56 protein-coding genes, 3 tRNA genes and 1 riboswitch (2 of these 60 cut by a window edge) are annotated in these 57671 nt (G+C 40.0%); of the genes, 46 read left to right on the top strand and 13 right to left on the bottom strand.

Translation table 11 applies throughout. The annotated features are described in order from the left end of the window. Both O3598_RS07555 and dapF read right to left on the bottom strand, forming a co-directional pair. Nucleotides 1–74, bottom strand: the start of a protein-coding gene (locus O3598_RS07555; protein ID WP_371452288.1) for a Na+/H+ antiporter NhaC family protein. It extends 1264 nt beyond the left edge of the window; the window shows 74 of its 1338 coding nt (coding positions 1–74); its start codon is at nt 72–74; its stop codon lies off the left edge, out of view. A 58-nt stretch (nt 75–132) separates the two neighbouring features. Next, entirely contained in the window at nt 133–966 is an 834-nt protein-coding gene (gene dapF / locus O3598_RS07550; protein WP_371441973.1) for a diaminopimelate epimerase, read from the bottom strand. Between the two features lie 206 nt (nt 967–1172). On the opposite strand from dapF, the gene ptsP reads away from it, so the two are divergent. Next, entirely contained in the window at nt 1173–2900 is a 1728-nt protein-coding gene (ptsP, locus tag O3598_RS07545) for a phosphoenolpyruvate--protein phosphotransferase (RefSeq protein ID WP_316585074.1), read from the top strand. Nucleotides 2901–3014: 114 nt separating this feature from the next. Then, the gene (locus O3598_RS07540) at nt 3015–3275 is read left to right on the top strand and encodes an HPr family phosphocarrier protein (protein ID WP_005377050.1); all 261 of its coding nucleotides are present in this window, start codon (nt 3015–3017) and stop codon (nt 3273–3275) included. Between the two features lie 45 nt (nt 3276–3320). On the opposite strand, the gene O3598_RS07535 is transcribed toward O3598_RS07540, so the two are convergent. Further along, on the bottom strand, nt 3321–3599 hold the full coding sequence (locus tag O3598_RS07535) for a metal-sensing transcriptional repressor (RefSeq protein ID WP_005377006.1): 279 nt from the start codon (nt 3597–3599) through the stop codon (nt 3321–3323). A gap of 202 nt (nt 3600–3801) precedes the next feature. On the opposite strand from O3598_RS07535, the gene O3598_RS07530 reads away from it, so the two are divergent. The 11 genes from O3598_RS07530 to O3598_RS07480 all read left to right on the top strand — a co-directional run bounded on the left by O3598_RS07530 (nt 3802) and on the right by O3598_RS07480 (nt 18134). Continuing rightward, on the top strand, nt 3802–4602 hold the full coding sequence (locus tag O3598_RS07530) for a transglycosylase domain-containing protein (RefSeq protein WP_371441972.1): 801 nt from the start codon (nt 3802–3804) through the stop codon (nt 4600–4602). A gap of 260 nt (nt 4603–4862) precedes the next feature. Further along, on the top strand, nt 4863–6074 hold the full coding sequence (locus tag O3598_RS07525; RefSeq protein WP_005381291.1) for an argininosuccinate synthase: 1212 nt from the start codon (nt 4863–4865) through the stop codon (nt 6072–6074). Then, nucleotides 6074–7501, top strand: coding sequence for an argininosuccinate lyase (gene argH, locus O3598_RS07520; protein WP_371452286.1), 1428 nt, complete (start codon nt 6074–6076; stop codon nt 7499–7501). The genes O3598_RS07525 and argH overlap by 1 nt, the downstream gene beginning before the upstream one ends. A gap of 448 nt (nt 7502–7949) precedes the next feature. Further along, a complete protein-coding gene (gene potE / locus O3598_RS07515; RefSeq protein WP_285416583.1) occupies nt 7950–9281 on the top strand; it encodes a putrescine-ornithine antiporter in 1332 nt (443 codons plus the stop codon). A 215-nt stretch (nt 9282–9496) separates the two neighbouring features. Beyond that, on the top strand, nt 9497–10729 hold the full coding sequence (locus tag O3598_RS07510; RefSeq protein ID WP_371452284.1) for an ISL3 family transposase: 1233 nt from the start codon (nt 9497–9499) through the stop codon (nt 10727–10729). 255 nt (nt 10730–10984) lie between these two features. Beyond that, nucleotides 10985–11171: riboswitch (cobalamin riboswitch) on the top strand. A 159-nt stretch (nt 11172–11330) separates the two neighbouring features. Beyond that, the gene (nikB, locus tag O3598_RS07505; RefSeq protein ID WP_371452282.1) at nt 11331–12269 is read left to right on the top strand and encodes a nickel ABC transporter permease; all 939 of its coding nucleotides are present in this window, start codon (nt 11331–11333) and stop codon (nt 12267–12269) included. Beyond that, complete coding sequence (gene nikC / locus O3598_RS07500) at nt 12269–13090, top strand: nickel transporter permease (protein WP_005381279.1); 822 nt, start codon at nt 12269–12271, stop codon at nt 13088–13090. The genes nikB and nikC overlap by 1 nt, the downstream gene beginning before the upstream one ends. 87 nt (nt 13091–13177) lie before the next feature. Then, nucleotides 13178–14746, top strand: coding sequence for an ABC transporter substrate-binding protein (locus O3598_RS07495; RefSeq protein WP_371452281.1), 1569 nt, complete (start codon nt 13178–13180; stop codon nt 14744–14746). 12 nt (nt 14747–14758) lie between these two features. Continuing rightward, nucleotides 14759–15556 carry an ABC transporter ATP-binding protein gene (locus O3598_RS07490; protein ID WP_005384001.1) on the top strand — a complete coding sequence of 266 codons (798 nt, stop codon included), beginning with the start codon at nt 14759–14761 and terminating at the stop codon, nt 15554–15556. Then, on the top strand, nt 15549–16370 hold the full coding sequence (locus O3598_RS07485) for an ABC transporter ATP-binding protein (protein WP_005384000.1): 822 nt from the start codon (nt 15549–15551) through the stop codon (nt 16368–16370). Before O3598_RS07490 ends, O3598_RS07485 begins: the two co-directional genes overlap by 8 nt. A gap of 201 nt (nt 16371–16571) precedes the next feature. Further along, nucleotides 16572–18134, top strand: a complete 1563-nt coding sequence (locus O3598_RS07480; protein WP_302943022.1) for an ABC transporter substrate-binding protein — start codon at nt 16572–16574, stop codon at nt 18132–18134. 65 nt (nt 18135–18199) lie between these two features. Here O3598_RS07480 and O3598_RS07475 read toward each other — a convergent pair whose 3' ends face one another. Then, nucleotides 18200–19132 carry a DUF3829 domain-containing protein gene (locus tag O3598_RS07475; RefSeq protein WP_287503131.1) on the bottom strand — a complete coding sequence of 311 codons (933 nt, stop codon included), beginning with the start codon at nt 19130–19132 and terminating at the stop codon, nt 18200–18202. Nucleotides 19133–19395: 263 nt separating this feature from the next. On the opposite strand from O3598_RS07475, the gene O3598_RS07470 reads away from it, so the two are divergent. The 8 genes from O3598_RS07470 to O3598_RS07435 all read left to right on the top strand — a co-directional run bounded on the left by O3598_RS07470 (nt 19396) and on the right by O3598_RS07435 (nt 26767). Then, entirely contained in the window at nt 19396–20781 is a 1386-nt protein-coding gene (locus O3598_RS07470) for a Sau3AI family type II restriction endonuclease (protein WP_371452278.1), read from the top strand. A gap of 3 nt (nt 20782–20784) precedes the next feature. After that, nucleotides 20785–21525 carry a hypothetical protein gene (locus O3598_RS07465; protein ID WP_316064879.1) on the top strand — a complete coding sequence of 247 codons (741 nt, stop codon included), beginning with the start codon at nt 20785–20787 and terminating at the stop codon, nt 21523–21525. A 73-nt stretch (nt 21526–21598) separates the two neighbouring features. Beyond that, nucleotides 21599–22891 (top strand): DNA (cytosine-5-)-methyltransferase, encoded by a 1293-nt coding sequence (gene dcm, locus O3598_RS07460; RefSeq protein ID WP_371452276.1) that lies wholly within the window; start codon nt 21599–21601, stop codon nt 22889–22891. 128 nt (nt 22892–23019) lie between these two features. Continuing rightward, a complete protein-coding gene (locus O3598_RS07455) occupies nt 23020–23835 on the top strand; it encodes a sulfurtransferase (protein WP_371452274.1) in 816 nt (271 codons plus the stop codon). Continuing rightward, a complete protein-coding gene (locus O3598_RS07450) occupies nt 23832–24068 on the top strand; it encodes a hypothetical protein (protein ID WP_371452272.1) in 237 nt (78 codons plus the stop codon). Before O3598_RS07455 ends, O3598_RS07450 begins: the two co-directional genes overlap by 4 nt. A 45-nt stretch (nt 24069–24113) precedes the next feature. After that, nucleotides 24114–24869: an exodeoxyribonuclease III gene (locus O3598_RS07445; RefSeq protein ID WP_005377116.1), complete on the top strand. Its 756-nt coding sequence runs from the start codon at nt 24114–24116 to the stop codon at nt 24867–24869. An 87-nt stretch (nt 24870–24956) separates the two neighbouring features. Continuing rightward, nucleotides 24957–25646: a 7-cyano-7-deazaguanine synthase QueC gene (gene queC / locus O3598_RS07440; RefSeq protein WP_287510020.1), complete on the top strand. Its 690-nt coding sequence runs from the start codon at nt 24957–24959 to the stop codon at nt 25644–25646. 629 nt (nt 25647–26275) lie between these two features. Then, complete coding sequence (locus O3598_RS07435; RefSeq protein WP_287543281.1) at nt 26276–26767, top strand: QueT transporter family protein; 492 nt, start codon at nt 26276–26278, stop codon at nt 26765–26767. 83 nt (nt 26768–26850) lie between these two features. Here the strand turns inward: O3598_RS07435 and O3598_RS07430 are convergent, their stop codons facing one another. The 4 genes from O3598_RS07430 to ispE all read right to left on the bottom strand — a co-directional run bounded on the left by O3598_RS07430 (nt 26851) and on the right by ispE (nt 31512). After that, on the bottom strand, nt 26851–28107 hold the full coding sequence (locus O3598_RS07430) for a Glu/Leu/Phe/Val family dehydrogenase (protein WP_287510022.1): 1257 nt from the start codon (nt 28105–28107) through the stop codon (nt 26851–26853). A gap of 199 nt (nt 28108–28306) precedes the next feature. Next, nucleotides 28307–29767, bottom strand: a complete 1461-nt coding sequence (locus tag O3598_RS07425) for an alanine/glycine:cation symporter family protein (RefSeq protein WP_164733400.1) — start codon at nt 29765–29767, stop codon at nt 28307–28309. A gap of 153 nt (nt 29768–29920) precedes the next feature. Further along, nucleotides 29921–30619, bottom strand: coding sequence for a GntR family transcriptional regulator (locus O3598_RS07420; RefSeq protein WP_005376998.1), 699 nt, complete (start codon nt 30617–30619; stop codon nt 29921–29923). Then, on the bottom strand, nt 30616–31512 hold the full coding sequence (gene ispE, locus O3598_RS07415) for a 4-(cytidine 5'-diphospho)-2-C-methyl-D-erythritol kinase (protein WP_005381580.1): 897 nt from the start codon (nt 31510–31512) through the stop codon (nt 30616–30618). Before ispE ends, O3598_RS07420 begins: the two co-directional genes overlap by 4 nt. A gap of 195 nt (nt 31513–31707) precedes the next feature. Between ispE and O3598_RS07410 the strand changes: the two genes are divergently transcribed. From O3598_RS07410 to atpC, 16 genes are all read left to right on the top strand, one after another. Beyond that, nucleotides 31708–32628: a YitT family protein gene (locus tag O3598_RS07410; RefSeq protein ID WP_005381583.1), complete on the top strand. Its 921-nt coding sequence runs from the start codon at nt 31708–31710 to the stop codon at nt 32626–32628. Between the two features lie 15 nt (nt 32629–32643). Beyond that, nucleotides 32644–34290 carry a phosphoglucomutase gene (locus tag O3598_RS07405; RefSeq protein ID WP_038124123.1) on the top strand — a complete coding sequence of 549 codons (1647 nt, stop codon included), beginning with the start codon at nt 32644–32646 and terminating at the stop codon, nt 34288–34290. Nucleotides 34291–34411: 121 nt separating this feature from the next. Continuing rightward, complete coding sequence (locus tag O3598_RS07400) at nt 34412–34687, top strand: ACT domain-containing protein (protein ID WP_005377141.1); 276 nt, start codon at nt 34412–34414, stop codon at nt 34685–34687. A gap of 10 nt (nt 34688–34697) precedes the next feature. Further along, a complete protein-coding gene (locus O3598_RS07395) occupies nt 34698–36056 on the top strand; it encodes a PFL family protein (RefSeq protein ID WP_016476478.1) in 1359 nt (452 codons plus the stop codon). 46 nt (nt 36057–36102) lie between these two features. Beyond that, nucleotides 36103–37257 (top strand): glycosyltransferase family 4 protein, encoded by a 1155-nt coding sequence (locus O3598_RS07390; protein ID WP_005377132.1) that lies wholly within the window; start codon nt 36103–36105, stop codon nt 37255–37257. 56 nt (nt 37258–37313) lie between these two features. After that, nucleotides 37314–38456, top strand: coding sequence for a non-hydrolyzing UDP-N-acetylglucosamine 2-epimerase (wecB, locus tag O3598_RS07385; protein WP_005377046.1), 1143 nt, complete (start codon nt 37314–37316; stop codon nt 38454–38456). A 1-nt stretch (nt 38457) separates the two neighbouring features. Then, a complete protein-coding gene (locus tag O3598_RS07380) occupies nt 38458–38652 on the top strand; it encodes an AtpZ/AtpI family protein (RefSeq protein WP_005377088.1) in 195 nt (64 codons plus the stop codon). A gap of 10 nt (nt 38653–38662) precedes the next feature. After that, nucleotides 38663–39025 (top strand): hypothetical protein, encoded by a 363-nt coding sequence (locus tag O3598_RS07375; RefSeq protein ID WP_005377033.1) that lies wholly within the window; start codon nt 38663–38665, stop codon nt 39023–39025. Between the two features lie 228 nt (nt 39026–39253). Continuing rightward, complete coding sequence (atpB, locus tag O3598_RS07370; protein WP_005377061.1) at nt 39254–39928, top strand: F0F1 ATP synthase subunit A; 675 nt, start codon at nt 39254–39256, stop codon at nt 39926–39928. 19 nt (nt 39929–39947) lie between these two features. Then, nucleotides 39948–40175, top strand: a complete 228-nt coding sequence (gene atpE / locus O3598_RS07365) for a F0F1 ATP synthase subunit C (RefSeq protein WP_005377043.1) — start codon at nt 39948–39950, stop codon at nt 40173–40175. 18 nt (nt 40176–40193) lie between these two features. Beyond that, nucleotides 40194–40691 carry a F0F1 ATP synthase subunit B gene (gene atpF, locus O3598_RS07360; RefSeq protein WP_005381595.1) on the top strand — a complete coding sequence of 166 codons (498 nt, stop codon included), beginning with the start codon at nt 40194–40196 and terminating at the stop codon, nt 40689–40691. Nucleotides 40692–40695: 4 nt separating this feature from the next. Beyond that, entirely contained in the window at nt 40696–41253 is a 558-nt protein-coding gene (gene atpH / locus O3598_RS07355; protein WP_287530415.1) for an ATP synthase F1 subunit delta, read from the top strand. Nucleotides 41254–41263: 10 nt separating this feature from the next. Then, nucleotides 41264–42802 (top strand): F0F1 ATP synthase subunit alpha, encoded by a 1539-nt coding sequence (gene atpA, locus O3598_RS07350; RefSeq protein ID WP_005377173.1) that lies wholly within the window; start codon nt 41264–41266, stop codon nt 42800–42802. 3 nt (nt 42803–42805) lie between these two features. Next, nucleotides 42806–43660 (top strand): ATP synthase F1 subunit gamma, encoded by an 855-nt coding sequence (gene atpG, locus O3598_RS07345; protein ID WP_005377005.1) that lies wholly within the window; start codon nt 42806–42808, stop codon nt 43658–43660. 18 nt (nt 43661–43678) lie between these two features. Continuing rightward, nucleotides 43679–45103 carry a F0F1 ATP synthase subunit beta gene (gene atpD / locus O3598_RS07340; RefSeq protein WP_005381589.1) on the top strand — a complete coding sequence of 475 codons (1425 nt, stop codon included), beginning with the start codon at nt 43679–43681 and terminating at the stop codon, nt 45101–45103. 3 nt (nt 45104–45106) lie between these two features. After that, nucleotides 45107–45514, top strand: coding sequence for an ATP synthase F1 subunit epsilon (gene atpC, locus O3598_RS07335; protein WP_005377150.1), 408 nt, complete (start codon nt 45107–45109; stop codon nt 45512–45514). 125 nt (nt 45515–45639) lie between these two features. On the opposite strand, the gene O3598_RS07330 is transcribed toward atpC, so the two are convergent. From O3598_RS07330 to O3598_RS07315, 4 genes are all read right to left on the bottom strand, one after another. Next, nucleotides 45640–46491, bottom strand: a complete 852-nt coding sequence (locus O3598_RS07330; RefSeq protein WP_323725064.1) for a hypothetical protein — start codon at nt 46489–46491, stop codon at nt 45640–45642. 97 nt (nt 46492–46588) lie between these two features. Then, nucleotides 46589–46664: transfer RNA gene (locus tag O3598_RS07325), tRNA-Val, on the bottom strand. 3 nt (nt 46665–46667) lie between these two features. Continuing rightward, nucleotides 46668–46742 (bottom strand) — tRNA-Glu (locus tag O3598_RS07320). A 5-nt stretch (nt 46743–46747) separates the two neighbouring features. After that, a tRNA-Asn gene (locus tag O3598_RS07315) sits at nt 46748–46823 on the bottom strand. 659 nt (nt 46824–47482) lie between these two features. Between O3598_RS07315 and O3598_RS07310 the strand changes: the two genes are divergently transcribed. The 4 genes from O3598_RS07310 (at nt 47483) to O3598_RS07295 (ending at nt 51251) form a co-directional block, all read left to right on the top strand. Next, nucleotides 47483–48325: a fumarate hydratase gene (locus O3598_RS07310; protein WP_005377154.1), complete on the top strand. Its 843-nt coding sequence runs from the start codon at nt 47483–47485 to the stop codon at nt 48323–48325. Nucleotides 48326–48344: 19 nt separating this feature from the next. Then, nucleotides 48345–48905 (top strand): Fe-S-containing hydro-lyase, encoded by a 561-nt coding sequence (locus tag O3598_RS07305; protein ID WP_005377058.1) that lies wholly within the window; start codon nt 48345–48347, stop codon nt 48903–48905. Nucleotides 48906–49094: 189 nt separating this feature from the next. Further along, the gene (locus tag O3598_RS07300; RefSeq protein ID WP_005377059.1) at nt 49095–49646 is read left to right on the top strand and encodes a TIGR01440 family protein; all 552 of its coding nucleotides are present in this window, start codon (nt 49095–49097) and stop codon (nt 49644–49646) included. A gap of 12 nt (nt 49647–49658) precedes the next feature. Continuing rightward, nucleotides 49659–51251, top strand: a complete 1593-nt coding sequence (locus O3598_RS07295) for an LPO_1073/Vpar_1526 family protein (RefSeq protein ID WP_371452267.1) — start codon at nt 49659–49661, stop codon at nt 51249–51251. A gap of 70 nt (nt 51252–51321) precedes the next feature. Here O3598_RS07295 and O3598_RS07290 read toward each other — a convergent pair whose 3' ends face one another. Beyond that, nucleotides 51322–52047, bottom strand: a complete 726-nt coding sequence (locus tag O3598_RS07290) for a Crp/Fnr family transcriptional regulator (protein ID WP_316586785.1) — start codon at nt 52045–52047, stop codon at nt 51322–51324. A 315-nt stretch (nt 52048–52362) separates the two neighbouring features. Between O3598_RS07290 and hcp the strand changes: the two genes are divergently transcribed. From hcp to O3598_RS07265, 5 genes are all read left to right on the top strand, one after another. After that, complete coding sequence (gene hcp / locus O3598_RS07285; protein WP_005377073.1) at nt 52363–53928, top strand: hydroxylamine reductase; 1566 nt, start codon at nt 52363–52365, stop codon at nt 53926–53928. A gap of 328 nt (nt 53929–54256) precedes the next feature. Then, nucleotides 54257–54919 (top strand): L-serine ammonia-lyase, iron-sulfur-dependent subunit beta, encoded by a 663-nt coding sequence (sdaAB, locus tag O3598_RS07280; protein WP_005377063.1) that lies wholly within the window; start codon nt 54257–54259, stop codon nt 54917–54919. A 9-nt stretch (nt 54920–54928) separates the two neighbouring features. Next, the gene (gene sdaAA, locus O3598_RS07275; protein ID WP_016476490.1) at nt 54929–55801 is read left to right on the top strand and encodes an L-serine ammonia-lyase, iron-sulfur-dependent, subunit alpha; all 873 of its coding nucleotides are present in this window, start codon (nt 54929–54931) and stop codon (nt 55799–55801) included. A 124-nt stretch (nt 55802–55925) separates the two neighbouring features. After that, complete coding sequence (locus O3598_RS07270) at nt 55926–57338, top strand: CCA tRNA nucleotidyltransferase (RefSeq protein ID WP_371452265.1); 1413 nt, start codon at nt 55926–55928, stop codon at nt 57336–57338. A gap of 21 nt (nt 57339–57359) precedes the next feature. After that, on the top strand, nt 57360–57671 hold the 5' portion of the coding sequence (locus O3598_RS07265; protein ID WP_371452263.1) for a PASTA domain-containing penicillin-binding protein. It continues 1638 nt past the right edge of the window; 312 of the gene's 1950 nt are visible here — the first part of the coding sequence; it begins with the start codon at nt 57360–57362; the stop codon falls past the right edge of the window.

Here is a 57671-nt window from a genome sequence, read left to right as displayed (position 1 = left end):
AACATGACAGATGCGAGAATAATGATGATAGAAACGATTAATGATATCAATAGTCCCATATTATTTGGCATCATGGTGCGCCCTTGTTTATATTTTAGGTATGCCTGTAATAGTAATTGTAACCACTTCATATTATTCGATAGGAAGTTCTGTTTCGAATACTTCCTCAGCAGGGCCCGTCATAAGAACCGTGCCATCCTCCAAATAACTGATGTGTAATGTGCCAAGATATAATTCTACATCGACCTCGCGTCCTGTAAGACCTTTTTTATAGGACATAACAGCAGATGCGCAGGAACCTGTACCACAAGCAAGCGTGGCGCCAGCACCGCGTTCCCAAGTGCGGACCTTAATATGGTGGTCGTTTACGACCTCGACATAGTTCACGTTTGTATTGGATGGGAATGCATCGTGTTTTTCAAGAATTGGACCTTGTGTTGTAACCGGTGCTTTTGTGATGTCTTCCACAAAAACTTCTGTGTGAGGTACACCGAGAAGGACGGAACTCACCGTTACTGTTTCGCCATTTACATCGAGGTCCACATCGATGACCTTATCCATGGTTACATTCATGGGAATGTCTTTGCTGTTAAAGAAAGGTTTGCCCATGTCTACTGTCACTTGTGTAACAATGCCATTTTCAATGGTTAACGTTGGTTTCATAACGCCTGCTAATGTTTCGATGGTGAAAGTATCTTTTGTAATTTCACCGTGTTCATAGGCATATTTAGCAAAGCAACGAATGCCATTACCACACATTTCTGCTTCGCTGCCGTCTGAGTTGATGATGCGCATGCGTACATCGCAGGTATTAGATGGTACAACGATTACAAGACCATCGGCGCCAATACCTGTACGACGGTCGCAGAGGCGGATGGCGAGATCTGTATAATCTTTATTGGCCCCTTGTGAGTCAGAAAAGAGGATAAAATCGTTGCCGAGGCCATGCATTTTTGTTAATTTCATACATACTCCTATTCGATGTCACACTAGATAAATGCGACTATTCCTTACAATAGAGTAGACTTTCACTATGATACTCGTGAAAGTCTACGGTTAACTATATATAATATAACATTATATCACAGAATAGGGTCTCTCTTTATTGTTCAATGTAAAAATGTTAAAATATAATGTAATGTAGTTTATCGGATATAGAAAGAGGAACACACATGCGAATTCAAGGGATTTCTGGATCTCGAGGCGTTGCTGTTGGCAATGTGTACAAATATATACAAGAAGAAATCGTGATACCTGATTATGAGGTGACTGATGACCAAGTAGAGGCTGAAATTGGCAAATTTGCTAGCGCTATGGCTGCAACTCTTAAACAATTAGATACGATTCGTCAAAAAGCATTGGTTGATATGGGGGCAGATGAGGCTGCTATTTTTGAAGCTCATATGCAAATCGCACAAGACCCATCCTTGTCTGATGGTATCAAGTCCCTTGTAGAAAATTCAAAGATGAACGTCGTAGCTGCTACGGCGCAAACGATAGAAACCTTTGCGGCTATTTTCATCGGCATGGATGATCCATATATGCGTGAACGTGGTGCGGATATTAAAGATATTGGCGATCGTTTGATGCGTAACATGCTTGGCATGAACCCTCGTGGTTTATCTCATATTTCCGGTGAGGTTATTATCGTGGCTCACGATTTGGCTCCATCTGATACGGCTTCACTAGATAAAAATGTTGTAAAAGGTATCGTAACAGCTGCTGGTGGTCCGACATCTCATGCGGCTATCATGGCGCGTACCTTAGAAATTCCTGCCGTTATGGGCGTTGGTGATATTGAAAGCTTTACTGACGATGTGCGTGCTGTTGTACTTGGCACTGATGGTGAAGTGATTACGGAACCATCCGATGAAGAGTGGGAACGTTATACAAAAGAAGCTGCAGATTTCCAAGACGAGTTGAAACGTTTAAAGGACTCTGCTAATTTAGAAGCCGTTACAAAGGACGGACATCATGTTGATTTATTCGGTAATATTGGTAAATCCAAAGATGCGGACCATGCGTTGACCATGGGCGCTCAAGGTATTGGCCTATATCGCACCGAATTCCTTTACATGGAAAATGATGAACTACCTACAGAAGATGTACAGTTTGAACAATATAAACAAGTAGCAGAGAGTATGAAGGGCCAACCTGTCATCATCCGTACTATGGATATCGGTGGTGATAAGGAATTAAAATGCCTAGACTTACCTGAAGAAATGAATCCATTCCTCGGGTATCGTGCCATTCGTATTTCCTTGAACCGTCCGGATATTTTTAAGGTCCAATTACGTGCACTCCTTCGGGCCAGTGCGTTTGGCGACATTCACATCATGTATCCTATGATTGCATCCGTAGAAGAGGTTAAAGCGGCAAACGCTATGCTCGACGAATGCAAGGAAGAATTAATGGCTGAAGGGGTAGCTTTCAATACAGATATCAAAGTAGGTATTATGATTGAGGTGCCAGCGGCAGCCGTTATTTCTCCGATTTTGGCTAAATATGTAGATTTCTTTAGTATCGGTACCAATGACCTTTGCCAATACACATTGGCGGTTGACCGTATGAATGAGGCCATCGGCAATTTATATCAACCATTGCATCCCGCTGTATTACGCCTTATCAAACACGTAATTGATGCGAGTCACGAACAAGGTAAATTTACAGGTATGTGTGGTGAGTTAGCTGGTGATCCAGTTGCAACTATGATTTTATTGGGATTAGGACTTGATGAATTCTCTATGACTGCATCATCCATTCCATTGATTAAAAATATTTTACGCTCTGTTACAAAAGCAGAATGTGAAGCATTTGCTCAAAAAGCATTGACTATGGATACAGCTGAAGAAATCACAGTCTATGCAAAATCATTACTCGCTGAAAAAGGTTTGGCATAGACCATAGCTTTCATAAAAACAAACTTGAATTTGATAGGGGTAAACTGATACAATACCTATATTAATAGCAAAGATATTAGGCGTTTTTGTGCGCTCCGTAGAAAGAGGTAACTCATGAAAGAAGTAACAGTAGAAATCACAAACGAATCTGGTTTACATGCTCGTCCAGCGACTGCATTTACACAATTGGCTGCAAAATTTGCGTCCAAATTGACAATCGCAGCAAATGGTAAAACCGCAGATGCTAAATCCATTTTGACTGTATTAACATTGGGTGCAACAAAAGGCACATCCGTAGTATTAACTGCTGATGGTGCTGATGAAGATGATGCATTAGCAGCACTTAGCGAGTTCTTAACAACGAACCACGACTAATACGCAAAAGAGGCAATACCCTGATCATTAGGATATTGCCTCTTTTTATTTTCCCATATTGGCAAAGCGCTCTACAGCAACTGTAAAGTCATTAATTGTTTTATCTACATCACCATGTTGTATACCATCGCGTACACAATGGTTGATATGTCCTTCGAGGACCACTTGGCCAACCTTATGCAACGCGGACTTGGCTGCATTGATTTGGGCTAGTACATCTTCACAAGGAATGTCTTCTTCAATCATTCGATCAATAGCTTGCACTTGACCTAAAATTTTACGCAATCGACGATGTAGATTGTCTGAATCCATACACTGTTTCATAATACTCCTCCAATTTGGGCATGCTTCATCATCCTATTTATTATACGACAATATGGTTAACAAATACAATATATACAAGTATGCTAAAAATAGATAACTTATGATACAATACAATCAATATATGACAGTTGTATTATAGGGATGTTATTAGTGAAAGTTTATATACTTAGAAGTCTGCTGTAAGGTAGATATAGGTGAATCTATGTTTATATTTCGAATGGTGCGCCGATTAGTTCTTATCATTTGTATCGTGCTAGGGGCTATATATGCGTATGATACATATCAAAGCTATCAAGGAACAAATCGCGTTAGTAAGGCTCATACAACTGTAGAACAGACAATTGAAGAAAATGAAGATACATTAAGTCGGTGGGAACGCATGCATCGTATTTTTACCTTCCGAGAAAAGGTTGAAGCCGCGCTTCATCAACGTGTGCCAAGGGATAAATGGGTGAAATCTGAAAACATTCCAGACAATGCGAAACGTGCTCTTGTGGCCATTGAAGATAAACGCTATTACAAGCATGGTGCTATTGATGTGCTCGGTGTAACACGCGCTTTTTATGTTAACAGCGTTGCTGGTGAAACTGTTGAGGGTGGTAGTACTATCACACAACAATTGGTAAAAAATCTATTTCTATCGTCTAAACGGACGATGTCCCGTAAAGCGGAGGAAGCTATTCTAGCGGTAGAGATGGAGCATTACTATAGTAAAGATGAAATTTTAACCATGTATTTGAATACGGTCTATTATGGACATAATTATTATGGTATAAAAGAGGCTGCCGAAGGGTATTTTGGTACTAGCCCTAGTCGATTGACCTTAGGTCAATGTGCAATGTTAGCGGCATTGCCCAATGCACCAACCTATTTGGATCCTTATGAAAATTATAAAGGTGCTAAAGCTCGGCAAAAATTAGTTCTCGCTCAAATGGTAGATCAAGGTATGATATCTCAAGCGGAGGCGGACTATGCATATAAGCAAGAACTTGGTATAGAATAATATATCCTTTAATATGACACTACATAGAAAACAATCATGGTGCTATACATACTCGCATCATGATTGTTTTTATTTACATATATTATTCGTAAACGAAATATATTATATAATTGAATAAAATTTCTGCTTGCATTTATAAATATGCAGTGATATACTAACACCTGTAGTCGATAAGACATGAAGAATTCATAATGAATTCGTAGTATAATAATAAATGGTATGAATCATACCTAGTATAATTTAGTTTATGAGGTGTTATCATGGGAAAAGCAAATAAAGTAGTACTCGCATATTCTGGCGGTTTAGACACATCTGTTATCATTCCTTGGTTGAAAGAAAATTATGGAGCTGAAGTTATCGCAGTGTGCGTAGACTTGGGCCAACCTGAGGATTATGATGCAGTTGAGAAAAAAGCAATCAAATCTGGTGCTTCTAAAGCGTACATCGTTGATGCTAAAGAAGAGTTCGTAAAAGATTATGTATGGCCAACAGTAAAAGCTGGTGCAGTTTATGAAGGCAAGTATTTATTAGGTACATCCTTCGCTAGACCTTTAATCGGTAAAATCCTCGTAGATATTGCTAAAAAAGAAGGCGCTGATGCTATCGCTCACGGTGCGACTGGTAAAGGTAATGACCAAGTTCGTTTTGAACTTGCTATCAAAGCATTGGCTCCTAATATGAAAATCATCGCTCCTTGGAGAGAATGGGATTTGAAATCCAGAACAGACTGCATGGAATATGCAGCTAAACATGATATTCCAGTTGTAGCTACGAAATCCCATCCATATTCCATGGACCAAAACGTATGGCATTTGTCCCATGAAGGCGGCGATCTTGAAAATCCAGCAAATGCGCCTAAAGATGATGTGTACTTGGTAACACATACGCCTGAACAAGCTCCAGATGAAGCTGGTTATGTAACTGTATCCTTCAAAGATGGCGTACCTGTAGCAGTAGATGGCCAAGAAGGTACTCCATTACAATTGTTAGAAAAACTCAACGAAATCGGTGCACACTATGGCGTAGGCGTTGTAGATATCGTTGAAAATAGATTAGTAGGCATGAAATCCCGTGGCGTTTATGAAAACCCAGGTGGATCCATCATCATGTATGCTCACAGAGAACTTGAATACCTTTGCCTTGACAGAGCTACATACCACTACAAAGAACTTATTGCTAACAAATACGCTGAACTTGTATACGATGGCATGTGGTTCGCACCATTGATGAACGCTTTGCAAGCATTCGTTGATGAAACTCAAAAAACTGTAACTGGTGAAGTAAAACTTAAATTGTACAAAGGCAACATTATTTCTGCTGGTGCAACTTCTCCATACTCCTTGTACAGCGAAGATTTCGTAACATTCGAAGAAGATGATGTATACAACCAAGCTGATGCGGCTGGTTTCATCAACTTGTTCGGTTTACCTCTTAAAATTAATGCATTAATGAAAGAAAAGGCAGGTAAATAATGGCTAAATTGTGGGGCGGGCGTTTCACAAAAGGCACAGATAAAGCGGTAGAGGATTTTACATCCTCTATCGCTTTTGATGCTAGAATGTACGCCGAAGATATTGCGGGTAGTAAAGCACATGCGACAATGCTGGCAAAACAAAATATTATCTCCGACGCAGATCGGGACGCTATTGTAGCGGGTTTAACAAAGATTAAAGGCCAAATCGATAAAGGTGAGTTCCCATTCTCCGTGGCTCTTGAAGATATTCATATGAATATTGAAAAGCGCCTAACCGATGATATTGGTGAAGCAGGTGGTCGCTTACATACAGGCCGTAGCCGTAATGACCAATGCGCAGTTGATTTACACATGTACGTGCGTAAAGCCGTAGTAGAAATGGGCGAGCTCATCGTAGATATGCAAAAAGCCCTCATCGAAACGGCTGAAAAATACAGCGATGTTATCATGCCTGGCTATACGCATTTACAACGGGCACAACCTGTATTGTTCGGTCATCATATGATGGCATACTTCTCTATGCTAGAACGCGACTTTGACCGTTTGTTGATGGTCTTCAAACACGCAGACATTATGCCACTTGGTGCAGGGGCTTTAGCAGGTTCTACGTACGGTATTGATCAAACATATACGCAAGAATTATTGGGGTTCTCCCGTATTTACGAAAATAGTATGGATGCCGTATCTGACCGCGACTATGTAGTTGAATTCTTGTCCTTTGCATCTCTTGTGATGATGCATTTGAGTCGTCTTAGCGAAGAACTCATTTTGTGGTCCTCTAATGAATTCAATTTTATTGAACTTGATGATGCCCACTGCACAGGCTCTAGCATCATGCCACAAAAGAAAAATCCTGACGTATGTGAACTCGTTCGTGGTAAAACAGGTCGTACCTATGGCCATTTGTTGGGTCTTTTGACAACCTTGAAAGGATTGCCTCTTACCTATAATAAGGATATGCAAGAGGATAAAGAGGGTATTTTTGATGCCATCGATACGGTGCATTTTGCATTGTCCATCAATGCGGCGATGATTCGCGGTATGAAGGTCAATGGGGCTCATATGAAAGCTGTCCTCGATGACGATTTCTCGAATGCTACAGATATGGCCGATTACCTTGCGAAAAAAGGCGTTCCATTCCGTGAAGCGCACGAAATTGTAGGCAATGCTGTACATCATTGTATCGAAAAAGGTTGTGTATTGCTTGACTTATCCGTTGAGGATTTCAAAGCAATTTCTCCATATTTTGATGCGGACATTCTAGATGCTATTTCCATTGAAGCTTGTGTAGCAGGTCGTAACAACTATTCTGGTACGGCTCCAGAATGTGTGGAAAGACAACGTAATAATGGGAAGCAAATCATTGCTAACGAAGAAGCACAAATCGATAGCTGGAAATCTATCGTAAACTCTGTACAAGCGTAATTCCTTTTTATTAGAATCATAGATGCTTTCTTAGTTTATAAAATTGGCTCCACCTTTAGGTGGGGCCAATTTTTGTCTATATTGGGTGGACTCATGGCGGATAATGGTCTTGTGGCACAACACTATAATCTGAATAGATAGTGATTTTCCGCACATTTAATTGATTAAACTAAAATAAAATGATACTCTTACATTCATCATACCGTTTCTAATCAAAAATAATATATAATTACTATATTTTTATTCAATTCGTGTAATATGCTTTGTCCACTAATAAAATACTTTTAATTTACCACCTATGGTGTTATTATTAATTCGAAAAACAAATAAAAACGGTACCTTCACATTCCCGCCCATTACAGCAGGAACTGAATGTACTTAGCGGTTTTAATATAGTTACGTGAATTATGGACGAGAAAAAATTCACCTTACGAAAGGGGATTGATACATGAAAACCACCGCTAAAAAAATGTCTGTATTCCAGCTAACCACAATGGTAGCAGCCAATATGCTAGGAGCTGGAATCATTATGTTACCAACCAATTTGGCTCAAGTTGGTACTATTTCAGTGTTATCTTGGCTCGTGACGGCTGTGGGTGCGCTTTTGTTAGCGTATATTTTTGCTCAAGCGGGTATGTTCTCTCAAATTAAAGGAGGCATGGGCGGTTATGCAGAACACCGCTTCGGTAAGACTGGACATTTTATGGCGAGCTATGCTTACAGCATATCTCTCATCATTGCTAATATAGCGATTGCAGTTTCCGCAGTTGGCTATGGCTCAGAATTCTTTGGTGTTGATCTAAATGCAACGCAAACAAGTCAAGTAACGATTGTCTTGTTATGGTTTGCAGCGATTTTGAACTTTAGAGGAAACCGCTTTACAGGTCAGCTCAGCAATATTACTATTTGGGGCTGTATTGTGCCAGTATTACTAATTGGTACAATTGGTTGGTTCTGGTTTAGCCCAGATACGTATTTGGCGGCATGGAATCCAAACGACTTGCCGTTCTTTGAAGCAATTAAAGAATCTATTGCTTTAACATTGTGGGGATTCCTAGGGTTTGAATCGGCAGCAGCAAATGCAGATGCTGTAGAAAATCCAAAGAAAAACGTGCCAATTGCAACATTTGCAGGTACATTAGCAGTGGCGGTGATTTACATCTTGTCCACGAATGTTATGGCCGGTATCGTGCCTAACACAGAATTACTTAATTCCAATGCACCATTTGGTCTAACATTTGCATACATGTTTAATGACACAATTGCAAATGTTATCATGGCGCTCATGATTATCTCTTGCTGTGGTGCTTTACTTTGCTGGCAATTTACATTGTCTCGCGTATTCAAGAATGCAGCAGAGGCAGGTTATTTCCCTAAGGTGTTTGCTCGTGTAAACAGCAAGGATGCACCTGTGCGTGGCGTATTTATCTTATTAGCGATTGAAACAATTCTTACATTGTTCACAGCTAATGATTCTTTACGCGATCAATTCGAGACATTGGTAAACCTTGCGGTTGTAACTAATGTAGTGCCTTATATTCTCTGCATTCTTGCAGTACCAACTATGATGCACATGTCTGGATTGGAAAAACGTCGTATTGATCGTTTCTATTTCGTTGCTGTTGCAGGTGTTTTATACTGTTCATACGCAGTATATGCGTGCGGTGTCGATGCCATGCTCGGTAGCGCTGTTGCAGTAACTATTGGCATTTGCATTTATATGATACGCAAAGGTTGGTTAGCGTATCGTGCACAACGATTCCAACAAAGTATCGATTAATTGAATACTCTCTCGTCTTATAGAGGCTGTCACTTCGGTGATAGCCTCTTTTGGTTATATGCATAGCAAAATGTTTTAGGCTCTATAATAAATGTTGGGGTGACACCACTACGGTGTCACTTCCAACATTATTTTTTTGCAAAAAAATAAGCATATAAGGCTCACATGCTTTACAATAAAAGTGTCAAAGTCCTAAAGAAAGGATGTGAGCTTATATGCCTATTACTGATTATACTGAATTTTTACATAATGTAAAACAAGAATATATTACAAATAGCTATGAATTAGACGGAATATTTATTTTTGACATAGAATTACCAGCAACATCACATATTTGCCCAAAGTGTGGAGAAACCACAAAGCATATTAAGGATTACCGCATACGTACTGTAAAGTTTGGAAAAGTACAACGAGGTCCACTAATTGGAAAATACAGACAGCGTCGGTATATTTGTCCGCATTGTGGTCATTCTTTTGCTGAAAGCAATCCATTTGTACGAAAACATATGCAACTAAGTGTAACTAATATTAGAATGCTATTTGATAAACTTACTGAAAGTGTAACCTATACAGCTATTGCTAACGAGTGTGATACATCTATTACTACAGTATTACGTTATTGCTCTATGATTACTATACCTAAGCCCAAGACCTTACCCACTGTGATTGGTATTGATGAGTTTAAAGGAAATGCAGAAGGCTACCAATACCAAGTTAATTTAACTAATCCAGATACACATGAAATATTAGATATTTTACCGAAACGTGATACGCAAGCATTAATCCACTATTTTGCATCATTTAAACATAAGGATCGCCTACAAGTTAAGTTTATTGTAATGGATATGTCCATACAATTTAAGCGCATCATGGAGGCGCTATTTCCACATGCGCATATTATCTGTGATCGATACCATGTATGTCGACTTGTAGATTGGGCGGTAGAGCGAGTTAGAAAGCGTGAGCAACATAAACTGGCTGCTTATTCACGTATGTTAAAACAGAATCGACGTGTACTAATGAAGCATCCAGACCATTTAACGGAAGCCGAACATATTAAACTATGTGAAATACTCAGAATATCTGATGATTTACGAAAAGCATATGCTTTAAAACTTTCTTTTAGAAAAATCTTTTCAATCTATGGTAAACAAAGAATAGCTGCACATTTAACGCATTGGTTGGAATTAGTAAAAGCATCTGGCTTAAATGAATTTAATAACTTCTTTACATCATTTCCTGCATGGATGACGCAATTAACTAATGCATTCTTACTTCCATATTCTAATGGATACACAGAAGGAACTAACAACAAAATTAAAGTATTAAAACGGATAAGCTATGGACTTCGCCATTTTGGTAGATTTAGAGTACGTATTCTACTTTTGAGCAAAAAGAATGGCACCAACCATAACTATGATTGGTGCCAAAGAAGACTCGTAGGGTGAATACCCCAACATTTGACAGAGAGCCATGTTTTATATGTAAATTAAATTAAACTACAAATGTAAATATATACGTTTATATACAGAAAAGAAAAGTAAATAAAGCAATTATTTCAAGAAATGGGGCACAATATACGAAGTAATGCATGTAAATAATAATGAATATTGTTTTTATGAATAATTATGATTGATTGACGAATATACACTAAGGGGTATATGTATTGTTAGTGAATTACAAATATAGTATATTTATAATTAATAAAAGTGAATAAACTGAGTGTCGGTTTTACCGAGCGTAAAAGAGGAAAATGGGTGTAAATCCTATACTATGAAAATAGCTGTTATGAGGAGCAATATTTCGTATTAGGGTCACTGGGAAACTGGGAAGGCTGAAATATTGTGATGAATCAAAAGTCAGAAAGCCTGCTCAATCTTGAGGAACATTGTGCTAGAACACGGTGTTTTAATATAGGTTAGTCAGGCAGGCTAATCTTTTTTTATGGTTATTTCATAGATCTTATTACACAGCATCATATTACATGTTTACTTTCTATGTTTATTCACTATTATGTGTTTTTATTTGAAAAGGGTATAGGAGGTGCCTATGGGAAAACGCTTTGTCAAACATCTAGGACAGTTTATTGTCACCTTGTTTGGCATCACATTTTTGACGTTTTGTCTCACCTATTTAGCTCCAGGGGACCCAGTTACGATGCTACTGGAAACGGCGGATACTATCGTGTCTCAAGAAATGATTGATGAAACTCGAGCACAATTAGGCTTGGATAAGCCGTTTATCGTACAGTATGCAAACTGGGTAGTCAATGCAGCACAAGGTGACTTAGGAATGAGTTACTCTGCTAAAAAACCTGTAGTAGATCGCATGTTAGAAGCATTACCTGGTACGCTTGCATTGTCAGGAACCGCATTGGTATTTACGATTATCTATGCATTACCGGCAGGTATACTGAGTGCGTATAATCGGAATAAATGGATAGACTATGTACTGAGAAGCCTTTCTTTTATAGGCGTATCTATGCCGTCATTCTGGTTAGGCCTTGTATTAATTTACATTTTTGGCTTAAAGCTCGGCTTGGTTCCAATCGCTTCATCTCGTGTAACAGCGACAGGCGTTATTTTGCCAGCCGTTACATTGGCCGTTGTCGTTGGATCTAAATACATGCGTCAAGTTCGACTCGTTATCCTTGAAGAGATGCAAAAGGATTACGTTATCGGTGCCCGTGCCCGTGGCGTGAGCGAAATGAAGATTTTATTCGGTCACATTTTGCCTAATGCCGTATTGCCATTGATCACTATTTTAGGTGTTCTTATTGGTTGGTTATTAGGTGGTGTAGCGGTAGTTGAAATGGTATTCTCCTGGCCTGGCCTCGGGAATATGGCCATTTACGCCATCACTATGCGTGACTATCCATTGATTGAAGGTTTTGTGTTATGGGTTGCTATTGCATACATGTGTATCAATGCTTTAGTTGATGCATCCTATGTTCTATTGGACCCTAGATTGAAAAGGGAGAGAGCATAATGAAAGAATTTATTCAGAAACATAAATTGTTCTCTTTCTACACTGCATTGATGCTCGTCATCGTATTCATTGCTATCTTTGCACCATGGCTTGCTCCGGGCGATGCTTTCACATCGGATATGTCCAAGGCATTACAAGCACCTAGCGCTCAACATTGGTTTGGTACTGACAAATTGGGCCGTGACGTATTGTCTCGTATCATTTATGGTACTCAATTATCCTTGTTCATGGGTGTATCCATCGTAGTGATTATGGTGAGCATTGGTACAGTCATCGGTGCCGTAGCAGGTTACTTTGGTGGCAAGGTTGAAATGGTTCTTATGCGCTTGGCGGATATCATGTTATCTTTCCCAGGGGTAGTGCTCGCCATTGCCATCGCCGGTATCTTAGGTGGTAGTATTGTAAATACCATCTTAGCATTATCGGTTGTAGGGTGGGCTAAATATGCGCGACTTGTTCGTTCTATGACGTTGAAAGTACGCGGTGAAGAATATGTAACGGCTGCCGTTATGATGGGGGCCTCTACATGGACGATTTTACGTCGTCATATTATTCCTAATATTTTGCCTCTCGTTGTAACCACAGGTGCTCTTGATATTGGGGCTATTATGATCGAAGTTGCCGGTTTATCATTCCTTGGTTTTGGTGCGCAACCACCAACACCTGAATGGGGTCTTATGCTTAATGAAGGTCGTCAATACTTGCAAACGAGTCCATGGCTCATGGCGTTCCCTGGTTTGTCTATTTTAATCGTAGTATCTATTTTCAATCTTTGGTCTGATTCTTTACGTGATGTAGTGGATCCTAAGAACCAAGGTTAATCTTAGTTTTTTTGAATCTTTATTAGGCCTTTGCGGCGTAATAATGATATATAAGCTTTGTATATTGTGTTAACAAGGAGATTTTAAATGAAAAAATCTTGGAAAAAGGCTCTTTTAGCAGGTCTTAGTGTTGTGATGATGGGTTCCTTCATCGCAGGTTGTGGCTCCGATAACAACGGCTCTGCAAATAAAGACGTATTGAAAGTAGGCGTAACTAACTTCGCTTCTACTTTAGAACCTACTGAAAACTTCTTCGCTTGGGTTGTAATGCGCTATGGTGTAGGCGAAACATTGGCTAAATTTGATGAACAAATGAAACCTCAACCATGGATTGCATCCAAATGGGAAGTATCCCCAGACCATAAAACATGGACTTTCACAATCAACGATAAGGTAAAGTTCTCCAATGGTAAAAAAGTTGATGCTGCAGCAGTTAAAGCATCTATCGAACGGGCTTTTGAAAAATCTAACCGTGCAAAAACATTCTTCGAATATGACTCTATGGAAGCTAATGGTCAACAATTAGTTATTCATACAACAAAAGAATATCCTAATATGCCTGGGCTTTTAGCGGATCCATTGTTCCTAATCGTTGATGTACAATCTGAAAAAGACGGACGCAACTTTGCGAAAGAAGGCCCTATCGGTACAGGCCCATACGTAGTTAAATCTTTCACTAAAGAACGCGCTGAAATGGCTGCTAACGAAAACTATTGGGATGGTGCAGTACCATTTAAAACTGTAGAAATTCCTTCCATCGACGATCCTAATACTCGCGCTATGAGCTTACAATCTGGCGACGTAGATATGGCTGTTAACATCGGTGCTGGTGAAATCGGCTTATTCCAAAATAACGATAAGTTCAAGGTTGATGAAATCGCATCTCTTCGCGTAGTATTGGCTCGTATTAACCAAAAAGGTGTTCTTGGTGATGACAAAGTTCGTGCAGCTGTTATTTCCGCAACAGATCGTAAAAACTATGCCGATGTATTGCTAAAAGGCACATTCATTCCTGGTTCCGCACCTATTCCACCATCCATGGACTATGGCTTCAAAGATTTGAAAGATCCTAATGCGTATAACCCTGAACGTTCTAAACAATTATTAGCAGAAGATGGTTGGAAAGATACTGATGGGGACGGCATCCTTGATAAAGATGGCAAACCATTAACATTTGACTTCGTAGTATATAACTCTCGTGCAGAATTACCACTTTATGCCGAAGCTGTTCAAGCAGACCTTAAAAAAGTGGGTATCGACATGAAAATCAAAACAGTTGACTATAACTTGATTGATAAAATGGGTCAAGATGGCGACTATGATATGCTTATCTCCAATATCGTAACTGCTAATACAGGTGACCCAATCTGGTTCTTGTCTAACTATTGGCATACTAATATCGATGGTTCCAACCCACAAAATGGTTCTGGTTACTCTAATCCTCAAGTTGACCAATTGTTAGATGCTGCTGAAACTGAATTTGATCCTGCAAAACGTCGTGACTATGCAATTCAAATTCAACAATTATTGATGAATGATGGCGCTGCATTGTTCTTAGGTTACCCTAAAACTAATATCGTTACTGGTTCTTACTTGAAAGGTGCTGTCATGTACCCAAGTGACTACTACTGGATTACTAATAAAATTACAAAATAATAAGGAGCTATAATGGCAGAAAACATACTAACTGTAGAGAACCTTAACATCGCGTACCAAGGTGTGCCTGCTGTTATGGATGTAAACTTTACCTTGGAACGCGGTAAGGTATTGACCATTGTAGGGGAATCTGGATCCGGTAAAACTACCGTGATCCGGGCCCTTATGGGTTTGTTGCCTGCAGGTGGTGAGGTCACAGATGGTACAATGATCTTTAATGGTCAAGACCTTCGCACCCTATCTAAGTCAGAATGGAGATCCATACGTGGCAAAGATATGGCCATGATTTTCCAAGATAGCGGTAGTGCACTCGATCCGATTGTACGCATTGGTAAACAATTTAGAGAACTATTCAAAGCTCACATTGAAATCTCCAATGACGAATGTGATCGTCGTGCTATTGAATTATTAGAGTCTGTTGCGTTACCTAATTGCGCAGATATCCTTCGCCGCTATCCACATGAGCTGTCTGGCGGTCAACGCCAACGTGTTGGTATTGCCATGGCATTAGCATTAGACCCAGCATTACTCATCGGTGATGAACCAACATCTGCTCTAGACGTGACAACACAATCTCAAGTTGTTATGCAAATGATGGAATTATCTAAAGTGCATAATTCCGCTATCGTTATGGTAACCCATAACCTTGGTGTGGCGGCGTATATGTCCGATTACATCATCGTTATGAAAAAGGGCCGTGTTGTAGATGCAGGTACGCCACAAGAAATCTTAGAAAACCCATCTAATGAATACACAAAACAACTAAAAGATGCGGTACCAACATTGGAAGGAGGTCGTTACATTGACTAACTACGCAGTAGAAATTAAAAATGTATATAAACGATTCCCACTTCCTACTGGTGGCGAACTTGAGGCATGTAAAAATATCAATATCACCCTTGAAAAAGGGGAATCTCTTGGTATTGTAGGTGAATCCGGCTCTGGTAAAACAACATTGGTTCGTATGATTATGAAAATGTTGCCTATTACAGAAGGTGAAATCTATGTCGATGGTGTTGAAATTCAACATATGAATGCAGAACAAACAAAGGAATACCGTAAAAAAATTCAAATGGTATTCCAAGATCCATCTGCTGCATTTAACCCACGCATGAAGGTTAAGGATATTATCCTTGAACCACTATATAATTTTGGGCTTCTTGAAAAGGGAAAAGAAGAACAAATCGCTGGTGATTATCTTGAAATGGTAGATTTACCGCGCGAGTTCATGCATCGATTCCCTCATGAGATGTCTGGTGGTCAACGTCAACGTGTAGCTATCGCACGAGCTATCGTTTTGGAACCTGAAATCCTCGTATTCGATGAGGCAACGAGTGCCCTTGATGTATCTGTGCAAGACTCTATTGCCTATCTACTCGCTAGATTGCAAAAGAAACGGAATTTAACATATTTGTTTATCGCTCATGATATTGCTTTCATTCGTACTATGTGCCATAAGGTTGTAGTCATGTATAAAGGGGCTATCGTTGAAGAACTAGATGCGTTCCATCTAGCAGATGCAAAACATCCATATACAAAGGTGTTATTGAGTTCTATTTTTGAAATTGGTAAACCACACAATCCATTATCGATGGATACCGTTACTAATGATACAAATATATAATCTTATTGGTGAAAGCCTTCGCGTATGCGAAGGCTTTTATCTTTTCTATTTGCTAAATATATATTAGATGATTGAGAACTTTCGATAAATAGGATATGATAAAGAAAGCAATATACCCATATAGGTATATTGGAAGGCATTCATATGAACATATTTTGATAGATATCAAGTCGAGTATACAGATTGGTAATAGGAGATTAAATGAAAAACATAAGACGAGTGCTGGCTACATGTGCTTTATTAGGCCTTACCGTAGTTGGTCTTACTGGTTGTGGGATGAACTCTAGTGCTGATAAAGATATTTTACGAGTAGGTGCCATTGGATTTGCTAGTACATTAGAACCTACAGAGAACTATTTTAGCTGGGTTGTAGTACGTTATGGTATTGGTGAAACGCTGGTTAAATTTGATGATACAATGAAAGCAAAGCCTTGGCTTGCTTCAAAATGGTCCGTATCAGAGGATGGAAAAACATGGACTTTCACCATTAATGACAAAGCTAAGTTTTCCAATGGTCGAAAGGTGACGGCTCAAGCCGTAAAAGAGTCATTTGAGCGGACCTTTGCTAAAAGTAATCGTGCCAAGACGTTTTTTACCTATGATTCTATTACAGTGGATGGTCAAACCTTAACGATTCAGACGGATAAGGCGTACCCTAATTTACCAGGTTCTCTGGGCGATCCATTGTTTGTCATTGTAGATGTGCAATCTGAACGAGAGGGTCGAAACTTTAGTGCCGATGGTCCTATTGGAACTGGGCCCTATGTGGTAATATCCTTTACCAAGGAACGTGCTGAACTAGCCGCTAATGAAAACTATTGGGATGGTGATGTGCCGTTTAAACGTGTAGAAGTACCCTCTATCAATGATGCTAATACGAGGGCGATGGCATTGCAATCTGGTGATATCGATATGGCAATAAACATTGGACCTGGTGAGTACAGTTTGTTTGCGGATAATAAAGACTATACTGTTACAGAGGCGTCATCATTGCGCGATGTGATGGCACGTATGAGTCAAAAAGGTGAATTGAAGGATTCTAATTTGAGGGCTGCTCTTATTGCTGGCATAGATCGTGATAGCTATGCTAAAAACCTTTTGAAAGATACATTTATAGCCGGTAAGGCTCCATTGCCTCCTAGCCTTGATTATGGATTTAAACAATTAAAGGATACCAATCCATATGATCCTAATAAGGCTAAAACTTTATTAGCTAAGTCTGGTTGGACAGATACCAATGGGGATGGCCTTGTAGATAAAAATGGTCAAAATCTCTCGCTAGTTTTATATACTTATACATCAAGACCTGAATTGACGCTATATGCAGAGGCAATGCAGGCGGATTATAAGAAAATTGGTATTGACGTACAGATTAAAATTGTCGATTATACGATGATTGATGAACTAGCTAAAACCGGTGATTATGATTTATTAGTTTCTAGTGTCGTTACTGCTAATACGGGTGACCCTGTATGGTTTTTAAAACAATATTGGGGTAGTAATATCGATGGATATAATCCGAATAATGGTTCTGGATTTAATAACTCTCGTTTTGATGAACTTACGGCACTTGCAGGTTCTACGCTAGATGCTACAATCGCACGCAATGCTATCATCAATGCCCAACAAATTTTGCTCGATGAAAATGCTACCATATTCCTTGGCTATCCTAAGATTAATATGATTGGTAAAAGCTATCTAAAGGGTATTCACACATCACCTAGTGAATACTATGTAATCACGAAAGATTTGAAAAAAGAATAATTAGTATTGATTTAGACACAATAAAAGGACCAGCTATAAGGCTGGTCCTTTGTGTTGTTCAATTATTATTTTTTGCTGTCTACTGCATCGAGGTCATTCATATCCACCTCGTTAGCACGACCAATCATGCGATTATATTTTACGTATAATTGCGTATATGCTTCGCCATAGGAGGAGTTGATAATGATGTAATTTCTTGCTTCTGCAATAAATTCTTTTACAGCATCTTGATATTGTTTAACCGCAGCTTGCGTTTCTGGTTTTGTACCAGGTTGCAAGTCATTCAAGCGTTTTGTAATTTCTTGTAGATTGGTTTCGACCTTTTGTGTATCTGTATTACCATCAGGATCGATAATATCTATGGTTTGAGATAATAGTATATTTAATTCAATGAAATTAACTGCATTGACTCTGTTTTCATCAGCGAATTCTTTCATGCGTTCTGAATATAATTCGTTATTACGATTTTCAAGTGCTAAATCGTATGCATTATAGGCCGCATTGAATTGATCTGCTAATGGTACATATTGGCTAGCTAAGTTATCACTACCTACAAAATTATCTTTTTCAAAAGTTCTATCTGTGTAGTAGTTTTGAAGTTGGTCGGCCACAGGAATTAATTGCGATAAGATGGTAAGTAATTCATCCGTCGCTTTATTTACATCCTCATATGGTGTTGAACTTTCTTCTTTAGCTGCTTCAAGCTGAGCTTTTAATTTCTTATAGTCAGGTAATGTTACAGACGTATTATGTGTATGATTGCGCAATTCTTCAAGGGTTGGTTGTATTTGATAGGTATAGGCAACACTATTTAAATTAAATGTATCAGCTGCCTCGATATAAGGTCGTAAGGCATTGATCTTGTCCTCAATAGTAGAGCGATATAATATTGTAGTTGCTTTATTGGATAGGAAGTGATAAGCGCAATAAATGCCTCCACCAATAACAGCAATCCCTAGAATTACGGCTAAGATTAATTTAATATAACCCTTTTTCAATTGCCAATACTCCTTGTAAAACGCGTTTGTGAAAAAATATCTATACTTTATATTCTATACAGTTGATATCAGTATTATTATAGCATAGATTAAAGGGGCAAAAAAGATACATATAACTGATAATTATTAAATAAATATTAAATATTATAAAGCGTTAATAGCTATTTGAGTAAGTAATATATTTATTGATATGCAATGCAGTGTATGTTTATTTCATATTTATAAGTTGGTATAATTAAATTAACAAATGGGAGGTGATTGGAATGGATTTTGAACGTCGCTATGATTCTATTGAAGAAGTTTTAGATGTAGCAAAGTCTGCAGAAGGTAAGCTTGTAAAGGAGTATGATGTAACTAATCGACTTGAGACGAAGAAAAATAAGGGAGGCATAGGTCAGATCATTGAAGAAGGCTTATTTCATATGGCTCCTAATAGTCGTGCAGAAGCTGATTTTGCTAACCTAAATCTTGAATTAAAGGTTACTGGCATAAAAACAAATGTAAAACAGACATCCTTCTCAGCAAAGGAAAGATTAGTACTCAATATTATTGATTATATGGAAGAGTATAAGCGTACTTTTGAAGAATCATCGTTGTGGCATAAGAATAAAAAAATTTTGCTTATGTTTTATAAATGGATTGATGGTGTGAATAAAGGGGAATTTCCTATTCTTAAATCCGTTATCCATCAATTTTCTGAATCGGATTTAGCTATTGTTAAGCAAGATTGGCAAATTATTATAGATAAAATCAAAGCGGGTAAGGCTCATGAAATTTCTGAGGGGGATACCATGTATCTTGCTGCTTGTACAAAAGGTGCTAATGCAAAGAGCATGCGAAAGCAACCTTTTTCTGATATTCCTGCAAAACAGAGAGCCTATTCGTTAAAGAACTCATATATGACTACTTATGTAAGACGAATTCTTATGAATGAAGACGTAATCTCAGTTTTCAAACCAGAAGAGTTAAAGTCTAAATCAGTTGATGAGTTATTACATGAAAGATTTGCACCTTATATTGGGCGTACATTATATGAATTAAAGCGTCACATTAACTTTGCAGAAAACAAGAATAAAGCGATGTATGCAAATCTAGTCAGTGATCTACTTGGTATAAAAGGCACTAGTCTTGATGATACTGAGGAATTCGCTAAGGCGAATATCAAATTTAAGACTATCCGTTTAGAACCAAATGGTGTTCCTCGTGAACATATGTCATTTGAACAAATTGACTTTGATAGATGGCTCAATGCATCTTGGGAAGAATCCCAAGTATATGAAACATTTGAAAATACAAAGTTCTTATTTGTTGTATTTCAATTTACTGAGACCGAACGAGAGAACCCTAACAGAGTACCTTATTTGAAAGGCATTAAGCTGTGGAATATGCCGGAGCAAATTATTGAGACCGAATTAAAAAATCTATGGCAAACAGTGCATGACATATTAGCAGTTGGTGTTGAATTAACACAAACGCCAAGAGGGGTGAAAAATAATTTGCCAGGAGCTAAGTTTAATGGCCTTTGCCACATTAGACCAAAAGCTGCTAATGCGGCCGATAAAGTTCGATTACCAGATGGCCAAATGATTACAAAACAGACATATTGGTTAAATAGAGAGTATATTGCAGAAATAGTGAGAGAGTTATAATTTATGGATTATAGTGAGAGAACTAAATATAATTTTGAAGATGACTTGTTGGGAGAGCAGGCGGTAAATAAGTTTTTGGTTGAATTTCTCTATGAAAGATTCAAAGAAAAAGGATATATTATTGATTTTGAGGTCTCTAGAGAGTTAAATAAGCAGCATGCAGGCAGCGATACTGTTCTTATTCTTAAGAGTGGAAAGAAAATTGTTGTAGATGAAAAGGCCGCTATCCATTATGCAAAAACTAATTTAAAGGAAAAAGCTATGCCCACATTCGCCTTTGAAGTGTCTTATATGTATAATGGGCAATTAAAAGAGGGTTGGCTGACTAATCCAAAATATAATGAAACACAGCGATATTTATTATGTTGGTTATGGGTACAGGCTGGGACCAATAAAAGCCGCTTAAAGTATGATGACATTGTGCAAATAGAAGCTATGATTTTTGAAAAGACCGACATTCAAGAATACATTATAAATATAGTCACTGCTGATACAGATATCGTAAAGTTTCATACTGTAGCTTCTGATAAAAGAGTAAGTTTAGAAGAAAAAATCTTGCAAAAAGCACTTGATAAAATTGATGAACCTGTAGGGAAAGAGACATATCCTAAGTGGTATTTAACTGGTAGGAATATATTATCTGAGCAACCTTTAAATATAATACTTTATAGGAATCAATTAGAAAATTTAGCTACATCGCATTGGTTAGTAACGAGAAAAGGACTTATAAGATTAGATAAATAATAGAAATAGATCTTGATCTCTTCTCTAGAATCTGATATAATATGTTCGAGTAATTTATTGATAAGGGGTTATAATGAAGATATTTTCTATGTTTGATGGTGTAGGTGGATTTATAGTAGGCCTTGAGAACTCAAGTAAAGAGGTCTTTCAAACACTATATTCTAATCAGTATGAACCATCGAGAAAGATACAAGATGCTTACGAAGTAGGTTTATATAGATTTCCTAATATGGAACATATCGGGACCGATGTTGCACTCATTCCAAATGAGAAGTTTGAAGAGATGAAGCAAAATGGTGTTGATATGATTGTAGGTGGATTCCCGTGCCAAGATTATTCTGTAGCAAGAAGTAAAAAGAATGAACTCGGTATTGAAGGTAAAAAAGGGGTCCTTTTTTGGGAAATAATCCGTGCTACTGAGGTTATTAAACCTAAATATTTAATCCTCGAAAATGTAGATAGACTACTAAAGGCTCCATCTAGTCAACGTGGTAGAGATTTTGCAGTTATGTTAGCTGCGTTTAATGAATTAGGATATTCTGTTGAATGGCGTGTTATTAATGCTGCTGATTATGGTCGTGCACAGCGACGTCGTCGGGTTTTCTTCTTTGTATTTAGAAATGACACAAAATGGGGTGAACGCTTACATACAACATATGAAGCAAAATTCTCTAAAGATACAACTATAGAAGAACGATTAGCACAGTATCAAAACTATATTTTTAAAGATGGTTTATTTGGTCGTCAGTTCCCAGTAGAAGGAACAGCTGTTAAAAAACGTGTACATGCGAATCAGTTAGTGGGCGATATTGCCGAGGTTTCCGAAACTTTCAATGATGGTAAATTTTGGAATTCTGGATTGATGACTAATGGATATTACTATACTATTGAAACCAATCCAATTGTTGAGCCACCAATTACAATGGGGAAAATCGTAGTTCCAGAAGAAACAGTTGATGCTAAGTATTATATTACTGGAGATAAACTTGAAAAGTTCAAATATCTCCGGGGGCCTAAAAAGTTGATACGCACCTCAGCAGATGGTCATGAGTATACCTATGCAGAGGGGGGCATGAGTGAATATGATTCCTTAGATTTGCCAGGCCGAACAATGCTTACATCGGAAGGTAGTGTCAATCGCTCAACTCATTTATTAAAAATCAATGGAAATTATCGCTTGATTACACCTATTGAAGCAGAGCGTTTACAAGACTTTCCTGATGATTGGACAAAATTTAAACTCAATGCAAAGGGTGAGGTTGAAGAAGTATCAGATCGGATGAGAATGTTCTTTATGGGGAATGCTTTAGTAACGGGTATCGTAAAGCGCATTGGCGATGAGTTACAAAAAATAGATAAGATATAATATTAAAGAGGCTTTTATAGCCTCTTTTTTGTATAATAACCGTTGCTGATTGTATTCTATACTCCCCTCGTATATAATGGTATTAACAGATTTGTATTTTTCGATATAATCACATGAAAGGAGTCATTATGTCTAATTTCATTACTCCTAACGAATTATTACCTATCATGGATGAGGTTATCATCCTCGATGCAAGAGGGTTTCAAGATTATAAACGAGGTCATATTAAAGGCGCTTTTCCCGTCGATATAGATAAGGATTTGACCGGCCCTATCGGTGAACATGGGGGACGTCATCCGTTGCCGGATATGGAGCAATTGGCGAAAACCTTCGAGACATTTGGTATTAATGAAAATTCTAAGGTCGTTGTCTATGATTCTTGGATTTTTTTTGCTGGTCGCCTTTGGTGGACCTTGCGCTACATGGGCCTTAAAGATGTACGCGTTTTATCTGGCGGTATTGAACGATGGGTGAAAGAAGGTCATTTATTGACTAAGGATCCTACCCCTTTGCCTACAGAACCAACGACATTTAACTATACATTGCAAACGGATATGACCATGAGTCGTAATGAGGTATTGGAGGCGAGTAAGTCCGGTTCTCATGTTATCGTCGATGCCCGCGCACCAGAACGTTATGATGGTTCAGTGGTCGATGTTATGGATGGTATGACAGGACATATTCCGGGGGCTGTTAACCATTTTTATGAAAGTGGCTATACTTCGGAAGGTCCTCGGTCTATTAAGGACTTAGAAAATGAGTTCTACAATGAAATCTATCAACAAAAACCTGTTGTTACCTATTGTGGATCTGGTGTTACCGCATGTAATGCTCTACTTGTTATGAGTGAAGCGGGACTTAACTCTGCTTTGTATGTAGGTAGTTCTAGCGATTGGGTAACCTATGATGAATTCCCAATTCAAACGGGGGTTGAAACATTATGAGAATGTTAAATCATATTTTATCGGTCGTTGCATTTGCTTATTTATGCTATCATTTGTATACCTATGGCCCTGGTCTATTCAATGTAACGGTTATGATTATCTTTTTGTTATCCGTTGTGGCGAATTACTTTAGATATCGTAAGGAAAACGAAATGAAAGCTAATGAAGCATCGCGACAAGCACGCACTCAAGCTAAGTATGAGCGAAAACATAAACATGCTCGTGAAAGCTAACTTTCACAAATAATATTGTATATAAATTCCTTATAAGGAGTATCAATGAAATTAATATCTTGGAATGTAAATGGATTGCGTGCAGCCGTAACAAAAGGCTTCATCGATTCCTTTAACGAATTAGATGCAGATATTTTCTGCTTGCAAGAAACAAAATTACAACCCCATCAAATTGAATTAGAATTACCAGGTTATGAACAATTTTGGAATAGCGCAGTGAAAAAAGGCTATAGTGGAACCGCTGTATTTACACGTATTAAACCGATTGCGGTGACAAATGGTATCGGCATTGAAGAGCATGATCAAGAAGGCCGTGTCATTACTGCTGAGTATGATAATTTTTATCTCGTTTGCTGCTACACGCCGAATAGTCAACGTGAATTGGCGCGTTTAGACTATCGTATGACTTGGGAAGATGCGTTCCGTGCATACCTATTAGAATTGGATAAGAAGAAACCGGTTATTCTCTGTGGCGACCTCAATGTGGCTCACAATGAAATCGATTTGAAAAATCCTAAAACAAATCGTAAGAACGCTGGCTTCTCCGATGAAGAACGAGCTAAGATGACAGAATTGTTGGAATCTGGTTTTACTGATACATTCCGTTATTTGTATCCTGATGCGGTTGATGAATATAGCTGGTGGTCCTACATGGGCAAGGCTCGCGATAGAAACGTGGGATGGAGAATTGACTACTTTATTACATCTAAACGCTTGGACGACAAAATTAAAGAGGCCAAAATTCATCAACAAATCTTTGGTAGTGATCACTGTCCAGTGGAACTCGATATTGAATTATAATATGTGATATGGTGAAAGCTTGGCTTCATATATCGATATTAATGTATAAAGCCTCATCTACGGATGAGGCTTTCATAAGGAGGAACGATGGCACAAAAGCAAAAAGCCGTTGTATTATTTAGTGGCGGCGTAGATAGCACAACATGTTTGGCGCTCGCCATTGAGCGATTTGGCAAAGAGAATGTGGTGCCCTTATCCATACAATACGGCCAAAAACATAGCAAGGAATTAGAGGCTGCAGCCAACGTATTATCATACTACGGCATAGAAGGCAAAACGATGGATGTAACAAAACTGTTTGCATTCAGTAATTCATCCCTATTGAAGCAGTCAACAGAGGACGTCCCTACTGGTTCCTACAAGGAACAACAAGATGAACATGGGGAAGGACCCGTTAGCACCTATGTACCATTTAGAAACGGCCTGTTCCTATCCGCTGCGGCATCCTTAGCCTTATCCCTCGATTGTGGCTATATCTATTATGGCGCTCATGCCGATGATGCAGCTGGCAATGCATACCCAGACTGCACAGAAACATTCTACACATCTATGGGTAATGCCATCTTTGAAGGCTCCGGACAAGAATGCTCCCTTGAAGCACCATTCATCAATTGCAACAAAGCCGACGTAGTCCGCGAAGGCCTTCGCCTAGGCGTGCCATACCAACTTACCTGGTCCTGCTACGAAGGCGGCGACCACCCATGCGGCCATTGCGGCACCTGCATCGACCGCCAAGAAGCCTTCCACGCAAACGGTGTAGAAGACCCGTCATATTAGTTGAGCGCCGTTTGACGTGCATATGTTAACATAACGTAAAGAATGCAATTGAGCATAAACCGCTATGCAGTAGAATTGATTGCTTTCGCAGAGCGACTTTAGTAGGTCGAGGTCCTTACCCGAAACCCCGTCAAATTAGTCGTTCGCCGTTTGGTGGACCAATGTTAGCATAACGTAAAGAATGCAATTGAGCATATACCGTTATGCAATAGAATTGATTGCTTTCGCAGAACGCTTTAGTAGGTCGAGGCCTTCTCCCGAAGACTCGTCAAAATAGATGTTCGCCGTTTGACGAGCATATGTTAACATAACGTAAAGAATGCAATTGAGCATAAACCGTTATGCTAAAGAATTGACTACTTCTACAGAGCGACTTTAGTAGGTCAAGGCCCTCGGCCGAAGACCGTTAAGCTAGCTGGAGCGGTTGTAGAAGTAGTCAATTCTGTCTGCACTACAGTACCTAGCCGAAATTAAAGAATTATGATATGATAATCATACCGCCAAACGGCGAACAACTACATAAGACAGTTTGAAACCATCCTGTCTCTAAACAAAACTACGGAAAACATAAGCACATTCGAGCATGGTAGTTTTGCCATGCTCTTTTTTATTGAAAAGGAGGTGAGTGCATGATTTCTACACGAAAATTAACGATTTCTGCTATGGTAGTAGCATTGTATATTGTTCTTATTTATCTAACCCAAGGAATTTCCTTCGGTGCGTACCAAATTCGTATAGCTACATCTTTATATGCACTTGCTTATGCCTTTCCGTTCTTAATCGTTCCTATGGGCATAGGTAACCTCATTTCTAATTTCTTGTTCGGGGGCCTTGGCGTCCTTGATATGGTGGGGGGCTTTGGTGTTGGTATTTTGACGACTGGTATCATCGTATTGATGCGCCGTGCTGGACTTAGCGCGTGGTGGGCGATGCTGCCAATCATCTTAGTACCTGCATTATGCGTACCATTGTGGCTTAGCCCACTCGTAGGTGTTCCGTACTGGGCATTGGTGATCAATTTATTGATTGGTCAAACAATCCCAGGCATCGTAGGTGCTACATTGGTGAAAGCTCTCGCATCTCGCCGTACAGTAGCCGCTTTGATGAACGCCATTAAATAACTACATAACATATAACATAAAAGGACTGACTTTCACAATGGAAAGCCAGTCCTTTTACTATATGAAATTGTTGGAGAATAACCTTAGCAATTGTAGCCGCGAAGTGTTGTTTCGATGACAAGTCGTTCGAGGGCTACCATGTATGCAGCTAGGCGAGGGGCTACATTGTATTTTTGTTGCATTTGCCACACTGCTTCAAAGCTGTTTTGCATATTTCTAGTGAGGCGTTCATTTACCTCTTCGAGGGACCAGTAGAAGCCAGCTTTGTTTTGTACCCATTCATAGTAGGATACAACTACACCGCCACCATTAGCAAGTACGTCAGGAATAATATCGATGCCTTTTTCAAAGAAGTATGTATCCGCATCATTTGTAGTTGGACCATTAGCACCTTCTAAGATAATCTTAGCACGTACATGTTCCATGTTGTCCTTGTTAAGTTGATTTTCAAGGGCTGCCAGATAGAGGATATCCACATCTTGGGCTAACAATTCTTGGCCGGTAATGGTAGTCATGCCTGGCTCGGTGTAACCAACCAAGGAACGACCATGAGAATTAGCATATTCATAAGCTTTTTCAACATCGAGGCCATTTGGATTGTATAGATTAACAGCTACGTCGCCGATAGCTACAACCTTAGCACCCGCTTCTGCAATGAGGCGAGCACCAACGGACCCTACATTACCAAAGCCTTGAACGGCGACAGTCATGTTTTTAATATCTAAGCCTTTTTTAGCTAAATAGCATTGCAATGCGATAAGGCAACCGCGGCCGGTAGCTTCATTACGGCCTAGGGAGCCGCCTACTTCGATAGGTTTACCTGTAACGATACCTGGGCTCCATTCGCCTTTTAATGTGCTGTATTCATCAACAATCCAGCTCATGATTTGTGCGTTTGTATTTACGTCTGGAGCAGGAACGTCGGTATTAACACCGATGATAGGTGCAATGCGACGTACAAAGTTACGGGTTAACCGTTCTAATTCGCGAGGGTTCAATGTTTTAGGATCAACCTTGATGCCCCCTTTACCACCACCATAAGGGATATTAGCGATAGCATTTTTTATAGTCATCCAAGCTGCTAATGCACGAACTTCGTTTTCATCAGAATCTGGGTGAAAACGAAGACCGCCCTTGGCACTGCCACGCAATGTGGAGTGTTGGCAACGATAGCCTTCATATACGCGGACTTCGCCATTGTCTAATTGGAGTGGAACGGACACCTTTAGTTCCCGTTCTGGATGGCGTAGTACTTCATAATCATTTCTTGTGTAGCCAAGCTTTTCGGCCGCTACATCAAGTGTGTTTAACATGTTTTCATAGGGATTATAGTTTTGCATATAAAAGTCCTCCTGATAATTCAGAATCAATGGATTGTTTAAATATCTTGCTATTTATTGTATTCGACATGGACGAATGAATACCCTACATACAATGTTAACTATATTCTATAGTTGGATATGATTGTAAATAGTTAGAGCTTTCACAAAAAATAGGGTCCTTATTCCAAAGAATAAAGACCCTAAGAATCGGTATATATTATTTTTCGATTGTATCTTCTACAGGTGTAGCAGGTACAGAGGAATCTGTAGTTTGACCTTCACCCCACCATACAATACCAAATGTATGATTAAGAACGGAACGGTTAAATACAGGCGTATCGATACCAGCTTTACGTTGTTTGATGTAATCATCAAGCGCAAGACCTGCGGTACGTCCCATGCGAACGATGGAGCTAATGTTTGTTAATACTAAGAACGCCATGAATAAGTCGGCTAGGTTCCATACAAGATCAAGGGATGCGATAGAGCCGATGAATGTCATTAGGACTACGCCGATACGGAATAAATGGAGACAATATTTTTTGTCTGTTAAGTGGCTGATGTTGATTTCACCATAATAGTAGTTACCGATAAGGGAACTAAAGGAGAACATTACGATGAATACAGCAACAGCAGTAGGTGCCCAGGAACCGAGCTCTTGAGCTAGGTTATGTTGCACAAGTGCTACACCAGTAAGACCTGTTGTGCTATAGTCGCCAACCATGAGAACGATAAACGCAGATGCTGTACAGATAATGAATGTATCAAGGAATACACCGAATGCTTGAACAAGGCCTTGTTCTACAGGGTGATTAACAGCGGCTGTTGCAGCTGCGTTTGGTACAGAACCTTCACCGGCTTCGTTGGAGAATAGACCACGTTTAATACCATTCATTACAGTAGCACCTAATAGACCACCACCGGCTGCAGATGGTTCAAATGCAGATGTAACGATTGTATAGATTACATGAGGAAATTGGCTGATATTGGAGATGACTACGAATAAGGCAGTCACAATGTAAAGAACAGCCATGATTGGAACGATGATTTCAGATGCTTTGGCAACGCGGTTGATACCACCAAAGATGATAAGACCAACAAGTACGGCTACAACAACACCAGTATAGGCTACATCAAAGTTGAAAATTTGAAGGGATGCAGCCAATGTGTTGGCTTGTACAGAGTTGTAAATCCAACCATAGGTAATGCTGATTAAAATAGCGAATAAAACCGCTAGGAATTTGTTGTTAAGACCATAGCGGATATAGTAGGCAGGACCACCGTAGAAACCGCCTTTAGCAACAGGTTCCTTGTAAATTTGAGCGAGTGTACTTTCAATAAAGCCAGTAGCAGCACCGATAAGGGCGATAACCCACATCCAGAACACGGCGCCAGGACCACCGAGTACAACGGCGATAGCGATACCAGCGATGTTACCAACACCTACGCGAGATGCGGTACTAACGCAGAATGCTTGGAATGAGGATACATGGTTCTTTTCTGTTTTAGAACCAGCGCCAGAGGCGACAAGGCGAACCATTTCCTTAAACATGCGGATTTGGACGGCACCAGTGGTCATCGTAAAGAAGAGACCAGCACCGATGAGAATAAAGATGATTAAGTAGTTCCACAGGTAGGTATTGACCGTGGAGACTGCATCATTGAGTAGAGCTTCCATAAAACTCACCTTTCTTTAATAACACTATAAATTTTGTATCTATTGTACCAAAAAATGAAACATTCTTCTATAGAATATAACAAACACGCATACATAAATACAATTTATATCTATGTATGCGTGTCGTATGCAGTCATCTAGGAGGTTCTAGTATTATATATCCTCTGTATTAAAGGACTTGGCATCCTCCATGCCTTGTAATAAGGTTTGTTCAGAATGTTCCATGTGGATACGCGCTAGTTTACGAGCTTGTACCGCGTTATGGGATGCGATGGCTTCGACCAAAAGGCGATGCTCTTCCCACGTTTTGCGTAACCGGCCTGGTTGGTTCATGGAAAAGCTGCGGAATCGGTATGTTTGTTCCCGCAAGTTGTGGACGATGTCTGCTAAGCGTTCATTACGGGAAGCCTTGTAGAGGACCTCATGAAATGCTACGTCTGCGGCTACTACACTATCCATATCTTTGTTTTCCATGTGATCGCCAATTTCCACGAGCATGCGCTCTAGCGTTTCTATTTCATCGCTTGTAATGCGCTCTGCTGCAAGGCCAGCGGCTAATTCTTCAAGGGCGGAACGGATTTCGAATACTTGGGTAATATCTTTTAACGAAATATTTGCCACATAGGTACCGCGACGTGGAACCATTACGACGAATCCCTCAAGTTCGAGTTTGCGAATAGCTTCGCGGATAGGGGTTCTGCTCACACCGAGTTCTTCGGCGAGGGGGATTTCCATGAGGCGTTCACCCGGTTTAAGGGTGCCGTCCTGAATGGCTGAGCGTAATGTTTCACTCACTACTTCGCTTAATGGTTTATAGGCATCTAGACGTATAGGTTGCAATCGTTTTGTCATTGTACCTCCTCCTGTGTGCAGGTTTTTGTAATTAGTGAAAGCCAGTTATGACCAGCTTTTTTGATCTCTTCTTGTAAGGACAATGCTTGAGCCGGCTTTTCTAACAACACAACCATGGTAGGGCCACTGCCGGTCATGATGGTTGGATAGTCACGGCTCGTAAAGAACTCTTTACACGTAATCAGTTCTTCGTGATCAGGGAATAATAATTCTTCAAATGTATTAGCACTATTTGTGAAAGCCCCATACATATCATTTTGTTCTAAATGGTGTAATACATTAGTAATTGTATCTGATGTGGCGTTGGACTGGCCGTTATAACGACCGTAGGCTACTGCAGTGGATACAGAAATTTCAGGTTTTACCAATAATAGCCAATGAGGTTCAGGTGATGGATGATAGACGAGTTCTTCGCCGCGACCTGTACCACGAGCCGTGCCACCTTTTAATAAGAATGGTACATCGGAGCCGAGTTTAGCACCTAATGTCATCAACTCATCCATGGTGAGGCGCAAATCCCAAAACTTATTGAGGCCTAGTAGCATCGCTGCTGCATCTGCGCTGCCACCGCCAAGACCTGCCGCCGCGGGTACGCGTTTCATGAGGTGAATAGCGGCACCTGCCTTACATCCTGTATACTTTTGTACTTCGCGCAATGCTTTTAATGCTAAATTGCGTTCATCATAGGGGATGAGATCTTGAATGTATTGTGGTAACTCTGGTGCTACACCGGAGAATACAACGGAGTGATGTTTGGCAAAGTAGATGGAGTCCGCCAAACGAATAGACTGGAATATACTGTCGATATTGTGATATCCGTCATCGCGTTTACCAGTAATAGCAAGGCCGATATTGATTTTACTATGACCTAATTGTTCGATACTTTTTGACATAAAATCCTCGATGCGACATATGATTTGTACAAATTTCTATACCATTCGTACATGAGATTAAAAATGATTGAAAATAAACATTAAGTAGTTTATGATGAAACTGTATATGTATGTAAATATATAGTGATAATGCTATATATTCAATTAATTAATTATAGAATATTTATAGTGAAATGGCAATTTAGGGAGGCCTATATGTGGTCTAAATATAAAGATGATGTATACCAATGTATAATCGTTGCCATAGGCTGTGCTATTTTTGGCGTTGGCATCGATGCGTTTGTGTTACCGCACAAATTGGTGAGCACAGGAATTAGTGGTGTTGGTCTTATACTCTATTACATCACAGGACTTTCCGTTGGTACATGGAATGTGATTTTAAACATTCCTATATTTTGGGCGGCTTGGCATTGGCTAGGCAAGCGCGTGGTGGTCAATACCTTGTATGGTACCGTCATGTTGTCCTGGATGGTAGATGCCTTTGATTTCTTGCAATACAATATGGTCATTTCTGATCCATTATTGAGTTCTATGATGGCTGGTGTTACAACGGGGGTAGGCCTCGGTATGGTATATCGTGTTGGCGGTAATACGGGTGGACTTGATCCGATAGCATTGATTGTCCGAAAATACTATGGACTTCAAATGGGATCCATTAATAGTGTCATCAATGCTGTTATCTTAGCAGCTGCTGTATTTGTGGTTGGCTTAGAGGCTGTAGCGGTTACACTCGTATCATTGTATGTATATACGATTATCACCAATAAGGTCGTCATTGGTTTTAATCAACGAAAGGTAGCTTTCATCATTACCTATCGAACCTATGAGGTCTGTGATGCGGTCATTAGTAAGGTTGGCCGTGGTGCGACGATTATCAATGGTATCGGTGCTTATACTAGAACGCCGAAACAGATTGTAATGGTAGCGGTTAATTTGCTGCAAGTCAATAAATTAAAAGAAGTTATAGAAGAAGTGGATAATGAGGCTTTCATTCTCATCACAGATGCACAAGAGGTTATCGGCAAAGGATTCACTACACCTGTTGTGCCGACGTCGATAGAAAATCTCGTCAAAGAATGTAAGGATAATGCTCATTATGTAGAACACAAAGATTAGAATAAGGAGGCTAGCATGGCTCATGCATTAGCAGGAAAACCTGTTCAAGAACAAGATATTATAGATGTACAGACCATTGTAGATGCGTACTTTGATAATGTTCCAGATATGACAAATCCTACACAATTGGTTTCATTCGGTACATCTGGCCATCGTGGTACCTCCGTAGATGGTACATTTACAGACCTTCATGTGGCGGCTATTACACAAGCCATTTGTGATGGTCGTAAACAATTTGGTGCTACTGGTCCTATATTCGTAGGCCAAGATACGCATGCATTATCTCAGCCCGCACTTGTGACCGTGCTTGAGGTATTAGCTGGTAATGGCGTTACAGCTATGGTAGATTGTGATATGGCTTTCGTTCCAACACCTTCTGTATCACGCGCTATTATTCGATACAATGAAGAACATGACGATAAGGCGGACGGTATCATTATTACACCGTCTCACAACCCGCCTGATAATGGAGGCATTAAATATAATACGATTATCGGTGGTCCTGCTGATACGGTGGTGACAAAATGGATTGAGATGCGTGCCAACGAGTATTTGACTGCCTATTGTGAAAGTGAGGACTTTAAGCGCATTAGCATAGATAATATTGAACCTACTGCACAAGTGCCATATGACTATAAAGGCTTATATGTGGAAGAATTAGGCGATGTTATTAATATGGAGGCCATTAAAGCGGCCGGTCCAAAGGTATTGGTGGACACATTAGGTGGTAGCGGTGCCAGCTATTGGAATGCTATCAAGGAACGATATGGTCTTGATTTAACTATCATTCATGATGATTATGATCCGACCTTTAGTTTTATGACCTATGACCATGATGGCAAAGTTCGTATGGACTGTTCTTCCACTTATGTGATGGCTTCGGTTATTAATCGAATCGGGGATTTTGATTTAGCAGTTGGTAATGATCCTGATTATGATCGCTATGGCATTGTCGTGTCCAGTGGGCTTATATCGGCTAATACATTTTTAACATTAGCAGCTCGCTATTTATTTACCACGCGGGGATGGAAAAATAAGGGTGTTGGTAAGACTGTTGTATGCACTACGATGATTGATAAATGGGCTGCTGATGCTGAAACTCCTGTGTTTGAAGTACCTGTGGGCTTTAAATATTTTTCACAGCTTTTATTTGATGGAGCCATTGGCATAGGTGGTGAAGAAAGTGCGGGCGCTTCCTTCTTGAAAAAGGATGGCACTGTTTGGACTACCGATAAAGATGGTATGATTATGGCTTTGTTAAGTATGGAAATCATGGCCGTTATGGGAAAATCTGCACTAAAAATGGCTGACGAATTTGTTGAGGAGTTTGGAAATCCAAGTTTTGGCCGTATTGATGCACCATGCAAAAAAGAGCAAAAACAAATCCTAAAACAAATGAGTGCTGAATTAATTACTGCCACTACTGTTGATGGTGATCCCATCATGAATATTCGTACCACATCATTGTATAATGATATGCCAATCGATGGTGTACGCGTAGAAACTGATAAAGGGTGGTTCGTAGCTAGACCATCTGGTACAGAAGATTTATACAAAATTTATGGTGAAAGTTACAAAGGCGATTTAGGTCTTGTGGCACTACTCACTGCAGGTGAGGAAATTGTCAATGCTGCATTAAATGGCACCATAGAGACTGAATGAGCATTCTCATAAAGTTTTCACGCTCTTAATATGATATATGTGATATAATATATTAATATAGTTTATAGAATGAATGAATTTTCATGTACATAGTTTGTAGTGAGTCAGAAAAGGTGATTGTATGAAATTAGTAGTTACCGTAGTTGGTGTCGACCGTGTAGGTATCATTGCTGGTGTCAGCAGTATTTTGGCAGACCATAAAGTAAATATCTTATCTATTAATCAGACGATTCTAGATGGTTTGTTTAATATGATTATGATGTGTGAAACCGAAACTAACGACGTAAAAGATTTAACATCTATTCAAGATGCTTTATCCGAACTAGGTAATACATTAGGCGTAGAAATTCGTGCGCAACATGCTGATATTTTCCTTAGTATGCACCGCGTAGGATAGGGAGGCGCACATGTTATCTATTGACAATATTCTTGAAACGAATCAGATGATTCATGATAACAAGCTCGATGTGCGTACCATTACAATGGGCATTAGCTTGTTAGAATGTGCATCTAGCTCTGGTAAAGAACTCTGCAATCGCATTTATGACCGTATTACAAAAGAAGCTGAACATTTGGTTAAAACCGGTGAGGACATTGAGCGTGAATTTGGTGTGCCTATCATCAATAAACGTATTTCTGTAACACCGATTTCCTTAGTGGCTGGTGGCAGTGATTTAAGATCTTATGTACCAATTGCAGAAGCGCTTGACCGCGCAGCCAAAACTGTGGGTGTTAATTTTATCGGTGGTTTTTCTGCACTCGTTACAAAAGGTGAGACTAAAGCTGACCGTATTCTTATCGATTCTATTCCTGAAGCGTTAGCCACAACAGACATCGTTTGTAGTTCTGTTGGTGTTGGTTCCACTAAAACAGGTATCAACATGGATGCAGTTCGTGATATGGGTATTATCGTTAAAAAGACGGCTGACCTTACTAAAGATAATGATGCACTTGGTTGTGCTAAGCTCGTTATTTTCTGTAATCCTGTAGAAGATAATCCATTTATGGCAGGTGCTTTCTTCGGTGTAACCGAAGGTGATAGCGCTATTTCCGTAGGTGTATCTGGCCCAGGTGTTGTAAAACATGCTCTTGAAGCAGTGCGTGGTGAACCATTTGACGTTGTGGCCGAAACTATTAAACGTACGGCGTTCAAAATTACACGTGTTGGTCAATTGGTAGCACAAGAGGCATCTCGTCGCCTTGGTAAACCATTTGGTATCATCGACTTGTCCTTGGCACCAACGCCTGCAGTAGGTGACTCCGTAGCTCATGTACTTGAAGAAATGGGCTTATCTTCTTGTGGTTGTCATGGCACTACAGCAGCATTAGCCTTGTTAAACGATGCGGTGAAAAAAGGTGGCCTTATGGCATCCTCTCACGTAGGCGGTTTAAGTGGTGCTTTCATTCCGGTTTCTGAAGATGCAGGTATGATTGATGCTGTATCTTGCGGTAGTCTATCCCTTGATAAATTAGAAGCTATGACTTGTGTATGTTCCGTAGGTCTCGATATGATTGCTATTCCTGGCGACACAACAGCAGATACAATTTCTGCTATCATCGCCGACGAATCTGCTATCGGCATGATTAATAATAAAACAACAGCAGTCCGCGTTATCCCAGTTCCTGGTAAAACAGTTGGTGAAGTTGTTGAATTTGGCGGCCTTCTTGGCTATGCTCCAATTATTGAAGTAAGTCCATACAGCGCAGCTGAGTTTATTGCTCGTGGCGGTCGTATTCCAGCACCTATTCGCAGCTTAACAAACTAAGTTGAAACCTCGAATCTGTTGAATTCGAGTTGTTGGAGGTGTACTTATGAGTGAGTATGTGCCTGATTATGTGTGGGCCTTTGTGTTGGCTCTCGTCATAACCTTTGCACTAACCCCCTTGGTAAAACGGTTCGCCGTTGCCGTAGGGGCCATTGATAAACCTGATGCTCGTAAAGTGCATCATGGTGCTATTCCCCGTCTTGGTGGATTGGCTATTTTCCTTGGTTATATAGGATCTGTGTTATTTAACAACAGTATTCCTCATGACCATAAATTATTCGGCTTCGTATTGGGTACTGTTATTCTAGTCCTTGTTGGTATTTGGGACGATATTCGACAAATCGAGCCGAAGACGAAATTGATGGGGCAAATTATTGCTGCCGCCATTCTTGTGGCCTATGATATTCGCGTAGACTTTATCAACCTCCCTTGGGGTGGTGTAGTTTATTTAAAGTATTGGGCCATTCCGTTGACCATATTCTGGATTGTAGGATTTACCAATATTGTCAATCTAATCGATGGGCTTGATGGCTTGGCAGCAGGGATTTCCTTTATCGCTTGTATTGCCGTATGTGCGATGACATTACAATTAGGTCAAATTGATTTAGCTTGTATCGCATTGGCTCTTGCAGGTGCGACGGTAGGTTTCTTGCGGTACAATTTTAATCCCGCCAAGATATTTATGGGGGATACCGGTTCGATGCTCCTCGGCTATACCTTAGCAGCTATATCTGTTATGGGGGCCGTGAAAACGGCAGCTACCATTGCTTTAGTTGTTCCAGCTATCGTTCTTGGTTTACCTATATTAGATACATTGTTTGCTATCGTACGTCGTAAGATTAGTGGACGACCTATCTTTAAACCAGATAAAGGTCATGTACACCATCGTTTATTGGCACAAGGCTTATCTCAAAAACAAGCAGTATTGATGATGTATGCTGTTACCGCTCTCTTTGGTGGTGTTTCTGTTATCGTTGCAGAGGTTAATGCTTGGATTGGTTGCGTACTAGTCTTAGCTATTTTCCTATGTAGTATCTATGTGGCTCGTCGCTTGGGTGTTATTACACATAGTGATGCGGCGGGACATCCCTTACCTCGCCCTACAATTGAACGTAGCAATTTAGATGAAACTATTTCGTTTGATCGCAAAGAATTGGCAAAAGCATTAGAGCATGCAGATGATGACTCTAAAAAAGAGTAACCAATGTAGGGGCGCAATGCGCCCCTTTTTTATTAGACTCTGTGGAGGATGAGTAAATGTTGAAAGTAATGACTATCTTTGGTACAAGACCAGAGGCAATCAAAATGGCTCCGCTAGTAAAAGCCTTAGAAGCGGCACCAGATATGGAGCCAATTGTAACTGTAACAGCACAACATAGAGATATGCTCGACCAAGTGTTGCGCCTGTTTGACATTACGCCTGATTATGATTTGAATATCATGAGCCAAGGTCAAACGTTGTACGATGTGACAAATCGTGCATTGATGGGATTAAAATCTGTTTTAGAAGAAGCAAAACCTGATGTAGTACTCGTTCATGGTGATACGACAACAACCTTTGCAGGTGCGTTGGCATCCTTTTACCAAGAAATCCCAGTAGGTCATGTGGAGGCAGGCCTTCGTACAGGCGATATTTACTCTCCATTTCCAGAAGAGATGAACCGCAAATTAACAGGTTCCTTGGCAACATATCATTTTGCACCTACCGCTAGTTCTGAAGCGAATTTAAAACGAGAAAATATTAATACTGATCACCTTTATGTTACTGGTAATACTGTAATTGATGCACTAGATACTACGGTAAAAGATAATTATGTCTTTGATGATGCGGCTATTAATGCACTCGATCCAAATAAGCGTACAGTTCTTGTCACCACACATCGTCGTGAAAACCTTGGTGAACCTATGCGCCATGTGTATCAAGCTATTCGTGATTTATTGAATGATTTTGATGATATTCAAGTGGTATTCCCGGTGCATAAAAATCCAAAAGTTCGTCAAGTAGTTCGAGAGGAACTAGGGGATGTTGACCGTGTTACACTTATCGATCCTCTTGATTATGAGCCATTTGCAAACTTGATGGCTAAGTCTTACTTAATTCTTACAGATTCTGGTGGGATTCAAGAAGAGGCCCCCGCTCTCGGTAAACCAGTTCTCGTATTGCGTGATACTACAGAACGCCCAGAGGCTGTTGATGCTGGTACAGTACGCCTTGTAGGTACTGATAAAGACGCGGTATATAAAGCTGCTCATGAGCTATTACATGATGCAGCAGCGTATAAGACGATGTCGAATTCGGTTAACCCCTATGGTGATGGCAAAGCATCTGAGCGTATCTTGCAAGCTTTACGCCACGAGTTCTTAGGCGATGCTAATCGTCCTAATCGATTTGGTAAATAATATGGACAAGGATATGGTGAAAGCTCTGGCGATGGCTACATCGGCAGGGCTGACCCTTTTATTTTGTATCGGTGGATTTATCTGGATAGGATATAAACTGGATACATGGATGGATACCATGCCATTATGCATGGTTATTCTTGGATTAATCGGTGCCCTAACAGGCTTTTATATGTTATATAAACAGGTTAAATAGTGAGGTATTTATGAATCAATATATTAAATTCATACGTCATGTGCTATGGGCCTGTTTTTTTGTTACCTTTTTAGGTCTACTTGTCCAATATATTGTGGGCTGGAATCAGTACGTGCTCGGTTGGTTATGGGGCATGTTGACTATGATGGTTTATTTAGTACTGTTAGGTCTACATAATAAAGGGCTAGCATATGGCAATCCACACCAGGCTGTAGCTAAGGCGCGACGTCAAATGATGTGGCGATTGGCTCTGATTGGCGCCTTCGTAGTTATAGGATTGCAAATACCTGGTGTACGAGCTGAAAGTTTATTGATTTCAGTTGTACTTATACAGCCTGTATTGTATATCGTGTTTTGGCGATTAAGTAAGTAATAAAATTTATTGCATTGGGCGATAGGACTAAATCGCATGAAATAAGGGTTAATTACATTCCTATTATGAATTTTAAATGCATAAAATGCATTTTTAATATGTAAATCACGAATTGTTTACTCCAGAAGTGTTGATTATATACCTATAAAGAGGTATGATAATACATAGATATATATTATATGGATATATATAAAATTTATATTGCTACGTGAGAAAGGGGTTGAGTCTGTGGAACTGCATGCAGGTCACCATCAAGTAGTACAGTGGCTAGGTTTATCGTTTAACATCGATACCTTAATTGCTACGTGGATTACGATGGCGATCGTCATCATCATTTCCGTGCTTGCTACGCGAAATCGAGCATTAGTGCCTTCGGGTGTTCAAAATGTAGTGGAAACTATATTGGAAGCATTAGAAGGTCAATTATCGCCAACGCTTGGGAAACACTGGCCGATGGTGAGTTCATTGTTATTCACATTCTTCTTATTTATCTTTGTTGGTAATGAGCTTGGTTTATTGCCAACGCTACATGCTGTTACTTCGCCTACGGCGGATATTAATACAACAGCAGCACTCGCATTGTGCAGTAGCTTTATAGTTTGGGGAATGGGGATTAAAGTAAAAGGCTTATCTTATTTTAATCATTTCTTACAGCCTTATAAGGCTATGCTAGTTCTAAACATATTTGAAGAAATAGCAAAACCTATCACATTAGCTTTCCGTCTATTTGGTAATATTGTAGCTGGCGAAATTTTATTGGAAATCCTTTATAATTTGCCTTGGTTCGTACCTGTACCATGGGTTTGGATTGCTTTTAGTTTATTTATTGGTATTATTCAAGCTTTTATTTTTACAGTTCTAACAGCCAACTATTTAGGTATGGCATTAAGTGAAGAACACTAATTTTAATGGAGGATTTATTATGGAAGTTCAAGGTTTATTCGCATTAGCTGCGGCAATCGCAGTAGGTTGTGGTGCTATCGCGGCAGGTATTGGTGACGGCATGGTAGCTAGTAAAGTTATTGAAGGTATTACACGTCAACCTGAATTGCGCGGTCAATTAATGTCCACAATGTTCGTAGCTATCGGCTTAATCGAAGCTATGCCTATCATCGGCGTAGTAGTTGCTTTCATTTTATTGTTCAGATAATAGCGAGGAGGAACGACCTTGGTAGATTTAACGCTAGGGACAATTCTTGCTCAAATGCTAAACTTTTTTATATTAGTTTGGATTTTGGCCCGTTTTGCATATAAACCATTGGTTTCTATGATGCAAGAGCGTAAAGAACGCATTGCTAAGGACTTAGCAGATGCTCAAGCTGCTCGTAATGAAGCGGAACAATTCAAAGCTGATTATGCTGCGCAAATAGCGAATGCACGTCAAGAGGCTCAACAAATCGTTGAAAAGGCAGTGCAACAAGCAGAAGCGACTACGCGTGAACAATTGGCAGCGGCTCGTGAACAAATTGAACGTGAAAAAGAACGAGCTCGTCAAGATATCGTAAACGAACGTGATCGTGCTATGAATAATTTGCGTAACGAAGTTATTTCCTTATCTGTTGCAATGGCGACTAAGGTTGTGGCAAAAGATATGGACAGCGAAACTAATACAAAATTAATTGAAGACGCTATTGCGAAACTTGATAGTAAAACGATAGGGTTGTGATATTATGAGCACAGAAATTGTAGCAGATAAATACAGTTCAGCTATGTTAGAGCTAGCTCAAGAACAAGGTAATTTAGTGACTACAGAAGAAAATCTTTTATATGTGGCCTCTGTTCTTAATGAACAACCAGAATTGGTAGGGTTTATTAATAATCCTATTGTGGAAGCAGATGCAAAGATTTCTCTACTTGGAAAGGTCTTTGGCACTGCTGTAGAAAAGACAGTACTTCATTTCATGTATGTTATGGTTAAACGTGGCAGATATCGTTATTTGCCAGATACAATTAGAGCTTTCATAAAAAAATCTCGCGAAGCACGAGGTATTTTAGAAGCAATTGTAACTGTAGCAGAACCATTAACTGATACATTGCGTGATGATGTACAAGCTAAATTACAAGCGATGACCGGCAAGGATGTCATTGTATCGGTGCGTCAAGACCCTAGAATCATGGGTGGTATTATCATTCAAATCGGTGATAAACGCATTGATGGATCGATTGCACGTCGCTTAGACGAATTGAAAAAAACGTTAGTACGAACTGACTCTATTAGATTGGGGTGAATGGGTATATATGAAAATGAAGCCTGAAGAAATCACTGCTATAATCAAACAGCAGATTCAGGACTATGATGTTGACCTTAATGTCGATGACGTGGGTACTGTCCTCGACGTAGGGGATGGCATCGCCCATATTTATGGTCTTGAAAGAGCCATGGCCGGTGAATTGTTAGAATTACCACACGGCGTATATGGCCTGGTTTTGAACTTAGAATTAGACAATGTTGGTGCCGTACTACTTGGTGACGACTTCTTGATTAAAGAAGGCGATGAAGTACGCCGTACTGGCAAAATCATGGACGTACCAGTAGGGGATGCCCTTATTGGTCGCGTAGTTAATCCGTTGGGGCAACCTATCGATGGCAAGGGTGCTATTCAAGCGACAGAACGTCGTCCTGTAGAACATCCAGCACCTGGTATTGCGGATCGTCAATCTGTAAACGAACCTTTGCAAACAGGTTTGAAAGCTATCGATGCGATGGTACCAATTGGTCGTGGTCAACGTGAGCTTATCATTGGTGACCGTGGTACAGGTAAAACTGCAATTGCTCTTGATACAATCATCAACCAAAAGGGTAAAGATGTAATTTGTATCTATGTAGCGATTGGTCAAAAAGAATCTACCGTAGCTCGTGTAGTACAAAAATTAGAAGAAACAGGCGCATTGGATTACACAATCGTCGTTTCTGCGAGTGCTTCCACAGGCGCTCCACTTCAATACATTGCTCCATATGCAGGTGTTGCAATGGGCGAATACTTTATGTACAAAGGAAAACATGTACTCTGCGTATATGATGATTTAACAAAACAAGCGGCTGCATATCGCGCTATGTCTCTATTATTACGTCGTCCACCAGGGCGTGAAGCGTATCCAGGGGACGTATTCTACTTACATAGCCGTCTATTGGAACGTGCTGCTAAACTTTCACCAGAACTTGGTGGCGGCTCTATTACAGCGTTGCCAATCATTGAAACGCAAGCTGGTGACGTATCTGCTTATATCCCAACAAACGTAATTTCCATTACTGATGGTCAAATTTTCTTGGGCACAGATATGTTCTACTCCGGTATCCGTCCTGCTGTTGACGTAGGTTTGTCCGTATCTCGTGTAGGTGGTAGTGCGCAAACTAAAGCGATGAAACAAGTAGCTGGTCAATTGCGTTTGGACCTTGCACAATATCGTGAATTAGCAGCATTTGCTCAGTTCGGGTCTGATCTTGATGCAGCCACAAAAGCACAATTAGATCGTGGTGAACGATTGACTGAAATGTTGAAACAAGGTCAATATGAGCCAATGAGTGTAGCTGAAATGGTTATTAACCTATATGCTGGTACTAAGGGATACTTAGCTAGCATTCAAGTAGCTGATGTGTTGGCATTCGAAGCGGAATTATTACGTTTTATTCGTGCAAATTATCCTGAAATTATCAGCAATATTGAAAGCACAAATAAACTTGATGAAGCAACAGAAAACTTGTTAAAACAAGCTATTCCAGAATGTGTAGAAGCCTTTGGTGCTACACATACATTAGTTTCCCGTAAGGAGGCGTAATGTATGGCTAGTGCACAAGATTTGCGAAAGCGTATAAAGAGTGTTACTAATACGCAACAAATAACAAAAGCGATGAAGATGGTAGCTTCTGCTCGTCTTCGTAGGGCTCAAGCAAAAGCTGATGCAACGCGGCCATACGCAGAAAAAATAGGGCAAATCTTGCGTCATATCTCCACTAGTGATTTACGAGATTATGTAAGTCCTCTACTTGAAAGTAGACCTGTAAAACGGACTTGTTATATCGTTATCGGTGCTGACAAGGGTCTTGCAGGCGCCTATTCGTCTAACGTATTAAAATTGGCAATAGAACAAATCGGTCAAAAAACACCTGATGAATATTGCCTCATTACAGCTGGGCGAAAACCAAAGGATAGTTTAAAATCTCGTAACTATCATATTGATCAATCGTACAGTGGTTTTTCCGATAAACCGAGTTACGAACATGCGCGACATATTATGGATCATGCACTTTCATTATATGAACGTCATGAAGTTGACGAAGTTATCATGATTTATACGCGCTTTGTAAATTCTATGACGCAAATTGCACAGGCAGAGTGCATTCTACCGTTAGAGCAACCAGATGATGAAGTAAAGGGCGAAGAGTATGAATTTATGCCGGACCCTGCAGCAGTTCTGGATGCATTATTACCAAAATATTTAGAAATTACCGTATATAATGGATTATTACAAGCGGCGGCAAGTGAATTAGGTGCTCGTATGACAGCTATGACATCTGCTACTGATAATGCTGGGGATCTCATCAGTTCCTTAGGGCTTGAATATAATAAATTACGTCAATCCAGTATTACGAATGAAATTTCTGAAATTGTTGGCGGTGCCAATGCCTTGCAATAGATAAGGAGAGACCTCTTAATGAGTAATAATATTGGGAAAGTGGTGCAGGTCATCGGCCCAGTTGTAGACGTGCGTTTTGAAGCTGGTCATTTACCAGCTATCTATAACGCCATTCACATCTACCATGACCATAAAGCGCACGATAGACAAAAAATTGTAGTAGAAGTTATGCAACACTTAGGGGACGATATGGTTCGTTGCGTTGCTATGAGTTCTACTGATGGTATGACCCGTGGTATGGAAGCAGAAGACACTGGTGCTGCAATCTCCGTACCGGTTGGTGAAGGCGTATTGGGTCGTATCTTTAATGTGTTGGGTGAAACCGTAGACCATGATTCAGCTCCTGTAGTAGCAGATGAAATGTGGCCTATCCATCGTCCAGCACCTAAATTTGATGACCTTTCACCAGATACACAAATTCTTGAAACGGGTATCAAAGTCGTAGACTTGATCGCACCATACGTAAAAGGTGGTAAAATCGGTTTGTTCGGCGGTGCCGGCGTAGGGAAAACTGTATTGATTATGGAATTGATTCACAATGTTGCCACAGAACATGGTGGCTATTCCGTATTCTCTGGCGTAGGTGAACGTACTCGTGAAGGTAATGACCTTTGGAACGAAATGAAGGAATCCGGCGTTATTAATAAAACAGCCTTGGTATATGGACAAATGAATGAGCCACCAGGGGCTCGTATGCGCGTTGGTTTGACAGGTCTTACAATGGCTGAATATTTCCGTGATGTGAAGAAACAAGACGTGCTCTTGTTTATCGATAACATCTTCCGTTTTATTCAAGCTGGTTCCGAAGTATCTGCTCTTTTAGGTCGTATGCCATCTGCTGTAGGTTATCAACCTACATTGGCAAATGACGTAGGTGCCTTACAAGAACGTATTACATCTACAAAAGAAGGTTCCATTACGTCTGTACAAGCCGTATACGTACCTGCCGATGACTTGACTGACCCTGCACCAGCAGCTACATTTGCTCACTTGGATGCAACAACAGTATTGTCTCGTTCCATCGCGGAACTTGGTATTTATCCTGCCGTAGATCCACTTGATTCTACAAGCCGTATTTTGGACCCTCATGTACTTGGGGATGAACATTATAACGTGGCTCGTGGCGTTCAAGAAGTGTTGCAAAAATATCGCGACTTACAAGATATCATCGCAATTCTAGGTATGGAAGAATTATCTGATGAAGATAAGTTAACTGTATCTCGAGCTCGTAAAATTCAACGTTTCTTAAGTCAACCATTCTTCGTAGCAGAAGTATTTACCGGTTCTCCTGGTAAATATGTACCATTACAAGAAACATTGCGTGGCTTTAAAGAAATCCTTGATGGTAAACATGATGATTTACCAGAAGGCGCATTCTATATGGTTGGTACCATTGATGAAGCCGTTGCAAAAGCAAAGGAAATGCAAGAGAAGGGGGAATAATCCATGGCGGAACCTATGACCCTAACGATAATAACACCTGATGCGATTGTATATGATGGTAAGGCTGACTTTTTCGTAGGGCATGCTATCGATGGCGAATTTGGTGTATTGCCTAATCATGCACCTATGATTATTGCCCTAGATATAGCCCCTTTACGTGTCGATAATCCTGATGGACAACAGCATACATTTGCTGTTTTCGGGGGCTTTGTTGAAATTGAACATAACAAGGTGAGCATTGTAACACCTAATTGTGAAAGCCCAGAAACCATCGATATCGATCGCGCGAAACGAGCAAAAGAACGCGCTGAAGGCCGTTTGTCTAACCCTACACCTGATATAGATGTAGAGCGTGCTGAACTCGCCTTAGCTCGGGCATTACTTCGTTTAAAGGTAACACAACGCATATAGTAGTTATACATTGATATAGCCTTGGTAAATAAGGAGTACTCTTGTAGTACTCCTTATTTGCTTGTATACGCAAAAAGGGTGTCACCCATGTGGGTGACACCCTTTTGCTGTTGCATTGTTTTGAATTATAATACACTAACACCTTTTAGAGAGTAAGCTGTACTTTTTGGTTGTTCTACTTGAAATTCATAGTCTGGAACAACTGGCATTTCTGCATTAATACCAGGAGCTTGATAACGATCTCGATCTGTTGGAACACGTTTATATGGTAATTGTTCAAGTAAGTCTTTTATGACTTTATTCCATATGGATTTATGTGTTGGCATAGTCAAGGTATCATCGATTTGGTTAAAACCACTACGGATAGTGTGAACGATACCTTCATTAGTATCGTAGAAATAAATCATAGCAGATACTTTAGCTTGAATGTGAATGTCGTCGCTATCATCATGATAGTATTGGCTGAGATAGGACGTTGGTAATTGTACATATATGTCTTGCATTGGCACAGGCATAATGACAATTTCGGAATGTTGTGATGCTGCTACTTCGGCTAAATCAACGGCTGTGATTTGTGCTAATGGTGTGTTGGTGCTTACTACAGTTGTATCATAGTATGGATAGCGCAAGACATTTGCCACTGAATCGGATAAATATTTACCAAAGGCAGCCGTATTTTCATTGCGCAATGTTGTTGGTACTACAAGTGTTACCTTGCGAGATGGGAAATTGTCTAAATGGCCATCGTAGTTAGCCTTTCCCACTGTAGATGGTGTATTTGACGTGGTCGAAGTAATTTGAATCGGCGACGTTTTGATAGTGCCAGGATCAGGGATGATCTTTACTGGCGCAATAGGAATAGAACGGGCTTTTGTAGTTTGAGCATCTACATTTGCTGCATTAGCGATTGTGAAAGTTGAAACAAATGCTAAGGCGAGACAAAAACTGATACGCATGGTTGCTTCTCTAAAGTTCATATTCGACTCTCCTTGATATAAATATAATCAAAACTATATCTTACAGTATACCATAGTTGCAATAAAAAAGAAGCAAGCGTCAGCTTGCTTCTTACTGTGGTGGACGATGACAGGATCGAACTGCCGACATCCTGCTTGTAAGGCAGGCGCTCTCCCAGCTGAGCTAATCGTCCATGTGGTGACCCGTCCGGGAATCGAACCCGGGATACCGCCGTGAAAGGGCGGTGTCTTAACCGCTTGACCAACGGGCCAATATTGGCTCCCCGAGTAGGACTCGAACCTACGACCGATCGGTTAACAGCCGATTGCTCTACCAACTGAGCTATCGAGGAATAATATAGTGATTATTATAAAGGAACATATCGATAATAGCAAGGGGAAATGTTATAAAAAGTTAAAAATTTTTAGCATATGCTATAACTAAAACACATAATAGACAGAGCTTGAGGAATGATAAAATAATTTGATGAGATAGTCATAAAAAACGATAATTATATATATTGGTGAGAAATCCACTAATTAAGCGTGTTTTTGTGTATATGAACTCCTTGATGAATAGGGGAGTTAGTAAATTAATTGTATTGAAGATAATCGTTATACATACTCATAATTAAAATCTTTTTATATAAAAATGATAGATAATCTCATTAAAGAAAGCAATATATTTTATGGTTAGAACACATATTGATTGGAAACGAACCATATACAATAATATAATGTGATATTTATTACAGTTATATAGCCTTTTATTGGAGTTAAGCTACTATTTTTAATATTATCAAAGTGCATAAAAAAGGTATAATTAATCATTGAAAATAATTATCAAATCGATAAATTTCATTGAGAAAACTGTATAGGTAAAGCGTTGAAAGGCCTTCGGTAGTGTGCTAGTATGGAGTCATAGAGTTAATCTTAGCTTAACACTTTGAGAATAAATGTATCTCATTGTATTAGAGTTAATATCTAATTATTTTCCTGAGGAGGGATTATCTTGCGCGAGATTCAAGTATCTGAAATCACAAAAACAGTCCGTCAAATGTGTATGGACGCAGCTTACCACTTGCCAAAAGACATCTATGAAGGCTTGAAAAAAGGCCGTGAAACAGAAGAGTCTCCAGTTGGTTGCATCGTTCTCGATCAAATCATCAAAAATGCAGAAATTGCTGATGCTGAAGATCGTCCATACTGCCAAGATACTGGTATGACTATGGTATTCTTAAAAGTTGGTCAAGATGTTCATTTCGTTGGTGGTGATCTTACAGAAGCTATCAATGCTGGTGTTGCAGCTGGTTATGTTGAAGGTTATCTTCGTAAATCCGTTGTAGCTGAACCATTGTTCAATCGTAAAAATACACAAAATAACACACCTGCAATCATCTATACTGAAATCGTTCCTGGCGATAAAGTAGATATTCAAGTAGAATTAAAAGGTTTCGGTTCTGAAAATAAATCCGATGTAGCTATGCTCGTACCTGCTGATGGTGTGGAAGGCGTTAAAAATGCAGTCCTTGAAATCGTAAAACATGCAGGTCCTAACCCATGCCCTCCAATTGTACTCGGCATTGGTATTGGCGGTACTATGGACCAAGCAGCTGTTATGTCCAAAAAAGCATTGCTTCGTGACATTAGCGTACCTCATAAAGATGCAGACTATGCAAAATTAGAAGAAGAAATCATGGAAATGGTTAACAAAACTGGTATTGGACCACAATTGGGTGGCACTACAACTTGTATCGGTGTAAACATCGAATGGGGTGCAACTCACATCGCAGGTCTTCCTGTTGCAGTTACTATCATGTGCCATGCTGCTCGTCATGCTCACGTAGTACTTTAATCGATAGGAGGTAAAAACAATGGCTGAATCAATTCGCATTAATACTGAAGAATATAATGAAGAGTTTTCCCGCAAATTAAAAGTTGGTGATAGCGTTCTTATCACTGGTAAAATTTACTCCGCTCGTGACGCTGCTCATAAAGTTATGACTGAAGCTTTAGCGCGTGGTGAAAAATTACCAATCGACTGGACAAATAAATTCGTTTATTATCTTGGACCAACACCTGCAAAACCTGGTGATCCAATTGGTTCCGCTGGTCCTACAACTTCCGGTCGTATGGATGCTTACACACCAACAATGCTTGACCAAGGTATCAAAGGCATGATTGGTAAAGGTTCCCGTAAACCAGAAGTAGTCGAATCCATGAAGAAAAATGGTTGCACATACTTCGCAGCAGTTGGTGGCGCTGCAGCATTGATTGCAAAATCCATCAAAAAATACGAAGTACTTGCTTATGGTGAACTTGGTCCAGAAGCTTTGGCTGAATTGACAGTTGAAGATTTCCCTTGCATCGTAGTTGGCGATACTGAAGGTAACAACTTCTACGAACAAGGCCAAAAACCTTACAGAAAAATCTAATATCACCACTGAGTGATTGGAAGAGGCTTGCTTTAGCGAGCCTCTTTTTTGTATTTCAAACTAGTAACATATACAATAGATTAATTTATCATAAGAATTTCACGCATATGTCCTATAGTTTGGTCTATAAAAGACATATAATTTATGATAATATATTTATAGATTTGAATATTAAAAAGGGGCGATATCATGCATTCTATTGAAACAATTAGACAAGAAGTACATACTGCTATGGAAGAACTCTTAACAGTAGCAAAGGTACACGAAGGACAGCTATTTGTAGTGGGATGTTCTACAAGTGAGATTTGTGGTAAAAAGATTGGCACTGATTCTCATGAGGATGTAGCAGCTGTTGTATTTGATGAGATTTATAAAGCCGTTAGCGAACGAGGTTTATATCTTGCTGTACAATGTTGTGAACATTTAAATAGAGCCCTTGTAATGGAACGTGAGGCTATGACTTGGGAAGAGGAATGTAATGTTGTTCCTCAATTGCATGCTGGTGGCGCTATGGCTATGACTGCGTATAACCGCTTTAAGGATCCTGTAATTGTTGAATTTATACAAGCAGATGCGGGAATCGATATAGGAGATACTTTCATTGGTATGCATATGAAACATGTAACGGTTCCTGTACGATTAAGCTTAAAAGAAATTGGGGAAGCTCATGTGACAGCTTGTCGTGTTCGCCCTAAGAGTATCGGCGGTATCCGTGCGGTATATAATGACGCATTATTATAAGAGGAGAATGTAATGTCAACGTTTATCCCATATGTCGTATTGGCCGTTGTCGTACTTGGTTTCTTTGGAGTATGCTATGCGGTATTTAATAAAAGTGAAAGTAACAGTGACGCGCATTCTGTAATATCAAAGCCTCCAAAAACATCACGTCCAGGGCGTTTGTATGAACAAGAGAAGGTTCATATAACACCTCGGGAAACACATGATGGTGTTGATGTATACGAGGCTCATGTTGATGAACGAACATCTATTAGTAAGGATGCTATTCAATTACATAATCCTGTAGAACAACATGATTTTGAGAATTCTGTTACCGCAGAACCTATTGTTACAGAACCCGTTGTTGCAGAACCTATTGATGCAGTGACTGATACAGAAAAAACGATGGAAATTCCTGCTGTTGAATCTTCTACAGAGGATACTATTGCATTAGGCGAGTCTCCTGATGTAATGGACGAAACACGATGCTTTGATGCTGATGCAACGCAGATGTTTGGCAGTGAAAATAGTGAAGTTGTAAATCCACAAGGTCCATCTGCATTAGAAGAAACACGCATGTTTAATGCCGATGAAATTAATGAACATTTATCCAACAAAGAAGACGATGAGCCAGAACCAATTGGTCCATGGGCACAGGCTGCACAAGAGGATAAACGCGTAGCCCTTGCAATTGAACCATTTGCTCATGCTTTCGGTGTCGTTCATGGTGATGCTATGCAATTCGTTGCAGATATTACGCGGGATGCATTAGCCGTTTTAGGCATTACGAAATTAAGCGAAGTCAAATTACTATTGCAAAATATCGTAATTCAAGAAGCATTATTGGCTATGCAAAAAGCCTATGCAGGATCTCCAACGACTTGGATGAAAACAGCTGCGCTAGAAGCCTTTTCCGATGTGGTTCAATCGCCTAAGTCGAGTACACCGTACTTAGTAGCTTTTGATGCATTGCGCGTTTTGCCCCATCTTACATTAGGACACTTTCAAGTGATGGCGTTAACATTATTATTACAATACTCTCGTAATTCTAATAACTATGGACGTATTCATTTCCAACATTATGTGGAAAAATATATCGAACCATTTATTTCGGATTTGCCTCATGACTCATCGTTTTATCGTCAGCTAGATTATTTACGTTGTACTCAGCAAGAACGTGAGTCCGTAACATTGACGCAATTATTGAGTAATTCCTATCCGTTTGTATTTAACTATCGTGGCTTTACAAAGGAAGAGTTATTCCGTGCTACTGATGGCCGCGGCGTAGATCCACGATTTGTGGTGCGCAGCCTAAACTCTAATCTTTATAAATTGGCTGTCGTCGATGAATCCTTGGCACAACGCTTCTTTAGAGAGGCTCGCATCTCTGATCCAATGGTGCAACGTGATCTCATAGCTTTGATGAAGAGTAAACCTACTGCATTTAGAGGGGAAGAGGCTCGTCAAATCATGGACGATATTAGTCCGGTTCTTTCTGATTTGGCTCGCGTCTATGATGAAAGTCCTATGTGTTCTATTTCTCTTACATTACTTGGTCTCTATTTAGGTCGAGCTCATGTGAAAGCAACCATTGGGGAAGAATTTGATTTATCTCATTGGTTCTAATTCTATACATAGATACAATAAACCGCCTAAGGCTATGCCTAGGCGGTTTTGTGTTGCGTGCACGATGTATTTAATTGTTAAATCCAAATTCTACAATTTGTTGAGGGTCTAATAATGTCACATGGCGGCCATTGATTTCAATGATACCCTCGTCGCGCAATCTTCCAAGCTCACGGCTTAACGCAGTACGTGAAACGTTGAGAGCTTCCGCCATTTGTTCACGGTTATGAGGTAACATCAGTTTTTCACTGTGTTGCATCGTGTATATATCTGTAAGATATGCGTAAATTTTTTCACGCATGCCCTTTAATGTTAAATAATGAACTTTTTTGGTAAGAAGCAATGCTTTTTCCGATAAATCCTCTAATAGATTAGAAAGGATTTTGGTTTGGCATTGATGGCAATCCGGTAATGTTTCGATAAATGTTTCGAGTGGTATAAACATAATTTTTGTTGGCTTTAATGCTTTTATGGTGGCTGGCCAAAGTGGATGCTTACTAAATAGCAAGGCTTCCCCAAAAATAGAGGATGCCTCTAAATTGGCCATGATAACTCGTTGGCCTAGCACATTTTCACGCGTAAGAAGAGCACTGCCTTCCAAGATAACGCCAATTCCTTCCATAGGATCTCCTGAAATAGCGATAAAGTCGTTCTTTTTATAATTCTTTACAATTACTTTTGCATTATGTAAGTAGCTCGTTAATTCTGGTATACCCAATGTGTTGAATAGGGGGCAAGCTGTTAAGATTGGTAAGTATTGTTTGATAATGTCATCGGATAGAACTTGTTTAATCATGTGTACCTCCTAATATAGTATATAGCTATTTTAGCCCGAATTATACATCGTATAGTGTGATGCTTTTTATAGGTAATTTGTAATGAGTATTGTAAAATAATTATATATGCTCTTGTGAGCAGCCTGTTCCAAAAGAAGAGTCAGGAAATTTTTGAAAAAGTTTTTTTATTGTTGCTCAAGCTACAGAAATTGTATCACCTTTACGTTATACTTTCAATGTAATCAATCAGACACCTGATAATTCATCAGTGTAATGTATAGGTTTTATATTATCTAGCTTGAATGCGAGGAAGTCTCGCAAAGGAGGATTTTTAAATGAGCATGTTCTGTTATCAATGCGAACAATCTGCAGCACCAGGCGGCTGTACTGTACAAGGTGTATGTGGTAAAACTGCACCAGTTGCTAATTTACAAGACGAATTAACTGCTGCTTTAGTTGGTTTAGCACGCGCTTTAGACGTAAAAGGCCAAACTAAAGAAGGCGTTGACTATTTAATGCGTGGTTTGTTCATGTGTGTAACAAACGTAAACTTCTCTGAAGACCGCGTTCAAGAATTCATCGACGAAGTAAACGCTTATCATGCAAAAATCGATAGCGCAGCTCAAAACTTCGATTGGGAACAATTGTGGAAAGGTGAAGAAGATATCGTATCCCTTCGTTCCACATTATTGTTAGGTATGCGTGGTATGGCTGCTTATGCATGGCATGCTGCACGCCTTGGTTTCCATGATCCAGAAGTTGATGCTTGGTTCATCAAAGGCATGGTAGAATTCGCTAAAGACCATAGCGCTGAAGAATGGTTGAACTTGTTGATGGAATTCGGCCAAATCAACTTGAAATGCATGGCTATTCTTGATAAAGCTAACACTGAAACATATGGTACTCCAGTACCAACTACAGTACCTTTGACTGTAGAACCAGGTCCTTTCATCGTTGTAACTGGTCATGACCTTCACGACTTGAACCAATTGTTGGAACAAACAGATGGTAAAGGCGTAAACATCTATACTCATGGTGAAATGTTACCTTGCCACGCTTACCCTGAATTGAAAAAACATCCTCAATTGAAAGGTAACTTCGGTACTGCATGGCAAAACCAACAAAAAGAATTCGTTGACGTTCCTGGCGCATTCTTGTTCACTACAAACTGCATTATGCCACCAAAAGAAAACTACAGAGCTAATATCTTCACTACAGATATGGTAGGTTTCGACGGCTGTGCACACGTAGAAGAAAAAGCTGATGGCACTAAAGACTTCTCCGCTGTTATTGAACGCGCAATCGAATTGGGCGGCTACAAAGAAGCTCAAGAATTCACTGGCATCAACGGTGGTCACGAAGTAACTACTGGTTTCGGTCATGGTACAGTATTGGGTATTGCTGATAAAGTAATCGACGCTGTAAAAGCTGGCGCAATCAAACACTTCTTCTTAGTTGGTGGTTGTGACGGTGCTAAAGTAGGCCGTAACTACTACACAGAATTCGTAAAACAAACTCCAGATGATACTGTAGTATTGACATTGGCTTGTGGTAAATTCCGCTTCAACGACCTTAACATCGGTGAAATCGGTGGTATCCCTCGTATCCTTGATATGGGTCAATGTAACGATGCTTACTCCGCTATTCAAGTAGCAGTAGCTTTGGCTGGTGCATTTGAATGTGACGTAAACGACTTGCCATTAACATTGGTATTGTCCTGGTACGAACAAAAAGCAGTATGTATCTTGTTAACATTGTTGGCATTGGGTATCCGCAACATCTACATCGGACCTTCCTTGCCTAAATTCTTCTCCAGCAATGTATTGAACATTTTGGTAGAAAAATTCCAATTACATCCAATTACAACTCCAGAAGCTGATATGAAAGCTATCTTGGGCTAATCGGATTAAAAACTGATAACAGCGGCCTTAATCCCCTCTCTCTTATATGATTCGGGCTGTTGCTATATAAATTAGGCTATGCCATCTTTGGATGGTATAGCCTTTTTTGTCGTAAAAATAAATACGACATATGGTGTTGTACTATGGGGATTTGCGATTATTTTCTTGGCTGAGTTATATTAATAGTTAATTAATGGAATAGAGGTATGTTTGCCAACAGTGGACAAACATACCTCTATTGTGCATATAGACAAGCCTCGATATTGATTGCTATACTATAGATAAGAATTAGATTATATCTTTATTTATATATGCATAGAGGTTCATTATGAACAGTATTTTTGATATTATCGGCCCTGTTATGATTGGCCCATCTAGTTCGCATACCGCTGGTGCAGCACGGCTTGGCAAGATGGCTCGTTGTATATTTGGGAATACGCCGAAGAAGGTTGAAATGACCTTGTATGGGTCGTTTGCAAAAACATATAAGGGGCATGGTACAGATCGTGCCTTATTAGGTGGTTTATTAGGCTTTAAAGAGGATGATAAACGCATCCGCAATGCAAAGGAACTCGCTGATGAAGCAGGTTTAGACTATACTTTCATCGAATCACCACTCGATATAGGACATCCGAATGTAGTTAAGTTTGATTTATACGGCGACCATAATCGTCATATGTCCGTTGTAGGTCGTTCGATTGGTGGTGGTCAAATCATGATCACCGAGGTTGATGGCAATGATATGTCCATTACGGGCGATGAATTTACTCTTGTTGTATTCCATGAGGATAGACCAGGTGCAATTTCTCTTATTAGTCAGGCCTTGAGTGAATCGGATATCAACATTGCGTCCATGCGCGTGTTTAGAAAGGGTAAATACAAGGACGCGGTTATGGTGATTACTACAGATTCCGTTGTAAACCCTATTACAGTACAATTTATGCGTGAATGCCCAGGCATCCAAGATGTGATGACCTTTGAGGCCCTATAGGAGGATATGATGAGTTACGAATATGAAACGATAGCTGATATTATCCGCCTTAGCGAAGAGAATAACATATCTTTTGGTGATGTGGTAATGCGCAGTGAGCTAGAACAGTATGATCGTAGTGAAAAGGAAATCGTTAAAGAAATTAAGCATCGATTAAGTATTTTTGAGGCCTCCATTCACGATGGTATGCGTCATTTACAGCGGACTCAATCCAATATGTCTGGTGGAGATGCGGCTCGTTTAATGGAACGGAAACCATTATTCATGAGTGAAACTGCTTATAAGGCGATGTCTTATGCTATTGCGGTCAACGAAGCTAATGCGAAAATGTTCAGAATTGTGGCTTGTCCAACGGCGGGTTCTTGTGGCGTTATGCCTGGCGCCATTCAGGCCGTGGCTGAGCAATACAAACTAGATAGAGATGTCTTGGTGAAAGGGTTCCTTGCCGCATCAGGCGTAGGGAATGTGGTTGCTAATCGCGCTTGTGTAGCCGGTGCGGTCGGTGGCTGTCAAGCTGAGATTGGTACAGCTGCATGTATGGCGGCAGCTGCCATTGTAGAAATGATGGGCGGTACTGCTCGTCAGGTCGGGCATGCCGTGTCATTGTGTATGAAAAATTTACTAGGCCTTGCGTGTGATCCTGTGGCAGGTCTTGTTGAGGTGCCCTGTGTGAAACGGAATGGCGTGTATGCCGTTCATGCCATTACAGCGGCTGAACTTGCTTTAGCTGGTATTGAAAGCCAAATTCCTACCGATGAGGTAATTGAGGCTATGAATAATATTGGCCGCGCTATGCCTGCAGCCCTTCGCGAAACAAGTGATGGTGGCTTAGCCGTCACTCAAACAGGTCTTGCCATAGCGGAGAAAGTTTGTTCACTATAATTACATATATACAAAAGGTTCACTATTATGAGCATAATCTGCAATGTGCTTATAGTATGTGAGCCTTTTTTCATAACCCTATTTGTAGTACAATAAAAAGATAAATAGAAGGGAGGGTAGATGTATGGAACAAGCTATACGTTTGCTGACAATTTTAGAAGAAGCGGGCTTTGAGGCTTTCATTATTGGCGGCGCTGTGCGAGATATGCTCATGCATGTAAAGCCACACGATTTTGATATCGTTACATCTGCCCGACCTGAACAGGTCATCTCTGTTTTAGGTGATGCGAATATTGAAACCACAGGCATCATAGGTAAGTCCTTCGGTGTGGTAGTGGCCATTGTAGATGGAAAACATTATGAAGTGGCTACGTATCGCAAGGAACGATATGGGGCAGATAGCCATCGCCCTGAAGAAGTCATCTATGCAGATACGCTCGAAGAAGATGTAAAACGTCGCGATTTTACCGTTAATGGTATGGCGATGAATCGCTATAAAGAGGTTATCGACCTAGTCGGTGGACGCCGAGATATTAAACATAAGGTTTTGCGCACCATCGGGAATCCAACGGAACGGTTCCAAGAGGATGCACTGCGATTATTTAGAGCTTGCCGATTCGTTGCAAAACTCGATTTTCTTCCGGATAAATCCCTATTAGAGGCCATGCCAAAAGCATTCCACCGTGTATCGGGGCTTTCACTAGAACGAGTGCGCAATGAATTAGACCGGTTATTATTGGAACCAGCGGTTGCAAAAGGGCTAGATGTACTCGTCCAATCTCGCTTGGCAGAATGTTCGTGCCGCGTCGTTGAAAATGGGGCAATTAAAGAGGTTCCTATATTGCCAGAGCTATATCATTTGGTGGGATTGCCTCAAGAAAAGGCGTTTCACGAATTTGATGGATGGTATCATACATTGGCTGTCGTTTCAGAAACGGAACCTGATTTAACCCTTCGTTGGGGCGCCCTATTACATGATGTGGCAAAGGGAATGCCTACCATTAGGCAAGTTATCAATGGACGCTACACCGACCGAGGCCATGATAATCTAGGCGCAGAGATGGCCTATGACCTATTGATTCGTCTCGGCTATAATAAGAAATTTGCTAGTCGCGTTTCGTGGATTGTTAAAAATCACATGCGCTTTCATTTCTTCGTGCAAAATGAAGAGGCAGATGAGAAAAAATGGATGCGCAAGGAAATTCGAAGTGGCGAGTTTAGAGATAGTCAAAGTATGCGGGAAGCATGGTTGCAATTGGCGAAGGTTTGTGCGGCCGACGTCCTTGGTTGTGGTAAGCCATATTCCGTTACTGATGGTACATTGGCGTTCGGGGATTGCATGGCTGATTTAAGCCTAGAAATGCCTGTACATACAAAAGATTTGAACTATGACAAGCGCGTTCTAGAAGCCTGTGGCGATAATGTAGCGAAAGGGTTACAATATTTGATGCAACAGGTGCAAAATGGTGTCGTTAACAATACACCGGATGATTTATATGAAGCGCTTATCCATAAGTTGCAGAGGTCATCGAAGTAATATATTGAGTGGGAGACCATAATGAATATTTCAGGGAATGATAATAAGCGAATTGAATATACGGTACGCGTATTACTGTGTATTGCTGTCGTATTAGTGGGGCGCTTATTCTTTTTACAAATAATAGATAAGTCTGATTTGCAGGCGAAGAACTTGAGCCAAGTGCAAGTGGATAGAAAATTACAATCTCCGCGCGGTACGATTTATGACCGCAATGGAAGACCATTGGCTATGAGTGTGGTTACAAAATCCCTATATGCGGATCCTAAGATGATTAAGCAATCGCCTAGTGAAGTTGCTGAACTTATAGCGCCATATGTGACGATGTCAAAA

This window comes from Veillonella atypica (assembly GCF_041431435.1).
Classification (GTDB): Bacteria; Bacillota; Negativicutes; order Veillonellales; family Veillonellaceae; genus Veillonella; species Veillonella atypica.
This window is presented reverse-complemented; position numbering and strand designations above follow the sequence as displayed.

Bases quoted from the DNA above. Each gene is read 5' to 3' on its own strand.
- dapF (WP_371441973.1), bottom strand. From the start codon at position 966: ATGAAATTAACAAAAATGCATGGCCTCGGCAACGATTTTATCCTCTTT.
- ptsP (WP_316585074.1), top strand. From the start codon at position 1,173: ATGCGAATTCAAGGGATTTCTGGATCTCGAGGCGTTGCTGTTGGCAAT.
- O3598_RS07540 (WP_005377050.1), top strand. From the start codon at position 3,015: ATGAAAGAAGTAACAGTAGAAATCACAAACGAATCTGGTTTACATGCT.
- O3598_RS07535 (WP_005377006.1), bottom strand. From the start codon at position 3,599: ATGAAACAGTGTATGGATTCAGACAATCTACATCGTCGATTGCGTAAA.
- O3598_RS07530 (WP_371441972.1), top strand. From the start codon at position 3,802: ATGTTTATATTTCGAATGGTGCGCCGATTAGTTCTTATCATTTGTATC.
- O3598_RS07525 (WP_005381291.1), top strand. From the start codon at position 4,863: ATGGGAAAAGCAAATAAAGTAGTACTCGCATATTCTGGCGGTTTAGAC.
- argH (WP_371452286.1), top strand. From the start codon at position 6,074: ATGGCTAAATTGTGGGGCGGGCGTTTCACAAAAGGCACAGATAAAGCG.
- potE (WP_285416583.1), top strand. From the start codon at position 7,950: ATGAAAACCACCGCTAAAAAAATGTCTGTATTCCAGCTAACCACAATG.
- O3598_RS07510 (WP_371452284.1), top strand. From the start codon at position 9,497: ATGCCTATTACTGATTATACTGAATTTTTACATAATGTAAAACAAGAA.
- nikB (WP_371452282.1), top strand. From the start codon at position 11,331: ATGGGAAAACGCTTTGTCAAACATCTAGGACAGTTTATTGTCACCTTG.
- nikC (WP_005381279.1), top strand. From the start codon at position 12,269: ATGAAAGAATTTATTCAGAAACATAAATTGTTCTCTTTCTACACTGCA.
- O3598_RS07495 (WP_371452281.1), top strand. From the start codon at position 13,178: ATGAAAAAATCTTGGAAAAAGGCTCTTTTAGCAGGTCTTAGTGTTGTG.
- O3598_RS07490 (WP_005384001.1), top strand. From the start codon at position 14,759: ATGGCAGAAAACATACTAACTGTAGAGAACCTTAACATCGCGTACCAA.
- O3598_RS07480 (WP_302943022.1), top strand. From the start codon at position 16,572: ATGAAAAACATAAGACGAGTGCTGGCTACATGTGCTTTATTAGGCCTT.
- O3598_RS07470 (WP_371452278.1), top strand. From the start codon at position 19,396: ATGGATTTTGAACGTCGCTATGATTCTATTGAAGAAGTTTTAGATGTA.
- O3598_RS07465 (WP_316064879.1), top strand. From the start codon at position 20,785: ATGGATTATAGTGAGAGAACTAAATATAATTTTGAAGATGACTTGTTG.
- dcm (WP_371452276.1), top strand. From the start codon at position 21,599: ATGAAGATATTTTCTATGTTTGATGGTGTAGGTGGATTTATAGTAGGC.
- O3598_RS07455 (WP_371452274.1), top strand. From the start codon at position 23,020: ATGTCTAATTTCATTACTCCTAACGAATTATTACCTATCATGGATGAG.
- O3598_RS07450 (WP_371452272.1), top strand. From the start codon at position 23,832: ATGAGAATGTTAAATCATATTTTATCGGTCGTTGCATTTGCTTATTTA.
- O3598_RS07445 (WP_005377116.1), top strand. From the start codon at position 24,114: ATGAAATTAATATCTTGGAATGTAAATGGATTGCGTGCAGCCGTAACA.
- queC (WP_287510020.1), top strand. From the start codon at position 24,957: ATGGCACAAAAGCAAAAAGCCGTTGTATTATTTAGTGGCGGCGTAGAT.
- O3598_RS07435 (WP_287543281.1), top strand. From the start codon at position 26,276: ATGATTTCTACACGAAAATTAACGATTTCTGCTATGGTAGTAGCATTG.
- O3598_RS07430 (WP_287510022.1), bottom strand. From the start codon at position 28,107: ATGCAAAACTATAATCCCTATGAAAACATGTTAAACACACTTGATGTA.
- O3598_RS07425 (WP_164733400.1), bottom strand. From the start codon at position 29,767: ATGGAAGCTCTACTCAATGATGCAGTCTCCACGGTCAATACCTACCTG.
- O3598_RS07420 (WP_005376998.1), bottom strand. From the start codon at position 30,619: ATGACAAAACGATTGCAACCTATACGTCTAGATGCCTATAAACCATTA.
- ispE (WP_005381580.1), bottom strand. From the start codon at position 31,512: ATGTCAAAAAGTATCGAACAATTAGGTCATAGTAAAATCAATATCGGC.
- O3598_RS07410 (WP_005381583.1), top strand. From the start codon at position 31,708: ATGTGGTCTAAATATAAAGATGATGTATACCAATGTATAATCGTTGCC.
- O3598_RS07405 (WP_038124123.1), top strand. From the start codon at position 32,644: ATGGCTCATGCATTAGCAGGAAAACCTGTTCAAGAACAAGATATTATA.
- O3598_RS07400 (WP_005377141.1), top strand. From the start codon at position 34,412: ATGAAATTAGTAGTTACCGTAGTTGGTGTCGACCGTGTAGGTATCATT.
- O3598_RS07395 (WP_016476478.1), top strand. From the start codon at position 34,698: ATGTTATCTATTGACAATATTCTTGAAACGAATCAGATGATTCATGAT.
- O3598_RS07390 (WP_005377132.1), top strand. From the start codon at position 36,103: ATGAGTGAGTATGTGCCTGATTATGTGTGGGCCTTTGTGTTGGCTCTC.
- wecB (WP_005377046.1), top strand. From the start codon at position 37,314: ATGTTGAAAGTAATGACTATCTTTGGTACAAGACCAGAGGCAATCAAA.
- O3598_RS07380 (WP_005377088.1), top strand. From the start codon at position 38,458: ATGGACAAGGATATGGTGAAAGCTCTGGCGATGGCTACATCGGCAGGG.
- O3598_RS07375 (WP_005377033.1), top strand. From the start codon at position 38,663: ATGAATCAATATATTAAATTCATACGTCATGTGCTATGGGCCTGTTTT.
- atpE (WP_005377043.1), top strand. From the start codon at position 39,948: ATGGAAGTTCAAGGTTTATTCGCATTAGCTGCGGCAATCGCAGTAGGT.
- atpH (WP_287530415.1), top strand. From the start codon at position 40,696: ATGAGCACAGAAATTGTAGCAGATAAATACAGTTCAGCTATGTTAGAG.
- atpA (WP_005377173.1), top strand. From the start codon at position 41,264: ATGAAAATGAAGCCTGAAGAAATCACTGCTATAATCAAACAGCAGATT.
- atpG (WP_005377005.1), top strand. From the start codon at position 42,806: ATGGCTAGTGCACAAGATTTGCGAAAGCGTATAAAGAGTGTTACTAAT.
- atpD (WP_005381589.1), top strand. From the start codon at position 43,679: ATGAGTAATAATATTGGGAAAGTGGTGCAGGTCATCGGCCCAGTTGTA.
- atpC (WP_005377150.1), top strand. From the start codon at position 45,107: ATGGCGGAACCTATGACCCTAACGATAATAACACCTGATGCGATTGTA.
- O3598_RS07330 (WP_323725064.1), bottom strand. From the start codon at position 46,491: ATGAACTTTAGAGAAGCAACCATGCGTATCAGTTTTTGTCTCGCCTTA.
- O3598_RS07305 (WP_005377058.1), top strand. From the start codon at position 48,345: ATGGCTGAATCAATTCGCATTAATACTGAAGAATATAATGAAGAGTTT.
- O3598_RS07300 (WP_005377059.1), top strand. From the start codon at position 49,095: ATGCATTCTATTGAAACAATTAGACAAGAAGTACATACTGCTATGGAA.
- O3598_RS07295 (WP_371452267.1), top strand. From the start codon at position 49,659: ATGTCAACGTTTATCCCATATGTCGTATTGGCCGTTGTCGTACTTGGT.
- O3598_RS07290 (WP_316586785.1), bottom strand. From the start codon at position 52,047: ATGATTAAACAAGTTCTATCCGATGACATTATCAAACAATACTTACCA.
- hcp (WP_005377073.1), top strand. From the start codon at position 52,363: ATGAGCATGTTCTGTTATCAATGCGAACAATCTGCAGCACCAGGCGGC.
- sdaAB (WP_005377063.1), top strand. From the start codon at position 54,257: ATGAACAGTATTTTTGATATTATCGGCCCTGTTATGATTGGCCCATCT.
- sdaAA (WP_016476490.1), top strand. From the start codon at position 54,929: ATGAGTTACGAATATGAAACGATAGCTGATATTATCCGCCTTAGCGAA.
- O3598_RS07270 (WP_371452265.1), top strand. From the start codon at position 55,926: ATGGAACAAGCTATACGTTTGCTGACAATTTTAGAAGAAGCGGGCTTT.